The 57,671-nt window shown below is 67.1% G+C and carries 40 protein-coding genes (1 of these 40 running past the window's edge); 32 read left to right on the top strand and 8 right to left on the bottom strand.

From position 1 onward, the window contains the following. The 5 genes from OXU32_06515 to OXU32_06495 all read left to right on the top strand — a co-directional run. Nucleotides 1-422: the final stretch of a RagB/SusD family nutrient uptake outer membrane protein gene (locus OXU32_06515; GenBank protein ID MDE0073618.1), read on the top strand. 922 nt of this gene lie to the left of the window's left edge; the window shows 422 of its 1,344 coding nt (coding positions 923-1,344); its start codon lies off the left edge, out of view; it ends in the stop codon at nucleotides 420-422. Between the two features lie 84 nt (nucleotides 423-506). Next, nucleotides 507-3,626 (top strand): glycosyl hydrolase, encoded by a 3,120-nt coding sequence (locus OXU32_06510; protein MDE0073617.1) that lies wholly within the window; start codon nucleotides 507-509, stop codon nucleotides 3,624-3,626. 34 nt (nucleotides 3,627-3,660) lie between these two features. Then, nucleotides 3,661-5,028, top strand: coding sequence for a CapA family protein (locus OXU32_06505; protein ID MDE0073616.1), 1,368 nt, complete (start codon nucleotides 3,661-3,663; stop codon nucleotides 5,026-5,028). Nucleotides 5,029-5,108: 80 nt separating this feature from the next. Then, the gene (locus OXU32_06500) at nucleotides 5,109-6,809 is read left to right on the top strand and encodes a D-aminoacylase (protein ID MDE0073615.1); all 1,701 of its coding nucleotides are present in this window, start codon (nucleotides 5,109-5,111) and stop codon (nucleotides 6,807-6,809) included. Between the two features lie 74 nt (nucleotides 6,810-6,883). Continuing rightward, entirely contained in the window at nucleotides 6,884-8,023 is a 1,140-nt protein-coding gene (locus OXU32_06495) for a serine hydrolase (protein MDE0073614.1), read from the top strand. A gap of 3 nt (nucleotides 8,024-8,026) precedes the next feature. On the opposite strand, the gene OXU32_06490 is transcribed toward OXU32_06495, so the two are convergent. Next, nucleotides 8,027-8,989, bottom strand: coding sequence for an ornithine cyclodeaminase family protein (locus OXU32_06490; GenBank protein ID MDE0073613.1), 963 nt, complete (start codon nucleotides 8,987-8,989; stop codon nucleotides 8,027-8,029). 201 nt (nucleotides 8,990-9,190) lie between these two features. Between OXU32_06490 and OXU32_06485 the strand changes: the two genes are divergently transcribed. The 7 genes from OXU32_06485 to OXU32_06455 all read left to right on the top strand — a co-directional run bounded on the left by OXU32_06485 (nucleotide 9,191) and on the right by OXU32_06455 (nucleotide 14,732). Beyond that, nucleotides 9,191-9,877 carry a GntR family transcriptional regulator gene (locus OXU32_06485; protein ID MDE0073612.1) on the top strand — a complete coding sequence of 229 codons (687 nt, stop codon included), beginning with the start codon at nucleotides 9,191-9,193 and terminating at the stop codon, nucleotides 9,875-9,877. A gap of 54 nt (nucleotides 9,878-9,931) precedes the next feature. Further along, on the top strand, nucleotides 9,932-10,336 hold the full coding sequence (locus tag OXU32_06480; protein MDE0073611.1) for a hypothetical protein: 405 nt from the start codon (nucleotides 9,932-9,934) through the stop codon (nucleotides 10,334-10,336). Continuing rightward, on the top strand, nucleotides 10,333-10,779 hold the full coding sequence (locus OXU32_06475; protein MDE0073610.1) for a hypothetical protein: 447 nt from the start codon (nucleotides 10,333-10,335) through the stop codon (nucleotides 10,777-10,779). Before OXU32_06480 ends, OXU32_06475 begins: the two co-directional genes overlap by 4 nt. Before the next feature lie 421 nt (nucleotides 10,780-11,200). Beyond that, nucleotides 11,201-12,256, top strand: coding sequence for a type III polyketide synthase (locus OXU32_06470; GenBank protein ID MDE0073609.1), 1,056 nt, complete (start codon nucleotides 11,201-11,203; stop codon nucleotides 12,254-12,256). Continuing rightward, nucleotides 12,253-12,753, top strand: coding sequence for a hypothetical protein (locus OXU32_06465; protein ID MDE0073608.1), 501 nt, complete (start codon nucleotides 12,253-12,255; stop codon nucleotides 12,751-12,753). The genes OXU32_06470 and OXU32_06465 overlap by 4 nt, the downstream gene beginning before the upstream one ends. A 171-nt stretch (nucleotides 12,754-12,924) precedes the next feature. Then, the gene (locus OXU32_06460; protein MDE0073607.1) at nucleotides 12,925-13,731 is read left to right on the top strand and encodes a transcriptional regulator; all 807 of its coding nucleotides are present in this window, start codon (nucleotides 12,925-12,927) and stop codon (nucleotides 13,729-13,731) included. Next, on the top strand, nucleotides 13,728-14,732 hold the full coding sequence (locus tag OXU32_06455) for a nucleotidyl transferase AbiEii/AbiGii toxin family protein (protein MDE0073606.1): 1,005 nt from the start codon (nucleotides 13,728-13,730) through the stop codon (nucleotides 14,730-14,732). Before OXU32_06460 ends, OXU32_06455 begins: the two co-directional genes overlap by 4 nt. 72 nt (nucleotides 14,733-14,804) lie before the next feature. On the opposite strand, the gene OXU32_06450 is transcribed toward OXU32_06455, so the two are convergent. Further along, the gene (locus tag OXU32_06450; protein MDE0073605.1) at nucleotides 14,805-15,980 is read right to left on the bottom strand and encodes a 6-bladed beta-propeller; all 1,176 of its coding nucleotides are present in this window, start codon (nucleotides 15,978-15,980) and stop codon (nucleotides 14,805-14,807) included. A gap of 181 nt (nucleotides 15,981-16,161) precedes the next feature. Between OXU32_06450 and OXU32_06445 the strand changes: the two genes are divergently transcribed. The 16 genes from OXU32_06445 (at nucleotide 16,162) to OXU32_06370 (ending at nucleotide 32,888) form a co-directional block, all read left to right on the top strand. Beyond that, nucleotides 16,162-16,677, top strand: a complete 516-nt coding sequence (locus OXU32_06445) for a cupin domain-containing protein (protein MDE0073604.1) — start codon at nucleotides 16,162-16,164, stop codon at nucleotides 16,675-16,677. A gap of 40 nt (nucleotides 16,678-16,717) precedes the next feature. After that, nucleotides 16,718-17,239: a histidine phosphatase family protein gene (locus tag OXU32_06440; GenBank protein ID MDE0073603.1), complete on the top strand. Its 522-nt coding sequence runs from the start codon at nucleotides 16,718-16,720 to the stop codon at nucleotides 17,237-17,239. 19 nt (nucleotides 17,240-17,258) lie between these two features. Then, entirely contained in the window at nucleotides 17,259-18,452 is a 1,194-nt protein-coding gene (locus OXU32_06435) for an aminomethyltransferase family protein (GenBank protein ID MDE0073602.1), read from the top strand. A 5-nt stretch (nucleotides 18,453-18,457) separates the two neighbouring features. Continuing rightward, the gene (locus OXU32_06430; protein ID MDE0073601.1) at nucleotides 18,458-20,062 is read left to right on the top strand and encodes an NAD(P)/FAD-dependent oxidoreductase; all 1,605 of its coding nucleotides are present in this window, start codon (nucleotides 18,458-18,460) and stop codon (nucleotides 20,060-20,062) included. Continuing rightward, a complete protein-coding gene (locus OXU32_06425; GenBank protein ID MDE0073600.1) occupies nucleotides 20,059-21,669 on the top strand; it encodes an NAD(P)/FAD-dependent oxidoreductase in 1,611 nt (536 codons plus the stop codon). The genes OXU32_06430 and OXU32_06425 overlap by 4 nt, the downstream gene beginning before the upstream one ends. A 61-nt stretch (nucleotides 21,670-21,730) precedes the next feature. Continuing rightward, nucleotides 21,731-22,879: a glycine cleavage system protein T gene (locus OXU32_06420; GenBank protein MDE0073599.1), complete on the top strand. Its 1,149-nt coding sequence runs from the start codon at nucleotides 21,731-21,733 to the stop codon at nucleotides 22,877-22,879. 99 nt (nucleotides 22,880-22,978) lie between these two features. Beyond that, the gene (locus OXU32_06415; protein ID MDE0073598.1) at nucleotides 22,979-23,686 is read left to right on the top strand and encodes a chlorite dismutase family protein; all 708 of its coding nucleotides are present in this window, start codon (nucleotides 22,979-22,981) and stop codon (nucleotides 23,684-23,686) included. A 36-nt stretch (nucleotides 23,687-23,722) separates the two neighbouring features. Then, a complete protein-coding gene (locus tag OXU32_06410) occupies nucleotides 23,723-24,637 on the top strand; it encodes a uroporphyrinogen-III synthase (protein ID MDE0073597.1) in 915 nt (304 codons plus the stop codon). After that, entirely contained in the window at nucleotides 24,634-25,932 is a 1,299-nt protein-coding gene (gene hemL, locus OXU32_06405; GenBank protein ID MDE0073596.1) for a glutamate-1-semialdehyde 2,1-aminomutase, read from the top strand. Before OXU32_06410 ends, hemL begins: the two co-directional genes overlap by 4 nt. Then, nucleotides 25,929-26,978, top strand: a complete 1,050-nt coding sequence (gene hemE / locus OXU32_06400) for a uroporphyrinogen decarboxylase (protein MDE0073595.1) — start codon at nucleotides 25,929-25,931, stop codon at nucleotides 26,976-26,978. Before hemL ends, hemE begins: the two co-directional genes overlap by 4 nt. After that, entirely contained in the window at nucleotides 26,944-28,182 is a 1,239-nt protein-coding gene (gene hemH, locus OXU32_06395) for a ferrochelatase (GenBank protein ID MDE0073594.1), read from the top strand. The genes hemE and hemH overlap by 35 nt, the downstream gene beginning before the upstream one ends. Continuing rightward, the gene (gene hemG / locus OXU32_06390) at nucleotides 28,179-29,507 is read left to right on the top strand and encodes a protoporphyrinogen oxidase (GenBank protein ID MDE0073593.1); all 1,329 of its coding nucleotides are present in this window, start codon (nucleotides 28,179-28,181) and stop codon (nucleotides 29,505-29,507) included. Before hemH ends, hemG begins: the two co-directional genes overlap by 4 nt. A 265-nt stretch (nucleotides 29,508-29,772) precedes the next feature. Continuing rightward, nucleotides 29,773-31,140: an alginate export family protein gene (locus tag OXU32_06385; protein ID MDE0073592.1), complete on the top strand. Its 1,368-nt coding sequence runs from the start codon at nucleotides 29,773-29,775 to the stop codon at nucleotides 31,138-31,140. A 119-nt stretch (nucleotides 31,141-31,259) separates the two neighbouring features. Beyond that, a complete protein-coding gene (locus OXU32_06380) occupies nucleotides 31,260-31,973 on the top strand; it encodes a molybdopterin-dependent oxidoreductase (GenBank protein MDE0073591.1) in 714 nt (237 codons plus the stop codon). 244 nt (nucleotides 31,974-32,217) lie between these two features. Beyond that, nucleotides 32,218-32,559 carry an STAS domain-containing protein gene (locus OXU32_06375; protein MDE0073590.1) on the top strand — a complete coding sequence of 114 codons (342 nt, stop codon included), beginning with the start codon at nucleotides 32,218-32,220 and terminating at the stop codon, nucleotides 32,557-32,559. 56 nt (nucleotides 32,560-32,615) lie between these two features. Next, entirely contained in the window at nucleotides 32,616-32,888 is a 273-nt protein-coding gene (locus tag OXU32_06370; protein ID MDE0073589.1) for a hypothetical protein, read from the top strand. On the opposite strand, the gene OXU32_06365 is transcribed toward OXU32_06370, so the two are convergent. After that, nucleotides 32,885-33,946 carry an NAD-dependent epimerase/dehydratase family protein gene (locus OXU32_06365; GenBank protein MDE0073588.1) on the bottom strand — a complete coding sequence of 354 codons (1,062 nt, stop codon included), beginning with the start codon at nucleotides 33,944-33,946 and terminating at the stop codon, nucleotides 32,885-32,887. The two genes, OXU32_06370 and OXU32_06365, sit on opposite strands and share 4 nt — an antisense overlap. A gap of 232 nt (nucleotides 33,947-34,178) precedes the next feature. Here OXU32_06365 and OXU32_06360 point away from each other — a divergent pair, with 232 nt between their 5' ends. The 3 genes from OXU32_06360 to OXU32_06350 all read left to right on the top strand — a co-directional run bounded on the left by OXU32_06360 (nucleotide 34,179) and on the right by OXU32_06350 (nucleotide 45,664). Then, nucleotides 34,179-41,345, top strand: coding sequence for an acyltransferase domain-containing protein (locus OXU32_06360; protein MDE0073587.1), 7,167 nt, complete (start codon nucleotides 34,179-34,181; stop codon nucleotides 41,343-41,345). A gap of 177 nt (nucleotides 41,346-41,522) precedes the next feature. Next, nucleotides 41,523-43,868, top strand: a complete 2,346-nt coding sequence (locus tag OXU32_06355; GenBank protein MDE0073586.1) for an SDR family oxidoreductase — start codon at nucleotides 41,523-41,525, stop codon at nucleotides 43,866-43,868. A gap of 2 nt (nucleotides 43,869-43,870) precedes the next feature. Then, nucleotides 43,871-45,664, top strand: a complete 1,794-nt coding sequence (locus tag OXU32_06350; protein ID MDE0073585.1) for a B12-binding domain-containing radical SAM protein — start codon at nucleotides 43,871-43,873, stop codon at nucleotides 45,662-45,664. Nucleotides 45,665-45,684: 20 nt separating this feature from the next. Here OXU32_06350 and OXU32_06345 read toward each other — a convergent pair whose 3' ends face one another. From OXU32_06345 to OXU32_06325, 5 genes are all read right to left on the bottom strand, one after another. Then, nucleotides 45,685-45,852 carry a hypothetical protein gene (locus OXU32_06345; GenBank protein ID MDE0073584.1) on the bottom strand — a complete coding sequence of 56 codons (168 nt, stop codon included), beginning with the start codon at nucleotides 45,850-45,852 and terminating at the stop codon, nucleotides 45,685-45,687. Between the two features lie 35 nt (nucleotides 45,853-45,887). Further along, nucleotides 45,888-47,540, bottom strand: coding sequence for an amidase (locus tag OXU32_06340; GenBank protein ID MDE0073583.1), 1,653 nt, complete (start codon nucleotides 47,538-47,540; stop codon nucleotides 45,888-45,890). Beyond that, on the bottom strand, nucleotides 47,524-48,021 hold the full coding sequence (locus OXU32_06335) for a hypothetical protein (protein MDE0073582.1): 498 nt from the start codon (nucleotides 48,019-48,021) through the stop codon (nucleotides 47,524-47,526). The genes OXU32_06340 and OXU32_06335 overlap by 17 nt, the downstream gene beginning before the upstream one ends. Before the next feature lie 17 nt (nucleotides 48,022-48,038). After that, a complete protein-coding gene (locus OXU32_06330) occupies nucleotides 48,039-49,703 on the bottom strand; it encodes a serine hydrolase (protein ID MDE0073581.1) in 1,665 nt (554 codons plus the stop codon). An 845-nt stretch (nucleotides 49,704-50,548) separates the two neighbouring features. After that, nucleotides 50,549-51,367 (bottom strand): oxidoreductase, encoded by an 819-nt coding sequence (locus OXU32_06325; GenBank protein ID MDE0073580.1) that lies wholly within the window; start codon nucleotides 51,365-51,367, stop codon nucleotides 50,549-50,551. 283 nt (nucleotides 51,368-51,650) lie between these two features. On the opposite strand from OXU32_06325, the gene OXU32_06320 reads away from it, so the two are divergent. Next, nucleotides 51,651-57,278, top strand: a complete 5,628-nt coding sequence (locus OXU32_06320) for an Ig-like domain-containing protein (GenBank protein MDE0073579.1) — start codon at nucleotides 51,651-51,653, stop codon at nucleotides 57,276-57,278. Nucleotides 57,279-57,671 lie beyond the last annotated feature (393 nt).

Genomic DNA, 57,671 nt, shown 5'->3' with positions numbered 1-57,671 from the left:
TCAACGACATCATCGACGAGATGCCGGATCCCGTGCTTGCCGACCTGATCTTCAACTGGACCGAGACGCGGGATGTGGGCTCTCTGACCGTCGTGTCGGCGCGGGAGATGCACCTGATCCTGGCCGAGGCTGCTCTCGCGTCGGGCGACCAGACTGGCGCCGTGACGCATATCAACCATGTGCGCGCGATGACCCCCGGACTGACTCCCTTCGACCCGGGCATGTACTCCGCGAGCACGGCGGACCTGCTCAAACACACGCGCTTCGTGAACCTCTTCTTCCAGGGGCGGCGCTTGGGGGATCTCTACCGCTACGGAGACCCGGCCAACCTGTGGCAGACGACCTCCGAAGCCTACAACACGCCGGGTGTGTTCTTCCCGATAACGCAGATCGAACGCGAATCCAATCCGAACGTCGGCTGAGGCGTAGCGGGCCGTTCTGATCGGAGGGCATCAAGGCATCGACGGGGGCTGGGAGACGCCCAAGAGAATGCAATGGCATCCTGGATGAGTGAGGCATCCCGTCTTCTCGGCGTCGTCACGCTGGTCGGGCTCACTTCGCTGGCGTTGCCGGCGGCCCTGGCTTCTCAGAGCGACCTGCAGGCCGAGGCTTCGCGTCCCCGATACGACGTATCGCTCTTCCGGGCCCTCGAGTACCGTCTGGTGGGTCCCTATCGAGGCGGACGCGTGTCCGCGGTGGCCGGCATTCCGGACAGGCCGACGACGTTCTACATGGGGTCCACGGGCGGCGGCGTCTGGAGGACGGACGACGCCGGCGAGAATTGGCGCAACATCTCGGACGGATACTTCGGGAGCGCATCGGTGGGCGGGATGGCGCTGGCGCCGTCCGATCCGAATGTCCTGTATGTGGGGATGGGGGAGGTATGCATCCGCCACAACGTGTCGGCAGGCGACGGCATCTACGGGTCGGTCGACGGGGGGCGGACGTGGCAACACCTGGGACTGCGTAACGCGGGGCAGATCGGGCGGATCCGGGTCCACCCGGACGATCCCGACCTGGTATACGCGGCTGTCTTCGGGCACGCCTTCGGGCCGAATCCCGAGCGGGGTGTATACCGCTCCGCTGATGGAGGGAACACGTGGGAGCGGGTGCTGTTCGTGAGCGAGGAGGTCGGAGCGGCCGACCTGGCGATGCATCCCTCCGACCCCGGGATCCTCTATGCGACGATGTGGGAGGCGGTGCGGAAGCCGTGGACGCTGAGCAGCGGCGGAGAGGGCAGCGGCCTTTTTCGCAGCATGGACGGCGGGGACACCTGGGAGGAGTTGACCGAAGGCCTGCCGCAAGGGATCAAGGGCCGTATCGGGGTGACCATCTCGCCGGCGAACCCGGACCGGGTGTGGGCCATCGTGGAAGCGCACGACGGGGGCCTGTTCCGGTCTGACGACGGGGGCGAGAGCTTCCGCCTCATCAACACCGACCGGCGCATCCGGTCGCGGGCGTACTACTACATGCACATCCGCGCCGACCCGGTGGACGAGAACGCGATCTATGCACTCAACGTCGGGTTCTTCAGGTCGGTCGACGGCGGAGTGAGTTTCGAGCGACTCACGGTGCCTCACGCGGACAACCACGATCTCTGGATCAATCCGCGGGATCCCCGCATCATGGTCCTGGGGAACGACGGAGGCGCCACCGTCACCTTCAACGGCGGGGTCTCGTGGTCCACGCAGGCGAATCAGCCGACGGCCGAACTGTACCGGGTCAGCCTCGACAACCAGTTCCCTTACCGGTTGTACGCGGGGCAGCAGGACAACACGACCATATCGATCCCGAGCCGGAAGCTCGGCGGCGTCTCGGAGCACTCCTATGCCGTCGGAGGTGGCGAGCAGGGCCATATCGCGGTGCGTCCCGACAATCCGAACATCGTCTTCGCGGGCAACAACGAGGCCGCCATCACGCGCTACGACCACGCCACCGGCGAGGCCCGCAGCATCATGACCTACCCCGAACTCGGGGAGGGCAAGGCCGCCATCGACTTCAAGTACCGCCACCAGATGCACGCCCCCATCCGGCTCTCGCCGCACGATCCGGACATCCTCTACTACACGTCCCAGTTCGTTCATCGCTCCACAGACGAGGGCCAGAGCTGGACCATCATCAGTCCGGACCTGACGCGGGACGACGAGACGAAGCAGGGTGACTCCGGCGGTCCGATCACTTTCGATAACTGGACCTCGGAGACCTACGGGACGGTCTTCGCCTTCGAGGCGTCGCCGCATGCGCCCGGCCTGCTGTGGGCCGGTACGGACGACGGGCTGATGCACATCTCGCGGGATGAAGGGGCGAGCTGGCAGGACATCACGCCTCGCGGGATGCCGGAATGGGGAACGGTGAACATGGTCGAGCTGTCGGCCCACGGCCCGGGCCGCGCGTTCATCGCCGTGCATCGCTACCGCGAGGACGACTTCCGGCCCTACATCTTCCGCACCGACGACTACGGCGAAAGCTGGGACCTGCTGACGGACGGGCTGAACGGCATTCCGCCGCACCATTTCGTGAGGGCGGTGCGGGAGGACCCCGGTCGGCGCGGCCTGCTCTACGCCGGCACGGAGTACGGCATGTACGTCTCGTTCGACGACGGAGGAAGCTGGCAGCCCCTCCAACTCAACCTGCCCGTCACTCCGATCACGGACATCGCGGTCCACGAACAGGACCTGGCCGTGTCGACGCAGGGCCGTTCGTTCTGGATTCTGGACGATCTGACGCCCCTGCATCACCTCACCGACGAGGTGGCCGCGTCGGAGGCGTACCTCTATCCGCCCCGGGTCGCATATCGAGTGGCCGGGACGAGCGCCGCCGGCCCGCGAGTGGGCGAAAACCCGCCGGACGCCGCTGTGGTCCACTATCACCTGGGCGAGCCCCTCAGCGGCGAGTTGACGCTCGATGTCCTCGACTCGGCGGGCAGAGTGATTCGGACGGCCTCGAGCGACGGGGAGGATGGCGCGCTCGGGACGGATCCGGGCATGCACCGATGGGTGTGGGACCTCAGGTATCCCGGTCCCGAGCTCATCGGAGGGCTGGTGATCTGGGGGGCAACCGATGGTCCCAGGGCGGTTCCGGGGACGTACAGGGTGCGCATGCGGGTGGGAGATCGCGACCAGACCCGGTCCTTCCGGGTGCTCCGGGATCCACGGGTGGCCACGACCGATGCCGAGTTCGTCGAGCAGTTCGAGCTGGCGATCAGGATTCGGGACCGGGCGACCCAGACACACCGGAGCATCGGCCGAATCCACGCCGCCCGGAGCCGGATCGAGGAGTTGGAGCAGCGCGCAGCGGCGAGGGGCGTCGGAGAGGAGATCTCCCGCGTAGCCGAGCCATTGCTGGCCGGGCTGACCCGCGTCGAAGAATCGCTGAGGGAGACGAGACTCGAGGCTGCGGAGGATGCCATCAACTTCGGCACGAAACTCGACAACCAGCTCATTTTCCTCATGAACACGATTCTCAGCGCCGATGCCCGACCCACGGACGCGGCGTACGAGCGGTACGAAGATCTGGACCGCGAGCTCACCGGGGTGCTCTCGGACCTGGAGCGCCTCATGGAGAACGACCTGCCCTCGCTCATCGCTCTGGCGAAGCGGCGAGGCGTGCCGGGCATAGTCCCGTAACCGGGGATACCTGCAGCTCGAAGGGAGCGATCGGATGAAGAGGAGAGAATTCGTGGGCGGGATGGGCCGCGCGGCGGCCGCCGTGGGGGCCTCGCCCCTCGTCCCGGGCGGTCTCTGGGAGATACCGGACAAGCTGACGCTCGCCGCGCTGGGTGACATCATCATGACCCGCCGCATCAGCAACCAGCGGGATCCCCGTCTGCTGGAGCTGGTCGAGCTGCTCCGGAGCGCCGACTGCGCCTGGGCCAACTGCGAGATGAACATCATGGACCACCGCATCGGATACCCGATGGGGAAGGGACAGGACGGGACGATCATCTGCGAGCCCTGGGGCGGCGAGGAGCTTGCGTGGATGGGAATCGATCTTCTCGGGATGGCCAACAACCACACGGCCGACTACGGAGAGGAGGGCGTCCTGGAGACCATCAGGAACGTCGAGCGCGCGGGGCTCAGGCACGCCGGCTCCGGGCAGGACATGCAGTATGCTTCAAAGCCCGGCTATTTCGACAGCCCCCGGGGACGGGTAGGCCAGGTGAGCTGCGCCTCCACGTTCGCCTCCTGGAGCATGGCCGCCTACACGACGCCGCACGCCAAGGGACGACCAGGGCTCAATCCGCTCCGCTGGAGCCGGAGTTATCAGCTCGAGTCGGAACAGTTCGATCAGCTGCGCGAGGTCGGCCAGGCGGTCGCCGAGGCAACCGGTAACGAAAACGCCGAGTCGGCTGCGGACGCACTCGACTTCATGGGGAACCGTTTCACGCGCGGTGACGCCAACGACATCTTCAGCGAGCCCAACGCCGAGGATCTGGAGCGGATCACCGAAGCCGTCGGGATCGCCCGCCGGAACTCGAAGGTCGTAATCGTTTCGATTCACGCCCACGAGGGCTACCGGGACCGGGAGGTGCCGGCCCGCTTCCTGGTGACGTTTGCGCGCGCATGCATCGACGCGGGGGCAGATGCCTTCTTCGGAACCGGACCGCACATTCTCCGCGGTCTCGAGATGTACCGCGGCAAACCGATCTTCTACAGCCTGGCCAACGGCGTATTCCAGTACGAGACCGTGAACCAGATCGGGGCCGAGGAGTTCGTGGCCAGCAACCTGGATCGCGACACGCTCGATCCGTCACTCGCTTTCGACTACGCCTTCGCCGACATGGTGGTCGACAACCGCTATTGGGAGACGGTGGTTCCGTACATCACGTTCGAGGATGGAAGCGAGGTCACCGACATCAAGCTCTACCCCGTCGTCATGGGACAACATGAGCCCCGCCACTGGCGTGGCACCCCGATCATGGCAACTGCGGAGGAGGGAGAGGCGATAGTGGATAGCCTTGCCCGGTTGTCGGAGCCGTACGGTACGCGCATGAGCTACCAGGACGGGATCGGTCACGTGGCGTTGTAGGAGGAAGCCCGCCACGGAGAGGACGACGGGACGGGACAACCGTGTTTCGAGCACCCAACACAGGATATGGAGGAATAGAGATGCAAGCCGGCAAACTGAACGCGGCATTCCTGGTCACACTGGCACTACTCCCTTCGGCCTGTCAGCGTCAGGACGGGGCTTCGGGCGCATACGACATACTCATCACAAACGGTCGGATCGTGGACGGGACCGGCAGCCCGGCGTTCGAGGGCGACGTCGGCATCCGGGGGCAACGCATCGCCGCCGTCGGGGATCTGTCCGACGCCGAAGCCGGGCGCGTGATCGACGCTACCGGACACGTGGTGGCGCCCGGCTTCATCGACCTGCACAGCCACTCTTCCTGGTACTTCCTGGTCGATCCCCGTACGCCCAGCAAGGTGACCCAGGGAATCACGCTGGACATCGAGGGAGAAGGCCGTTCGGTCGCGCCCATCGACGACCGGTACGTCGCCGAACGGGCCGCCTCCTACGAGCGCTTCGGCATCGAGCCGGACTGGCGCACGCTCGGCGAGTTCTTCGACCGGCTCGACGCCAACCCGGCGGCCATCAACTTCGCGTCGTTCGTCGGCACCGCGAACATCCGGGAGCTGGCCGTGGGGCTGGACGACCGCCCCGCCACCCCGGAAGAGCTGCTCGAGATGGAGAGACTGACGGCCGAGGCCATGGAGGACGGCGCGCTGGGCGTGTTCTCCGCCCTCATGTACACCCCGGACCGCTTCAATACTACGGAGGAGTTGGTGCTGATGGCGCAGGTGGCCGGTCGCTACGGCGGCGTCTACCAGACCCATCAGCGCAGCGAGGGAGACGCCCTCTTCGAATCGCTCGACGAGGTCTTTCACATCGCCCGCGAGTCCGGCATCAGGACGAACGTCACCCACCTGAAGGCGGCATACGTCGCCAACTGGGGCAGGATGGCCGAGGTGGTGGACCGCATCAACCGGGCGCGGGAGGAGGGTCTCGACATCGCCGCCGACATCTACCCCTACGTCTGGGGGGCCGCGGGCCTGCGCGCGCTGCTTCCCCCCTGGGCCCGCGAAGGCGGAGTCGCGGATATCGAGCGGCGAATGGGGGATTCGGCCATTCGGGACAGCATCAAGCGCGAACTCGACGTGCCGACGGCCGAGTGGGAGAACGAGTATCTGGGCGCCGGCGGAGCCGTCAACTTCAGGATCGTCGACGTGCAGGGAAACGAGAACTACCTGCGATACGAGGGAATGATGCTCGATGAGATCGCGGCCGACCTCGGCAAGGATCCGAAGGACGGGATCATGGACATGATTCAGGAAGGGGGCGCGGGGTTCGTCTCCCTGCTCACGGACGAGAATGACCTTCGCCTGGCCATGCGTCAGCCCTGGGTGGCGTTCGGGACTGACGGCAGGCTGGCCGCGCCCGACGGGCCTCTCGCCGCCGGCTTGCCTCATCCCAGGGCATACGGCACCTATGCCAGGATCCTGGGCCGGTATGTCCGCGAGCTGGGTGTGATCAGCCTGGAGGAGGCGATCCGCAAATCGACCTCCCTGGCGGCCGAGAACATCGGGGTCGAGGATCGCGGGACCCTGGCCGAGGGCCTCTACGCCGACGTTGTTGTCTTCGATCCGGAAACCATCATGGACCACGCCACCTATCAGGACCCCCACCAGTATTCCACGGGCGTAGAGTACGTCGTGGTGAACGGGGAGGTTGTTCTGGATGAGGGAGAGATCACGGATGCCAGGCCCGGCGTGGTGGTTCGCGGGTGGGGCTATCGAGGAGGCGGATGATGCCGGAAGCAACGAAGGCTCATGCGTCCGTCAGGGCGGCCCCGCTCCGGACCGTCACCAGGAGGGAGGTTCTCATGTCCACGCCGCGGCGGCTTTCCGGATCGATCGCTCTCTGGCTCGCGATCTGTGTTGCGGCGCCCTCATGCCGGGACGCCGGGGATGCCCCGGACGACGCGCCCGACGCTCCGACTGTCCCCGAGAACACCGTCCAGGGCGATCTCGCAGCCGAGATCGACGCATACGTTGCCGGGTTCACGCCGGATCGCTTCGGCGGAACCGTTCTCGTGGCAAAGGGGGGAGAGGTCGTTCTCAACAAGGGCTATGGGATGGCCGACCGCTCCGGGAACATTCCCAATTCTTCGGAGAGCGTCATCATCATCGGCTCCATCACGAAGCAGTTCACCGCTGCGGGGATCCTCAAGCTGGAGATGCAGGGGAAGCTGAGTACGGAGGACTCGCTTCAGGAGTACTTCCCCGATCTTCCCGAAGAGAAGAGGGACATAACCCTCCATCAGTTGCTCACCCACACCGCCGGCCTGATCGACTACACGGGTGATGACTGGGACAACGGCGATTTCGAAGTGGCGCCGCGCGACGAGACCATCCAGGAGGCGTTCGACGCGCCCCTGCTTTCGGTTCCCGGGGAGGAGTTCAACTACTCGAATTCGAGCTACAGCGTGCTGGCCGCGATCATCGAACTTGTCTCCGGCCAGTCATACGAGGAGTACCTGAGCGAGCATGTCTTCAAACCGGCGGGTCTGGACGCGACGGGTTACCGCCTGCCACCCTGGGACGAGCATGTCGTTTCCCACTACTACGTGGAAGGCGAAGACCTCGGAACCCCTCTCGAACGGCCCTATCCCCAATGGAACGTGCTGGGAAACGGTGGCCTCCTGACCACCAACGGCGACCTGTATCGCTGGCACCTCGCCCTCGCAGGCGAGACGGTTCTCTCGGCCGAAGCCAAGCGGAAGTTCTACACGCCTTTTCTGGACAACTACGCTCTCGGATGGGACGTGGAGCAGACCGACAACGGCCTTCTCATCCAGCACACTGGCGGCGGATCGTTCGGGGGCGCCGACAGCGCCGTCTTTCGCCGATACGTCGATGCCGGGGTCGTCATCGCCGTCCTCGGTCATGTGTCGTTTGAAGAGGAGAACATGACCGGGGAGATTACCGAGCGAATCGCGGAGATCGTGTTCGGCGCCGGATAGGGATCACGCTGTCTGGTCACGCTCCAGCGTCAGGTAGACCGCCTTTGCGATCTGCACGTCCTGGACAGCTACCCCGGTCAGATCCGCGACGGTGAGCTGATCGTCCGATGAGCGTCGCAATCCTGGATCGGAGATGACCTTTCCCAGCTCGACGGGTTTTGCGCCGTCGAGCACCCCCGCCCTCGTGGCCTGATAGATCTCGCCTCTCGACCTGCACTGCTCGATGCTGTCGGCGACGACAATGTCGGCCCGTGCCAGAATCTCCGCATCCAGCTCCTGCTTTTCCGGCGTGTCCGACCCCACCGCGGTAATGTGCGTGCCGGACCGAATGTCGTCACTGCGAAGCAGCGGCCTTCGGGCCGGGGTGACACAGACGATGAGATTGCATTCCGCAGCGACTTCGGCAGGGTCGAGGGTCGTATCGACATGGTAGCCGAGGGGCTCCATGTCGCGCCTGTAGGCTTCGACTTCCCCCTCGCCGAGGCCCCAGACCATGACGTCCCGGCAATCGACTGCCGAATCGAGCATGAGGAGTTGCCTGCGGGCCTGATCGCCGGCCCCGACGATGCCGATCCGCCGCACGTTGCCCGGCGCCAGGTACCTGGCCACGACAGCCCCCGCGGCTGCCGTCCGGACGCCGGTGAGATGCCCCTCGTCGAGAAGCACGGAGAGCAGCTTGCCCGTTCGCTGACAGAACAGCAACATGAGCCCGGAGTTGACGGGTAGCCCCAGCTTCACGTTGTCGTAGAAGCCGCTGGCTACCTTGATCACGAAATAGTCATCGTCCTTGATGAACCCGTACTTGATGTGAGCTTCTCCGCGCGGATCCTCGAAGAGCATCTCGCCCACCGGCGGGACGACCACGTCACCGCGCGAGTAAGCGACGAACCCCTCTTCGATGAAGCCCACGACATCGATCTGGTCCAGAGCGGCGTTGATTTGCGGGAGATCGATGATCTGCGGCATTCTGGCCCCCTTTGGATGGTCCGGTTCGTGGGAACGTTGTCCGCGCCCGCCGTCACGCTGTTCACTTGACAAATTGGTCAACATGTGATTCCATTCGCAGATACTATCGGGATCCGCCCGGCCGCCGGCAAGGAGTCGCAGGCGGGCCCCCGGATCGTGGATCCATACCTGACGCAAACCCCATAAGGGAGAACCACGCCGGTGAACGACGCACAAGGCCTTCGCATCGACCGAAGGAGCACCTCCGATCAGGCTGCTGCCGTTCTCAGAAGCAGAATCCTCCGCGGGGAACTGCGTCCCGGGACTCCGTTGGAGGAGGTACGGTTGGCAGGCGCCTTCGGCATCTCGCGGAACACGATGCGGGAAGCGATCCGCCGTCTCGTCTACGAGGGTCTGGTTCAACACAACCTGCATCGCGGCGCGATGGTCCGGTCGCTCAGCGAGGAGGCGGTGCGCGATATCTATGAGGCGCGCATGTTCCTGGAACCGGCCGCAGTGCTTGCGAGCCGGGGCAGGCGTCCCGATGAATTCGGTACGCTTGCACGAATCGCTGAAGAGATGTACGTGGCGAGCGACACTCTGGACTGGTCTCATATCGCCGACCTGGACATGCGGTTCCACAGCAATATCGTGGCCTTTCTGGAGAGCAGGCGCATCAGCGATTTCGTCCGGACCCTTTTCGGCGAGCTGCGGCTGGGCCTGGTTACGCTCGATCAGGAGGACAGCGAGTTCGCGCTCGCGCAGGCGCGTGAGCATCGGAGAATCGCAGATCTGCTGGTGGAGGGCCGCCAGGAGGAATGCGTCGACTCGCTGAAAAGTCACCTTCGGGACGCCGAGGTAAGGCTCCGCGGCGTCATCGCCGGGAACGGAGCGCGGCGGTTCGCATGACCCATGATGCTCTCGTGCCCTAGCAGTCCACGGGCTGCTCGATGGGGATGGGGGGTGGCGCTCCTCGCGGTGGGAGCATGCGACTGGTTCGATGACGAGTCGCCCGACACCGCGACCCTGATCCTCCAGGGGAGCGGTGAGGTGCAGGCGCCCGTCGTGGTCTCCCGGGAGTTCACCCCGGTGATGCGGGGGCCCGGCGACGTGGACATACACCTCACGAGGGCCGACACGACCCTGCGTTCGTTGCCCTTCGATACCGTGTATGACATTCGCGGCCCGCAGCGGTTCTATGTCCTGATCGAGCGAGCCGAACCTTCGGGCGCCGAGGTGTGGATGAGGGTGAGCATCGACCAGAACGAGCACTACAACGAGCTGAGAGCCCCGGCCGAGACGCCACATCTGTTCATCTACGCATTCAATCAGCCCCACCTCCTCGACCTCGAGCGGAGGCGCCAGTGACCCGGCGGTTGAGGGGGTTGGCGGCCGTCGCGACGCTGGGGCTCGCGGGGTGCTATTCCTACCTTCCGATGGAACGTCCTCCCCAAGCCGGGGCCAGAATCCGGGCTCGGCTGTCGGCACCGGAGGCGATCCGGATAAGCGAGCGCACCGGAGAGGCTCGGCGAGAGCTGGAGGGGATCCTCGTCGCCGCTGAGGCAGAGACGATCTCCCTGCACGTCGTTTTCGCGCGGGTGCAGGCCGGCGCCGGGCGGAGCTTCGCCAATCAGGACACCCTCGCCATCCAGCTCAGCGAGGTTCTCGAACTTCACGAGCGGCGGCTTTCGTGGTTCAGGACGGGCGCTCTTGGCGCAATCGTGGGTGGCCTCGTCGCATTCGGTGCTTCGGAGGCGTTCGGGGGCGTCAGCGGAAAGGGACATGCGGAGGGTGAGGGGAGGGGCCGTTAGCGCTGGCCAAGCCACGGTATTGGGGTTTCTCTCCTGGCTTACCACACCGCCCACGCCACCCGGGTCGACCCGGAGATCAAGCGGCGGGTGAGAGGGCCTGGCGGGTGAGGGGAGAGGACGGCTTGACGTACTAACGAGATAAAGCCGGTTTACTTGACCGTATGTCACCTGATCGTCAAACGAGGTCATCCTGTGAGTCTCAACGCCTTCTTCGCGCGGTACGCGCGGGGTTCGGGCGGGCACCGGATGTCGGGCCTGGTGACGAGCGAGTCGGAAGGCCGAGCGGCCTGAGGGTTCAGCGACCGCTCCCGGAACCGGACCGCCGCACGGGTGCCCCAACGCCCCCGGGATGGCGGATGCGGAGGCCAGACCGCAGCGGGTTTCGGGGGCGGCCCTGCGTTTGTAACGTGTGAACACAGTGATGCCGCCACACGACAACGCCGTTCGCCTCAACTCCCTGGCCAGCGGACGCGCGCCGCACCGGTACCGGCAGGAAGAGCTGGTGCCCCTCGGCTACGAGTTCTTTTCACACTCGTTTGCCAACTTCGACCGGATGGCGCGGGTGTACGCGAACGCCGGAATCGACTCCCGCCAGATCTCCATGCCGCTGGACTGGTATCGCCAGCCGCGCACCTTCTCCGAACGCAACGACGTCTACATCGAGTGTTCGCTGGCGATCCTGGAAGAGGTCGCCGCACGATGTCTCGACCAGGCCGGGCTGGAGCCGGGGGAGGTGGGCGGACTGGTCGTGGTGTCCAGCACGGGCCTGGCGACCCCCACCCTGGACGCATTGCTCATCGATCGCCTGCGCCTGCCGCCGGACATCCGGCGCCTGCCGATCTTCGGTCTCGGCTGCGCGGGCGGAGTGCTGGGGCTGGCCCGTGCCGGCGCGATGTGCCGGGCCGAACCCGAACTGAACGTCCTGTTCCTCACCGTCGAACTGTGCACGCTCACATTCCAGAAGGACGACGCGTCGAAGAGCAACGTCGTCGCGGCCGCGCTCTTCGGAGACGGGGCCGCGGGCGCGGTGCTGAGCACGTCGGGCCGGGGGCCGGCGGTCCGGGACTGGGGCGAGTACACCTGGCCCGGCTCCCTGGATGTCATGGGTTGGGACTTCGGCGAAGCGGGTGAGTTCGGCGTCCTGTTCTCGCGCAGCATCCCGGACATCGTCCGGCGGCGCTTTCGCGGCGCGGTCGAGGGTTTCCTCCAGTCCCGCGACCTCTCGCTGGAGCAAATCGACGTGTACGCCGCGCACCCCGGCGGAGCGCGGGTTCTCGACGCGCTGGAGGAGGCGCTCGACCTGCCCCCGGATGCCCTGATCCATTCCCGGGAGATCCTTCGCCGTCACGGAAACATGTCCGCGCCCACGGCCTTGTTCGTCCTGGAACGTGCCCTGCAGGCGGGCGCCACGGGCCGCATCCTGCTCACTTCGCTCGGCCCCGGATTCACTGCCGCGATGATGCTGATCGAGGCATGACCCATCTGATCCTGCTCATCGTAGCCCTTCAGCACCTGGGCTACATGGCGCTTTCCCGGCGCAACTCGGCCCGGCTCCTGGCCCGGGGTGGCGAAGAGGTCGGGCGTTGGCACCTTCCGCTCTTCATCGCGGTGTACGTTGCCTGGTTCGCGGCGATGGCCGCGTTCATCGACCCCGGCACGCCCCCGAGCCTGTGGTGGATCGGGGTCTATCTGCTGCTGCAGGCGTTCCGGGCCTGGGTCATGCTGAGCCTGGGCGAGTACTGGACCGTGCGCGTCATCACGGTTCCCGGCGCGCCGCTGGTGGTGCGGGGGCCCTACCGCTTCATGCGGCACCCGAACTACGCACTCGTGGTGGGCGAGGTCGTGTCGGTTCCCATGATCTTCGGGGCATGGCGCATCGCGGCAGTCATGGGGCTCCTCGTCACACTCGCCGTGTTCCTGCGAATCCGGGTCGAGGACGCCGCCCTGGCACCCCTGCGGAAAGCCGGGCCCTAGCCTGGCCTGCCTTCTTCGGCGGGTCGGGAACCTGATTTGACAACTCGGCGAGATAAGGGCTGGGTCATTGCAATTATCTTGATGGGATGTCAAAGCGGTGCTTGACGGTCTAACGAGATAAGGCCAAATTATTTCGCCTTATGTCGACCGATCGTCAAACGAGGTCATCCCGTGAGTCTCAACGCCTTCTTCGCACGGCACGCGGTGTTCACCGTGGAAGAGCTGGATGCGTTCCTGTCACATCGAGGCTCCGCCAATGCCGCTACCCGCAACTCTCTCCTGGCCTACTACCGCAGGCGAGGGCGAATCGTCTCCCTGCGCCGGGGCCTGTATGCGACGGTCCCGCTGGGCATGAATCCGGAGACTGCGCCCATCGATCCCTTCCTGGTCGCGGCCAAGCTCACGGAGGACGCAGTCCTGGCTTACCACACAGCCCTGGAATTCCATGGCCGCGCATACTCGGTCCACTGGACGGTGGTGTACATATCGGCGAAGCGGTCGCTGCCGATGGAGTTCCGGTCCCACGAGTACCGGCGTGCACCTGTACCGCCGCCCCTGCTGCGAAAAAGGGAAGCGATGTTCGGCGTGATCCGCCAGCGCCGCTCCGGCGTGCAGATTCGGGTGACCAGTCACGAAAGAACACTGGTCGACGTGCTGGACCGCCCGGACCTGACGGGCGAATGGGAAGAGATCTGGCGGTCGCTTGAGTCGGTGGAGTTCTTCGATCTGGACCAGGTCATCGAATACGCGCGTCTGCTGGACAACGCCACGACCGCCGCGAAGGTGGGGTTCTTTCTGCAACAGCACAGGGACGACCTGATGGTTGAGGACGCGCACCTCGAGATGCTGCGTCGAATGCGGCCCAGGCAGCCCCACTACCTGGTGCGCGCCAGTCGCCGCGACTGCACGTGGGTCAAGGACTGGAACCTGATGGTCCCCGAGCAGGTCCTGAACCGGTCCTGGGAAGAGATGCCGTGAGGGTCTCGGCGCGCGATGCGGGGCCGTTTGCCCGAGCCGAGGGGTTCAGCGAACGGGTAGTCGAGAAGGTGCTCCAGTTGATGCACCTTCTGAGCGCGCTCAATTCGCATCCGGGACTCCGTGGAAAATGGGCACTGAAGGGCGGCACGGCGTTGAATCTGTTTGTGCTTCGCTATCCAAGACTGTCTGTGGACATCGATCTCAACTACATCGGCGCGCTCGACCGCGAAGACATGCTTGAGGACAGACCCCGCGTCGAGCGAGCGGCTCAGGCGGTATTCTCACGAGAGGGGTTCACGGTCCGGCGGGCCCCGGACGAACATGCAGGCGGGAAATGGCGGTTGGGGTACGTGAGCTACACGGGTCAGCCGGCGATCCTCGAAGTGGATCTCAACTACATGTACAGACAGCCGCTCTGGGACGGCTGCGAGGCCGACTCCCATCCGATCGGTGACTATTGTGCCAGGGGAATCCCTCTGGTAGACCTCCACGAACTCGCGGCGGGCAAGCTTGCGGCGCTGCTGTCGCGCAGGCAGTCGAGAGATCTCTTTGATTGCAGCCAGATTCTCGGCCTGGATGATCTCCGGAGTGACCAGCTCCGCGTCGCGTTCGTCGTCTATGGAGCGATGAACCGCAAGGACTGGCGGACCGTCTCAGTCGAAGACATCGACTTCGAAGAACGGGAGTTGACGAGACAACTGCGTCCCATGCTTCGGGCACCGGGACCGTCCGGGCAGGCCGTGACAACCGATTACGCCCGGGGACTCGTCGAGGATTGCAAGAGAGCGCTATCCGCCGTACTGCCTCTTGCCGACAGGGAACGCGAGTTCCTCGACCTGCTGTTGGACAAGGGCGATGTCGATGCAGGCTTGCTCACCTGCGACACATCCTTGCAGCAACGCATTCACAACCAGCCTCTGCTCCAGTGGAAGGCCCTCAACGTCCGACGTCACAGGGGACTGCTGCCGCCTCGTGCCTCCGAACACCCTTCCGCACCGTGATCCTGGCGACCATGGGGCATCTCGGGAAACCTGCCGGTCGTTGCGTGATGGGGATGTGGGCTGAAGGGGTCGTCACTTATCCAATCGATACATCCGAACGGTCTCGATGCCGAGAGAATCCGCATGAACGCCGAGGACCGACTGCGTCCCGATGTACGTGATCCGGAAGCCGCCGGGAGTCGCAAGGAAGCCAGTGAGTTTGCCCTCCGCGTCGAAGATGTCCCATTCTCTCGCGCCGGAATCCGCGATCAGGTCACTCCAGGACCGCTCCACCCATAGGTTGCCTGCTTCGTCAAAGAGGAATCTGCCATGGAGCGGGTGGGTGCTCGCGAACTCGGTCGCCCGGATTCGATCGATGGCTGGACCCGACATTCCCCGGAGGCGCTCCCCGGCTGCGGCCCGCGATTCATCGATTTCGGCTTGTGTCACCGCCCTCGGAATTCGATCCGCACGCACGATTCTGCGCACGGATCCGGATCGGTCACGGCCCACCAACTCGTATCGGCTGGAATGTCCATACCAGGCCAGGTTGCCGCCTGCCGCGAAATGTGCCCGCGCGCCGAAGGCAAGGCCCAAGCCGTTGCGGCCCAGTTGCTCACCCGCGAACTCGCCGAGGGGCTCCAGTACCTCTCCATCGCGGTCAACCGAGTATAGGAAGTGCGTGGATTGGTCGCGTGCGTCCCCGGACGGAGATTGAGCGAGCGCGTCGACGAGCAGCGTGCCGTCCTCAAACCACCCGACCGGGTTGGGGGCAGACGCCCCTGGGAGCCACGGCATCGGGAATGATCGGGCGAACGTGCCAGATGACGTGAACAGGGTAATCCGCCCGCCGAAGGGATCGACCGCCACAATCGTATCACCCGGCAATTCCGAAATCGTCCAAAGGTTCGCGAACTCTCCGGGTCCTTCACCGCGTCTTCCAAACGTGCGCAAGTACCCTCCCCCATCGTCAAAAACGCGGACCTCCGCCGCCAGGCCTTCGGCTACGGCGATGTCCCCGCTCGACAGCCGAATGACTTGGTTGATGCGCCCGAAGAGATCCGGTCCGTCCCCCGTGCCCTCGCTACGGCCGATCAGAAGGACGGGGGGAAGCTGGAGCCTCCATTCGTCGCCCGAGACTTCCAGGCCGCTCTCCGCGATCACGACACGGGCGCTATCGCGAACGATGGTCAACGAACTGCTGTCGGGAGAGACACACCCAGCATGGAGGAGCGTGGCCGCTGCGAGAACGATGGGTCGGGGCGTCATGCGCAAAGAGTCTCCCGGGGAGTGGATCAGGTCTCCCAACCCTTGAGACGCCCGGGCGCAACATCAGGGTTGGCTGCCGATTCTACCAGTGGGCGCGGTGCACGCGCGGATTCATCCACGGGCTGCTAGTATTGGCTCTCGCGTGCAAGGCCGCTGAACCCACCGAAGACCGGAGGTACCCGTGTCGAAGCTGCTCGTTGCGGCGCTGGCTGGCGGACTGATCTGGGCCGCGGCCCAGGAGAATCAGGCGGCCACCCACATTACCGCGGAGGACATTCTCGCCACCATCGCGAACGCTCCCGAGGGCCGGGTGAGCGACCAGCAGATCCGCCACATCGATGCGGGCGGCCACAACGTCGGGGTCGGGTTGGTGCACCGGCCGCCCACCACCTCGCTGGGGGCGATCCAGCACCACAACCAGACCGAGGTCTACTACGTTGTGTCGGGGCGGGGCACGCTGGTGACCGGGGGCGAGCTCACGGACCCGCGTCCCCTCGATCCGGAGGGGAATACGGTCCGCACGCTGACCGGCCCGAGTGCGCTGGGCGGCATCGCCGGCGGACAGAGCCGCGACATCGAACCGGGGGACATGGTGATCATCCCGACCAACTCGCCGCACGGCTTCAGCGAGATCACCGAGGCGATCACCTACATCGTCGTGCGGGTGGATCCAGACCAGTTGGTCGCGCTCAAGTAGTGGGGGTGCCATGACTCGATCGCGAATTCCCCGATGCCGCGTGCGGCTGGCCGCAAACACGCTGGCAGCCTTCGCGGCCTGCCTGGCGGCGGTCGCGGTGCCCTTCCGCCTGGGCGCACAGGTCGCTGTCCCGGCGGACGACGCCGTGACCGTCTTCCTGGTGCGCCACGCCGAACGCCTCGACGACAGCCCGAACTCGCCCTTGAACGACGTTGGGCGAGCACGGGTCGAGCGGCTCCGGACACTGTTGGCGGACGTGGATTTCACCCACGTCCATTCCACCAACCTGACGCGGACGCTCGGTACCGCCCGCCCCATCGCGGAGGACGATGGCGTCGAGCTCATCATCTACAGCCCCGGAGAACTGGAGCAACTCGCGGAGACCATTCGCGCGACCCCCGGTCGTCATCTGGTGTCGGGCCACAGCAACACCACGCCGCGCCTGGCGGAGGCGCTCGGGGGCGATCCTCACGGTCCCATCGACCACATGGAGTACGACCGGCTCTACATCATCGTCATCCAGCCCGGGCGACCCGCGGTCACCACCTTGCTGCGTTTCTGAATCGCAGCCAGCTTGCCGCATGCTCCTCGAAACACCCTTCCACCCGCGCACCGCCGCGCTCTCCCACCACCGCCGCTGGCGCAACTGGTCCGGGTACTCCATCGCCCTCAGCTACGAGCCCGGCCACGAGTACGAGTACTACGCGGTGCGCAGCGGCGCGGCCCTCTTCGACATCTCGCCCCTGCGCAAGTACGAGATCACGGGAACCGATGCGGCCGCGCTGCTGGACCGGATCGTCACGCGCGACGCGGCCGACTGCCCGGAGGGACACGTACTCTACAGCCCTTGGTGCGACGAGGCCGGCAAGCTGATCGACGATGGCACCGTGCAGCGCCTGGACGCGGACCGATTCCGCATCACGGCCGCGGATCCGTGCCTGCGCTGGTTCGAGGATTGCGGGCTCGGAATGGACGCCGACGTGCGCGACATCTCGCTTGAGCTGGCGGCGCTCGCCCTTCAGGGGCCCACGTCGGGTGACATTCTGGCGGGGTTGGTGACCGGCGCGGACATCGCGTCCGTCCCGTATTTCGGGCTCACGAAGGGGACCGTGGGATCGAGTCCGGTCACGATCACGCGGACCGGCTACACGGGTGATCTGGGATACGAGCTCTGGGTGCGCCCCGAACACGCGCTCGACCTCTGGGACGCGCTCATGGAGATGGGCCGGGGGTACGGCATCGCCCCGGCGGGGCTCGACGCCCTCGACGTGGCCCGCATCGAGGCCGGGCTCCTGCTCAAGGAAGTCGATTATGTGTCGGCGTGGACGGCGCTCATCGAGTCGCGCAAGTCCTCGCCCTACGAGGCTGGCCTGGGATGGGCGGTCCAGCCGCGGTCCGGACGCGACTTCGTGGGCGGGAGGGCGCTCGCGCGGGAGGCCGCCCAGCCCTCCAAGTGGGCCTTCGCGGGGCTGGAGGTTGACTGGCCGCGCATCGAGCGGCGTTTCGCCTCGGTCGGACTGCCTCCGCTGGTGGCGGGCAAGGCGTCGCGCGAGCCGGTGCCGATCTTCGCCGCCGGGGCGCAGGTCGGGTTCGTGACCAGTTCCACCTTCTCGCCAATCCTCAAGAAGTACATCGCCCTCGCGACCCTGCAGCGCGATTTCGCGCGGCCCGGCGGACGTGTGGACTTCGAGCTCACCGTGGAGTTCGTGCGCCACGAGGTGCCGGCCACGGTGGTGAAGACCCCCTTCTTCGATCCCGCGCGCAAGCGCGCATAAGTCCGATGACCCGCACATACGACGCGGTCGTGATTGGCGGCGGGCACAACGGCCTCGTGCACGCGGCCTACCTGGCGCGCGCGGGGCTTGACGTGTGCGTGCTCGAGGCGCGTCCGATGGTGGGGGGCGCCACGGTCACCGAGGAGATCTTCCCGGGTTTCCGCTACAGCGTCTTCTCCTATGTGGTGAGCCTGATGCGCCCGGAGATCATTCGCGAGCTGGACCTGCCCCGGCACGGGCTCACCATCCTGCCGCTCGAGAGCACGCTCACACCGCTCCCTGACGGCGACCGGCTCTACCGCGACGGCGACCACTACCGCACCTGGCGAGAGATCGCGCGCTTCTCGGTGCGCGACGCCGAGGCTTACGACGACTACGGCCGGTCGCTCTTTTTCATGGCGCGCGCGGTGAAGTATCTGCTCGACATCGTCCCGCCCGACCCCGCCCGCCTGGGCCCTCGCGACATCTCCGGCCTGATCCGCCTTGCCCGGCACTTTCTGGGGCTCGAGCCCGAACAGCTGCACCTGCTCGTGAAGCTGATGACGATGAGCGCGGCGGATTTCCTGGACGAGTGGTTCGAGACCGACGTGCTAAAGGCGACGCTGTCGGCGAGCGGGATCATCGGGACCTTCCTGGGGCCGCGCTCGCCGGGCACCGCCTACGTCCTGCTCCACCACTACATGGGGGAGATCGACGGCCACTTCCGGGCGTGGGGCTTTGCCAAGGGCGGCACCGGGGCGGTCGCCGAGGCGATCGCGTCGGCCGCGCGCGAGGCAGGCGCGGAAGTCCGCACCGACGCGCCGGTCGCCCGGGTGCTGGTCCGCAACGGCCGCGTGACCGGGGTGGCTCTGGCCAACGGGGACGAGGTGCACGGAAAGGTGGTCTCGTCCAGCCTGGATCCGCGCCGCACCTTCCTCGACCTGCTCGAAGAGGATGAGCTCCCGGGAGAGCTGGTCCGCGCGGTGCGCGCCTTCCGCTTCCGCGGCTCCTCCGGAAAGGTCAACCTGGCGCTCGACGCGGCCCCCGACTTCACCTGCATGCCCGGCTGGGGGCCTCACCTGCGGGGCGCCGTCTCAATCAGTCCCTCCCTCGACTACCTGGAGCACGCCTATGACGACGCGAAGTACGGGGACTACTCGAAGGAACCCTACATCGACATCGTCATCCCCTCGGCGATCGATCCCGGGATGGCCCCGCCCGGCAAGCACGTCATGTCGTGCTTCGTCCAGTACGCGCCCTATGAGCTGCGCGAAGGGAACTGGGACGACAGGCGCGAGGCCTTCGGCGATACCGTGGTCGACACGCTGGCGCGCTACATCCCGAACCTGAAGGACATCATCCTGCACCGTCAGGTGCTCACGCCGCTGGACATCGAGCGCACCACGGGGCTCTCGCAGGGCAACATCTTCCAGGGCGAGCTGAGCCCGTCGCAGCTCTTCTTCCTCCGTCCGGCCGCCGGGTACGCGAAGTACCGCACGCCGGTGCGGGGCTACTACCAGTGCGGCTCGGGGACGCACCCGGGAGGCGGCATCATGGGCGCGCCCGGGAAGCTCGCCGCCGGCACTGTCCTGGCCGATCTTGGGCGAGGGCGGCGGGGGAGGGAACGGTGAGCGGCTACGACGCGGTCGTCGTGGGGGCGGGGCACAACGCCCTGGTCACGGCGGCCATGCTCGCGCGCGAGGGATGGAAGGTGCTGGTGCTCGAGCGCCGGGGGGTCGTCGGGGGCGCCGCCGCGAGCGATGAGCTCTTTCCCGGCTGCCGGGTCAACGTGGCCGCGCAGGACGCCGGCCTCTTCCAGCGAGAGATCGTCTCCGAACTCGGTCTCGACGCCCGCGAGCTCGAGTGGGTGCATCCGCCTGCGGTGGCCACCTCGCTCACCGGCGGCGGGGAGGCGCTGACGCTCTGGCGCAACCCCGTACGGACCCGCGACGAGATCGCACGCCACAGCCCGGCGGATGCGCAGCGCTTTCCGGAGTGGGCCGACTACCTGCGCTCGATGGCCCGCGTGCTGCGGATCGCTCTGGAGCACCCTCCTCCGATCCTTCACGGCGCTTCCGCCAGGGAACGGCTGCGCATGCTGCGTCCGCTGCTTCGGGCGGGCCGGCTCGGGAAACGCACTGTCGTGGAGCTGCTGCGGGCGCTCCCGCTCTCGGCGCGCGATCTGCTCGACGACTGGTTCGTGAGCGATGCCCTCAAGGGGATGCTCGCCACCAGCGCCCTTCCGGGTGGCCGCCAGGGGCCGAGCGCCATGGGCGGCGCCTTCCGCATGTTCTACCACGCCGCCGGGAGCGAAGCCTGTGGCTTTCGCTCGACCGTCTTCGTCAAGGGCGGCCTGGGCGTGCTCTCGGAGGCCCTGGCGGATGCGGCGCGCATGCACGGAGCGGAAGTCCGCACCGGGGCCGACGTGGAGAGCATTCTGGTCGAGGACGGGGTGGCCACCGGGGTGCTGCTGGCTGGCGGAGAAGAGGTCTTCGCCGGCTGCGTGGTGTCGGGCGTCGACCCCCGCAGCACCTTCTTCGGGCTGGTGGGCGCGCCCCGGCTGGGCCCCGAGTTCAACCGCAAGGTGACCAACATCCAGCTCCACGGGACCACCGCTGCCCTGCACCTGCTGCTCGACGGGCTTCCGCCGCTGCCGGAGGCCGCGGACCGCCTGTCCGGGCACACCCTGGTGGCCCCGGACCTGGAGTACCTGGAGCGGGCCGGCGATGACGCCAAGTACGGGCGCTGCTCGGCGCGCCCGCACCTCGACATGGTGGTTCCGACGCTCCACAACCCCGCACTCGCGCCCGCCGGGCGCCATCTGGCCTCCATACAGATCCGCTACGCTCCGTACGGGCTGCGCTCGGGCAGCTGGGAGGACAGCGCAACCCACGACGCCCTGCTCGCCGGCGCGCTCGAAGTGCTCGACGAGTTCCTCCCCGGCCTGCGCGAGCGCATCGTCGACCACCGCCTGCTTACGCCGCTCGACCTCGAGACCGAACTCGGCCTCACGGGCGGTGACGAATACCACGGACAGATGGGCCTCGACCAACTCCTCTTCATGCGGCCGGTCCCCGGATGGGGCCGGTACCGGACGCCGGTGGAGCGCCTGTTCCTGTGCGGCTCGGGGACCCATCCGGGAGGGGGCGTCACGGGCGGTCCCGGCCGGCTTGCCGCGCGCGAGATCTTGCGCGACGGGAGGCGGGGCACGCCTTTGGGCGGGCGGGATCAACCGTGAACCGAGCAGCCGGCCCGAGCGGCCCGCACCTGACCTGAAATCCACCCGAGGAGCGAACTTCATGTCCCCGACCTTCGACATGGCCCTGATCCAGCGCGGCGCCCGGCTGCGCAGATCGCCCTACTTCGAGGCCACCCTGCGCGCGGGCTGCCGAAGCTATACGGTCTACAACCACATGTTCCTCCCGACCCGGTACGACGACCTGCAGGCCGAGTACGAGAAGCTGCTGACCGGGGTGACGGTGTGGGACGTGAGCGTGGAGCGGCAGGTGGAGATCACCGGCCCGGACGCCTTCGAGTTCACCAACCTGCTCACGCCGCGCGACCTCTCCAGGTGCGCCGTCGGCCAGGGCAAGTACGTCCTCATCACCGCCGAGGACGGCGGCATCGTGAACGATCCGGTGCTCCTGCGCCTGGGTGAGAACCACTTCTGGCTGGCGCTGGCCGACAGCGACGTGCTGCTCTGGGCGAAGGGGGTCGCCCTCAACTCCGGGCTCGACGTCGAGCTGTGCGAACCGGATGTGTCGCCCATGCAGGTGCAGGGTCCGAAATCGAAGGAAGTCATCCGCAGGCTCTTCGGCGACGAAGTGAGCGGGTTGCGTTACTATTGGTTCGCCGACACCGACCTGGACGGCATTCCGGTGGTGGTGACGCGCACCGGCTGGAGCGGCGAGGTCGGTTACGAAATCTACCTGCGGGACGGCAGCCGGGGGATGGAACTCTGGGACCGCGTGATGGAAGCAGGACGCAATCTCGGGATTTCCCCTACCGGGCCGTCGGACATCCGCCGCATCGAGGCCGGCATCCTCAACTACGGCATAGACATGACGCTGGAGAACAACCCCTACGAGGTCGGGCTCGGCTGGCAGGTGGACCACGACCAGGAGGGCGACTTCATCGGCCGCGAGGCGCTCGCCCGCATCGCCGCGGAAGGACCCGCGCGCGCCCTGGCCGGAGTCGAGATCGCGGGCGCCGCGCTCGACCTCAACATGACCCGCTGGCCCGTGCATCGGGACGGTTCGGAGATCGGCTTGGTGACGTCGGCGGTGTATTCGCCGCGGCTCGACCGCAACATCGGCTACGCCATGGTGCCCGTGGCATTCGGAGCCCTGGGTACGCGACTCGGCGTAGCCACCCCCGATGGCGAGCGGGACGCCACGGTCGTGCGCAAGCCCTTCGTGGATCCCGGCAAGCAGATCCCCAAGTCGTGAGGCGGGGCCAAGAGAGTAAACAGTAAATGACAGTCGATTTGTCATGAGATATCAGTCTGTCAGCATGGGATCCGAGATCATCATCAGCGAGGAAGAGACTTGAGCGACAGCGAGGGGACCGTGGCGAAGCGTCCGACGGTGCTCGGGCACTTCGCCAACTATCGTTTCACGGCGCGCTTCTGGGAGATGGACGGGGCGGCCCGACGGGCTCGAGCCCGTGCCTGGTTCGACGATGTGCGGGGCGCCGCGGACCTGGCCCATCCCTATCTGCTGCAAGGCCTCGAAGCCGGAGCCGACGTGCTGGTGTGGAGTTCGGTGCGCGCGGAAGAGGATGAGGCAGGCGCGCGCTATTTCATGTGTCGGGCCAAGGCTGAGGGCCCGAACCGGGACATCGTCGAGCCGGTCAGCACGCTCTGGGGTTACACGCGCCCCTCGGAGTACAGCAAGGCGCGGTCGGCCCAGGAGGTCGATTCCTTCGCCGAGGAGCGCAGGCGGTATCTGGTCGTCTATCCGTTCACCAAGACGGCGGACTGGTATCTTTTCGGGCGTGAGACGCGCCAGGGGATGATGAACGAGCACATTCGCATCGGGAAGCAGTTCCGGCGCATCAAGCAGTTGCTGCTGTATTCGTTCGGGCTCCAGGATCAGGAATTCGTGGTCGTCTACGAGATGGACGATCTGCGGCTGTTTTCCCGGCTCGTGCATGAGCTGCGGAGCACCGAGGGCAGGCGCTACACGGCGAGCGACGCGCCGCTGCACACGGGGATCTTCGCGAGTCCCGACGAGTGGCTGGATACGCTGGGTTAGCGTGACTCGACGCAGGGGGATGGGGCGATAGGGCGCATGGGGGATCCGGTTTCCGGCGTGGTGCCGCTCGCGCGTGTGCGGGTGGTGACGACGCGCAGTGCGTCGGGGGATGATCGGCTGCGCGCATTGCTGGAGGCGGCGGGGGCGGAAGTGCTGGCGTGGCCGACCACCGAGTACCCCCCGCCGCGCGATGCCCGACCGCTGGAGGCGGCGTGTGCGCGGCTCGACCGGTTCGACTGGGTGGTGTTCACCAGCGCGCGCGCGGTGGCGGCCGTGGGGACGTGCCCACCCCCCACCCCCCGAGTCGCCGTGGTGGGTCCGGCCACCGCCCGCGCCGCCGCCGAGGCGGGCTGGGCGGTCGCGGTGGAGGGGCGCGGGCCGGGCGCGCGCGGCCTGGCCGCTCAGGTGGCCGCGACCTTCCCGCTCGCGGACGCGCGCGTGCTCTTTCCGGCCGCCTCGGGGGCCGCGCCCACCGTGGAGGAGGAATTCACCGCGCTGGGGGCCCGCGTCAGCCGGGTGGACGCCTACCGCACGGTGGTGACCCCACCCCCGGCCGAACGGATGCGCCGCGACCTGGCCGCCGGGATGGACTCGGTCACCTTTGCCAGCCCGTCGGCGGTGGAGGCGGTGGACCGCGCTCTGGGCGGGGAGATCGCCGGCTGCCTCGCTGGGTTGACAGTCGTGTGTATCGGCCCCACGACCGCCGCGGCGCTCGCCCGCCGGGGGGTCGGCAATGCGCGGGTGGCGGGTACCGCCACACTGGAGGGCATGGTCGAGGCGGTAGTGGACTTGCTCGGGAACCCCGGCTCGGGGCGTAGCGATGCCGATTTGGAACATGCCTCGTCGCGGGCGGCGGTCCAATTGCGCGCGGCCGGGCGCCCGGATGCGGATTTGGGACGCGCTACGCACACCCTCGGCGCCACTGCCCCCAACCCGGACGCACGCGCGTGACCTCCCGCAGCGAGGAGCTGTTCGGTCGCGCCCGCCGGGTGCTGCCGGGTGGGGTCAACAGCCCGGTGCGCGCGTTCAAGTCGGTCGGGGGGGTGCCCCGCTTCATCCGTTCCGCCCGGGGCGCGTACCTCGAGGACGCCGACCGGAACCGCTATCTCGACTTCATGGGGTCGTGGGGGGTGGCGATCCTGGGACACGACCACCCGGAGGTGCGCGATGCTGCTGCGCGCGCTCTCACCCGCGGCACTTCCTTCGGAGCGCCTTCGCCCGACGAAGTCGAGATCGCCGAGCTCATCGCCGAACTCGTGCCCGGCATCGAGGTGGTGCGCTTCGTCAACTCCGGCACCGAGGCCACCATGAGCGCCATCCGCCTGGCGCGCGCGGTCACCGGCCGCAGCCGGATCGTCAAGTTCAGGGGCGGCTACCACGGGCATGCGGACGCCTTCCTCGTGGCTGCGGGGTCGGGGGCGGCAACACTGGGCGTGCCCTCCAGCCCCGGCGTGCCCCCGGCAACCGCCCGGCAAACCTCCATCGCCCAATTCAACGACCTCGCATCGGTGGAGGACTGCTTCTCCGCCTCGGAGGCGGGCGTTGCCGCGGTCATCGTGGAACCGGTGGCGGGCAACATGGGATGCGTTCCCCCCGCTGACGGGTTCCTGGCCGGCCTGCGTGACCTCTGCACCCGGCACGGCGCCCTGCTGATCTTCGACGAGGTGATGACAGGCTTCCGCGTGGGGCTCACCGGCGCGCAAGGGCGCTACGATGTCACTCCGGACCTCACCACCCTCGGCAAGGTTATCGGCGGCGGGCTCCCGGTGGGCGCATACGGGGGCCGCGGGGAGCTGATGCGCGAGATCGCCCCCGACGGGCCGGTCTACCAGGCCGGCACCCTCTCCGGCAACCCGCTGGCCATGGCCGCGGGACTGGCAGCGATGCGCCACCTCGCGGCGCATCCCGAAATCTACGACCACACCGAACACCTGGGCCGCCTCCTCGACCGCGGTTTCGCCGAGATCGGCGCGCATGCCCGGGTGTCCATCCGCTGGAACCGTGTCGGCGCGATGGGGTCCCTCTTTTTCTCCGAGTCGCCCGTCGTGGACTGGCCGTCCTCCGAAGCGTCATCGAGCGACCGGTTCAACCGGCTCTTCCACGGCATGCTCGATCGCGGCATCTATCTGCCCCCCAGCTCCTTCGAAGCCTGGTTCTGGTCGGCGGCGCACGAGGAGCCCGAGATCGCGCGCGCGCTGCAAGCGGCCGCCGAGATCATCCATCGGATGGACGCCCAGGCAGGATGAACGGATCCGACAACGCCACCGTCTTCGAGCGTGCCGCCCGGGGCCGGCCGGTACCCCACACGCCCATCTGGATCATGCGCCAGGCGGGGCGCTACCTGCCGGAATACCGGAAACTACGCCGCAAGGTCGACTTCATCACGGCGACACGCACTCCGGAAATCGCGGCGCGCATCACGCTGCAACCGATGGAGCGCTTCGCGATGGACGCCTCCATCCTCTTCAGCGACATCATGACGCCGCTCGATCCGATGGGCGTCGAGGTGAAGTTCGCGCCCGGTCCCGTGCTTCCCGATCCCGTGCGCACGCCTGAAGCTGCGCGCGCGGTGCGCGAACTGGTCCCGGAGGAAGGGGTTCCATTCGTCCTGGAGGCGATCCGCGCGGTCCGCGCCGAACTCCGCCCGGAGGCCGCGCTCATCGGCTTCGCCGGAGCTCCGTTCACCCTCTTCTGCTATCTGGTCGAAGGGGGCGGCTCCAAGGACTTCATGACCGCCCGCAGCTTCCTGCGCCGCGAACCGGAGGCCTCGCTGGCCCTGCTCCACACGCTCGGACGCTCGATGGCCCGCTATCTGGTGGCCCAGGCTGAGGCCGGCGCGAACGCGGTCATGCTTTTCGACTCCTGGATCGGCATGCTCGGCCCGGACAGCTACATGCGCTTCATCCACCCCGTGCTGACCCGGACATTCGCAACAGTCCGGGCCGCGACGGACTGCCCCATCATCTACTTCCCCAACCGCGGCGGGCCGCTGCTGCGCTCGATGCGGGGACTCGACGTCGATGTGGTTGCCATCGACTGGACCCTGCCGCTCTCGAGGGCCGACCGGCTGCTGGGTGGCGGGCGCGCCCTGCAGGGCAACCTCGATCCCGCCGAACTCTTCGGGCGCCCGCATGCGCTCAGGCGCGCGGCGGATGCCGTGCTTGCCGAAGCGGAAGGCCTGGCGGGGCACATCTTCAGCCTGGGGCACGGGATCGACCGGCGCACCGACCCCGACCAGGTCGCCCGCCTGGTCGACCATGTCCACGAGCGCGGCCGGACGGGCGCGGACTAGTTCCGATGGGACGCATGGAGGGCCCCGGGCAGCAGGCCCCGGGCAGGCAACCGGAGGTGACGCCCTGAGAATCGCGGTCCTTCTGATCAACTTCGGCGAACCGGCCGAACCGGTGCTGGAAGAGGTTACCCCCTTCCTCGAGCGCATCTTCCTTCAGAACGCCGATCTGGAAAGCGACCGCTCCGCCCGCGCCCGCGCCGCCCAGCTCGCCGCCGCCCGGGCCCCCCACCTCGTGGAAGCCTACCGCGCCATCGGCGGTTCGCCCCTGGACACGCAGGCCCGGGCCCAGGCCGATGCGCTGCGGGAAACGCTGACCGCGCGCGGCATGGATGCCCGCATCGAGGCCGTCTTCCAGTTCACGCCGCCCTTCATCCGCGACGGCGTGGCCAGCGCGCGAGAGGGGCGGGCGGATGTGCTGGTGGGACTACCGGTCTACCCCATGTGCGGTCATTCCACGACCGTCGCCGCCCTCGACTCGGTTCGCGCCGCCCTCGACGAACTGGACTGGGACGTGCCCTTCATCGGCGTCGGCGGCTGGCACCGGCATCCGGGATACCGGGCGCTCAGAGCCGAACACATCCGCGCCTTCGTGCGCGAGAACGCGCTCGACCTCTCGGATCCGGACACGATTCTCTATTTCTCCGCCCACGGGACGCCCGTGAAATACATCCTCGACGGCAACCGCTACGACCGCTACGTCGAGGAGCACTGCGGGGAGATCGCCGAAGCGCTGGGCGTCGGCGACCGGTTCGCCGTCGGCTTCCAGAACCACACCAACCGGCGCATCGCCTGGACCTGGCCGGACAACGAGGAGCGCATCGAGACGCTGGCGGAGCGGCGCCTGGTGGTGGACGCCGTCAGTTTCATCCACGAGCAGTCGGAGACCCTCGACGAACTGGACCGCGAGCTGCGTGAAGCGGTGGAGGCGATGGGCAAGGAGATCTACCGGGTGCCGGTGCCCCACGACGATCCCCGCTTCGCAGGCGTGCTCGCGGATCTCGTGGGTCAGGCGCTGGGCCAGTCCTCGGCGGAGGATCCGGCGCTGGCGCCCTGCCGCTGCCGGCCGGTACCGGGCACCTGGTGCACGAACGGCGCGCGCGACCTCGCTCCGAGCCCGTACATCAAGCCGGACTCCAGGGCCGCACCAGGCTCCCGGCCGGATCACGGCTCCGCCCGCCCGCCCACCGCCCATCACCCTCCTTGATCGCGATCGTCGGCGGGGGCATGAGCGGCCTCGCCCTGGGCCGCGAGCTGGTCCGAAGGGGGCGCGAATGCGTCGTGTTCGAGGCCGAAGACCGTCCCGGCGGAATCGTGAGCAGCAAGCGCGTGGACGGGCTGCTCCTCGAGAACGGCCCCCAGCGGGCCCGCCTCACCGCGCCGTTCGCAGCTCTGGTGGACGAGCTGGCGCTGGGCGAATCGCTCATCCTGGCGCCCCGAGACCTCGACTTCTTCATCTACCGGGACGGCAGGCTTCGCCGTGTGCCCCTTTCCATGCAGGGCCTGCTGAGGTCCGATGCCGTAAGCTGGCGCGGGAAGCTTCGCGCGATGCTCGAGCCCCTCACATCCGGAGCGCGCGAAGGCGAGCGAGTGGCCGGGTTCTTCTCCCGCAAGCTGGGGCGCGAGCTGTACGAGCACGTCGTGGGTCCACTCTATGGAGGTCTCTACGGGACCGACCCCGGGGACATGGTCGTGGGACTGTCGCTGGCCGGACTGTTGCGCGATATGGGGATCGGGCGGAGCCTGGTGCTCTCCCGCCTCCTCCGCCGCGCCCCGCGCGCGCCCCGCATCTGTTCCTTCGCCGACGGGATGGAGAGCGTGCCGCGCGCACTTGCCCGTGCCCTCGGCGAGCGGGTGCGCCTGAACGCCCCGGTCCGCGCCATCGAACCGCGACTCGGCGGCTGGTCGGTCGTGCTGGACGACGAGACGCTGCCGGCGGAGCAGGTGGTGCTCGCGGTCCCGGCGCCGGTGGCAGCCGGGCTGATCGCCCAGATCGCACCGGACACGTCCGCCCGCATCGGTGGCCTCCGCTACAATCCGCTCGCGGTCGTGCACCTGCGCGCCGACACCCACCTTCGGGGGATCGGCTTCCAGGTGTCGCTGGCGGAGCCGCGCGCGCTGCGCGGCGTGACCTTCAGCCACTGCCTGTTCGGCGGGGGAGGGGGGCGACCGGACCGCAACGGGGTGTACACCGCCTATCTTGCCCATCCGGCCCAGCCGCGTGGCGCGCCATCCGGCTCGATGGGCAACTCCGCCGCCGCGCGCGGGAGGTTGATGGAAGCCCGCACGAACGAGGCGCTGGGCGTCCGGGCCGCCTCCGAATTCGAGCGCTGCACCGGGTACGGCGCCGAGCCACTGGGAGTCGCGCGTCCGTCCATGCCCGCATGGGATACGTCGTGGTCGGCCCTCGCGGGGGTCCGGCTGCCGCCGGGGCTCCACGTCACTGCCAACTGGGAGAGCCGCCCGGGCCTGACGGGACGATTTGCGCGGGCCCGAGCGCTGGCCGCGAGCCTTGACCGGGACCGGCGGTAGGCGCGCCATCGCCCCAGAACCGCTGCGCGGCCGGTGCCTCCGAGTTGGCCTGTTTCCGCATCGTTACAGACAGGCAGTCACACCGTGCCTGCATCGTTACAGAACGGGCGCCGGACCTCATTGACCTGGGTGCGGCCTGGGAACGAACTTCGTTGCGGATCCGGGCGCCACCGACGACAGGGATTCCTTCTGGTGGCTGCTAACCCGTTGAAAAACCGGATGATAGCACATTCCGGGCTACGTCGTTGCGAGGAGGTGAGACACCTTGGTACCCTTTGCCGCAGTACTGGCGATCGCGCTTCAGGCCGTTCCGGGCGGCGAGACCAACGGAGAGGCAGCCGAAGACCCCGCCGGCGGACAGCAACCGCCGGAGCTGACACCTGCCGTCTCGTTCTCCGTGGAGCACCGGACCCGCTACGAGCACCTGAACAACCAGTTCCGGGCCGGCCGGAGCAGCGATGACCGGCTGCTTGTCTTCCGCACCCTGGCGGCGGTGGAACTGGACGCTGGCCGATTCCGCGTGAGCACGGAATTCCAGGACGCGCGCACGGAGTTGGCGGACGCGGAGACGCCGCTGTCGACCAGCATCGTCAACCCCGTGGACCTGCTGCAGGCCTATGTGGAGGTCCCGGTCGACAACCTCCTCGCGGAAGGGAGCAGCAGCGTGCTGCGGGGCGGGCGCGTCACCATGGACATCGGCAGCCGCCGCCTGATCGCGCGCGACAACTTCACCAACGTCTCGTACGCCTTTACCGGCGTCGACTGGCAGTGGACGGGTCCCGACGACAGCAGACTGCGCACGTTCTTCACCTTCCCGGTGCAGCGCCAGGTGTCCGGGGACATCCTGGAGAATCGGCCCAAGTTCGACACCGAGTCCGGCAACGTGCGCTTCTGGGGCGTCCACTACTCGCCGGCCGGCCTTCCCTGGGGCGACGAGGGCGAGTTCTACTACTTCGGGCTCGACGAAAGCGACAGCCCGGGACGGCGTACCGCCGACCGGGACTTCCACACGCTCGGCGCGCGACTCCATCGTCCTGCGGCGGAGGCCAGCTTCGACTACCAGTTCGAGTCGATCTTCCAGCTCGGCCGGTCCCGCATGTCGAAGTCGGCGACGACGGACCTGGATCATCGCGCACGGTATTTCCACATCGAGGCGGGCTATACCTTCGCGGCTCCCGGTGCTCCGCGGCTCAAGCTGCAATACGACTATGCGAGCGGGGACAGGGATCCCACGGACGGGCAGAACAACCGCTTCAGCGGCCTGTTCGGCTCCCGCAGCGGCGACTTCGGGCCCAGCGGCATCTACGGGCTGGTTCCCCGGACCAACATCAGCTCCCCCGGTGCGCACCTGAGCCTGACGCCGGGCGCGGGCGTGGAGACGTTCGTGGCCTTGCGGGCCTACTGGCTGGCCACGGTCAGCGACGCCTGGCTGGTCGCGGACATCTCGAGTCCTGCGGGCCAGGCGCAAAGCCACATCGGCAACCAGGTGGAGTTCCGGGTGCGCTGGGACGTGCGGCCGGGCCGCCTCCGGTTCCAGGCCGGGGGAGCTCACCTGTTCGCGGGAGATCTGCCCGCGAGCGCGGACAAGAGCGACCCTACCTACTTCTACGCGCAGACGACAGTCTCGTTCTGACGTCGCGCCCGTCGTTCGGGCGTCGCGCGAGCCCGGGAACTCGCTTGTGGACCCGTCTCGCGCCACCTACGTTGACCCTGTCCGACAGGCTAACCAACGCTATGCCCGGGAGGCACTCCATGAAGCTCACACGACGCGACGCGATCAAGGTATCGGGGACGGCCGTCGCCGGCCTTTCCATGGGGGTGGTGAAGCCCGACCGGGTCCTTGCGCAGGAAGCTCAGGAGTTCCCGGATCGGCTGGTGGAGGGCGAGATCCGCACACGCGCCGATCTGCCGCTGAATGCCGACGGCTCCGCCCCCGAGCATCCCCCTGGATCCGCCGGCCCCATCGACGGCGTCATCTACCGTTATACCGGGGGCGAGGCGCCCGACACCGACCTCGACTACCGCACCGCCAGCATCCGCATCGCCGCGAGCCGGCTGTCCCGGCTGCACGGCACCCTGCGCTACGACGACCTGGCGGACCTGCCCCGGCACTCCATGGTGACGCTGCTCCAGTGCGGCGCGCCCCGGCCCACCGGCATCGCCAAGTGGACCGGCGTCCGTTTCAACGACGTCCTGGACATGATCGGCCTGGCGCCCACGGCGCACTACTGCCGCATCATCTCGCACGACGGCTACTATACGGACGAGGAAGTCCCCACCATGCGTCATCGCCAGACGATGCTCGTATGGATGCTCAACGATGAGCCGCTGCCCCCCGTGAACGGCGCTCCGTTCCGTCTGGTGATCCCGTTCCGCTACGGGGGCCGCAGCGTGAAGGCCGTTCAGGAGATCACCTTCGGTTCGCCGTCGCTGCCGTTCCGCGAGGTGCCGACGCGGGGAGCCTGACGCGACGCGGGTCGGCATCGGCGTCTCTGCCGGAACGCGGCATGCTGCAAACCGGTGAGGGACGATCGGCATCGCATCGTGTCCTTCCTGGTCCATGCGGCCGGGGCTGGCGCGTTGCTCACGGTTTGCTATGTTGCGTTCCGGATCGGATTATCAGGACGTGTACGACACTTCCTGAGCCGGGTGCGACAGTTTCAGACATCATCACGCAAGTAACCGGGTTTCCCCTGCAGGGAGAGAGAGGATGAGAATCGACGTGAAGTGGCGACGCGAGGGAGGCGTTGCGATCGCTTCGGTGCTGGGCCGAATCGACAACGCGAGCGCGGACGAGTTCCGAAGTCTTGTCGAGGAAGGCCTGAGCACGGACGACGATTTCCTGATTGTGGACATGGAGAAGGTCGCGTTCATGAGCAGCGCCGGCCTCAGGGCATGCCTGATCCTGGCCAGGAAGGTCGGGCGCGGGAAGTTCGCCCTTTGCTCCCTCACCCAATTGAATCGCGAGGTCGTGGCCATCAGCGGATTCGACCAGTTGATCCCCGTGCACGAGTCACAGGCCGCCGCCATCGACGCGGTCGGCGGCTCCTGACCGCGCGTCTGAACCGACCCGATGAATGTTTTTCACGTTCCAGGGAGAACCAAGCAATGAGCGAACAGAGGGCGATCACCATCAAGCGCTCCGTCGACTTCAACATCGTGGGCGAGAACATTCTCGACATCGCGGATTTCGCGGTCGAGAAATATGAGTTCCGGAACGACACCAATCTGGCCCCGGAGGTGCGCAAGGCCGCGACCGAGGCGATCCGCGCGGCTCTCTGGGCACGAGTCGAAGAACTGAAGCTCAAGCGCAAGCAGATTCTGGCCGGCATGTTCGAGTTGGCCGACGAAACCGCAAAGCGGGTCGTGGAGGGCGGTTAGACCAGGCCGTCGTCGAGCAATTGCCGGAAGTGGTCGACGATTGATTCCGCCGCCGGGCGGAAGGTCATTCCGAGAGCGTCTCTCGCGTATCGATTGTCGAACCTCAGCGGATGGCCGACGTTGCGCCTCGCCACGGCCTGCGGGATTCGCCGCCGGGGCGCGAGCATCAGCGCAACCACTTTGGACACGGTTTGACGGGGGAATGGATAGCCGTCGCCGAAGTGACTGCGCAGAATCGAAGCGATTTCGATCAGGCTCAGCGTCTCACTGACCATAATGTGGCGGCCTCGGGCCTCCGGGATCAATCCGGCGCGCAGGTGACCCTCCGCGACGTCGCGCACATCCACGATGGCGTATTCGAGCTCGGGGGCGCCGAAGCGATAGTAGCCGTTTCCGAGGTCGCGCATGATCAGGACGCCCTCGGCGCTCGTGTTGCGGTCAAGGCCCGGTCCGAGCACCAGGCCGGGGTTTACGGCTACCAGATCCCACCGGTCCTGTCCGTCCGCCATCTCCCATGCCAGCCGCTCCGCCAGCGTCTTGGAGTAGGAATAGGGCTGGTGTTGCACATTGCTGGTTGTGTTCCAATGGCTCTCGTCGAATCGGTCGGCCCGGGTTTCCGCGAGATCCGCCGCGTCGCCGTAGACGGCCACGATACTTGAGGTGAGCACCACGCGCCGGACGGAGGGAGTCCGGTTCGCGGCTTCCAGGACGTGGCGGGTGCCGCGGACAGCCGGCTGCACAAGGTCGCCTTCGGGATCCACCACGTCGCGCACGATAAGCGGCGAGGCCGTGTGGAAGACGATGCGGCAGCCCGCCATCGCACGGTCGAACCCGCCGGCGTCCAGGAGATCGGCGTCAAACAGGCTCAGCTTTCCGGGACGCCGCCGCGCAACCGCTCTCAGGTGGCCGGTCCTGGCGGGATCCGCCGTGTCGCGCACCGTCGCGTGGACGTCGAAACCGCGTTCGAGCAGCCTCCTGACCAGCCAGGACGCGACGTAGCCGTTTCCGCCCGTGACGAGAACCGGGCCGCGACGCCGGGTGGTTGCCTGGGTCGACATGCTCGGAACATACCGAACCGAGGCTTGACGGAGCAGGATCGGTTGCCTTCTACGAGCCCGGGCACCTGTCGGTTGTCGACCGGGGCTGCGACATTATCTTGTAGTTTTGCGACATTCCACGCGATTCTTGTATTCGAGGTCGTGGACGTCAAACGACGGGCGAGCCCGCAGAGATCGAGCGACGTGCGGGGTCAGCGAGACGTGCGAGGCATCGGGGGATGCGGGAGCTACAATGAACTCAGGCAGTGACAGGTCGAGAGAACCCGTCGCCATCGTCGGATACGCCTACCGGATGCCTGGGGGCATCCGCAGCGATGACGATTTCTGGCGCCTTCTCAGCCAGCGCGAGATCGTTCGGGAGCCGGTAACCGACCGCTACGGCCGGGGCTACCAGCCGATCGGCGGACTCTCGGGTCCGGGACGATTCGGGAGCGCGTACGAGGGTCTGATACGCGACGAGGGGGAGCAGCGGATGGATCGCAGCCTCTTCGGGGTGTCGCGCAATGAAATGGCGTACATGGATCCTCAGATCCGGATGTTGCTTGGCTGCGCCTGGGAGAGTTGCGAGCACGCCGGGTGGGACCTCAAGGGACTCCGCAACAGCTCCACGGGAGTCTTCATCGGGGCGCAGGTCGCATCGACGGCCAACTGGCGGGCGCTGTACGGCACCAACGAGTTCTCCATTCTGAGCATCGACGCCTCGATGCTCGCGAACCGCATCTCCTACCACCTCAACCTCATGGGACCTTCCGTGGCGTGCTCCACGGCTTGCTCGGCGTCCCTGACGGCGTTGCACACGGCGATGAACGCGATTCGGCAGGGCGACTGCGACCGGGCTCTGGTGGGTGCTGCGACGTATCTCGGGTCGGCCCGCTGCAGCGCTTCCTTCAACGCTCTCGGCGTCATCAGTCCCGACGGCAGGTGTCACTCCTTCGATGCCGACGCCAACGGCTACATGCGTGCCGAAGGAGCGTTCATCTTCGCGGTCAAGCCGTTGGAAGCGGCGGAACGGGACGGCGACCACATCTTTGCGGTAGTCGCGGCCACGGCGGTCAACACCGCAGGGACCGCGGACGACGCGGTCGGCTTGGCCCAGGGGCGCTACATCACCGCGCCGACCCGTCATTCGCAGGTCGAATTGATGCGTACGGCCTGTGAGCGCGCGGGGCTGGGCCCTGAGGACTTCGACTATATCGAAGCGCACGCCACCGGCACGGTGGTGGGCGACCGCATCGAGGGGAACGCCATCGCCGAAGCCTTCGGTGGGGTTGAGCGCGAGGTTCCGCTGCGTGTCGCCAGCGTGAAGAGCAACGTGGGGCATCTTGAAGCCGCGGCATTCAGCTGCGCGCTGCTGAAGGTCGTCCTGATGATGGAGCGGCGTACCTTTGCGCCCATTTCGCGGAACTTCCTGGCACCGAATCTGGAGATCGACTTCGACAGCTGCCCGATGCAGGTGCAGACGGCATGCGAACCATTCCCGGACCGTCCGGTCGTAGTCGGGATCAATTCCTTCGGGTTCGGCGGCGCCAACGGACATTGTGTGGTCAGGGAATACCGCCGGGCGCAGCGCGCTGTGTGGTCGGTGCCTCTGGCTCCCGGCGCGGGCTACATGATCCCCCTGTCGGCGCGTACGGCAAACGCCCTGGTGCACAGCGCGCGCAGCATGCTCGGGCTCCTCGACGAGTCGAAAACCGATCTCTACACCCTGGCGGGCAATCTCGGACGACGCCGGAGCCACCTGGCGGCACGTACCGCGTTCGCCGTTCGCGACCGCGACCAGCTTGCCGAGGCGTTGGAGGTCTTTGCGGAGGACCCATCCCCGGCCACCACCGTGGAAGAAGGGGACCGCCGGGTCGCCATGGTCTTCTCGGGGCAGGGTACCCAATGGGCGGGATGCGGGCGAGCGCTCTACGACGCCGACCCTGTCTTCCGCCGGGTGGTCGACGCCATCGAGGAGGAGTGGCGGAAGCACTCCGCCTCCTCCCTGCGCGACGCCTGTTTCTTCGCAAGCCAGGAGGAATTGAACGAAGTCCGGTTGGCCCAGCCCGCGATTTTCATGCTGCAATGCGCCCTGGTGGAGCTGTTGTCGACCTGGGGCGTACACCCGGACTGCGTCGTCGGGCACAGTTCGGGAGAGGTGGCCGCCGCCTACGCCAGCGGCGCGCTTTCCCTTGCCGAGGCCACCCATCTGGTCTACCACCGCGCCACTCTGCAGCAGCGCGTGGCCGGCTCGGGTCGGATGCTGGCGATCGGACTCGACCGGCGGGGCGTGGAGGATCTTCTGGACGAACTCGGCGTCTCGTTCCGTTCCGGCAACCATCGACCCGGCCGGGTTGAAATCGCCTGCGAGAACTCGCCCGCCAACACCGTCATCTGCGGAAAGGGGCCTGCGCTCGAGCCCGTCATGGCCGAACTCGACCGCCGCGGCCTTCAGAATCGGCTGATTCCCGGCAACATCGCCTTTCATTCGCCGGCGATGGACCCTCTCCACGACGATGTCATGACGTCGCTCTCCTTCCTGGATGAGTGCGCGTTCGACTCCGATGTGCCACTTGTGTCCTCGGTCACCGGCAGGGCAACGCAGTGCCTGGACGCCGCGTACTGGTGGTCCAACATCCGGGAGCCGGTCCGCTTCGCTGCCGCCATGGAGACGGTTCGCCGGGACTACCGTCCCGACGTGGTTCTGGAGATCGCACCTCACGGCGCCCTGCAACCGCTCATACGGCAGTGCCTGGAAGGGAGCGCCTCGGCCCCGGACTCTATCCCGACGCTGATGAAGGACGAGGATGTCTGCATGGGCTTCCAGGAAGCGCTCGGCGCGCTCTACAAGGCCGGCGTCCCGCTCGATTTCGCGTCCCAGTATCCGCGTCCCAGACCCGTCCCCCATCTTCTCCCCGGGCATCCTCAGGAACAGACGACCACTCACGACGACCTGGTCGACGACGAGATGTTTGTCCACCGCGGCGAGTACTCCCACGGCCCGCTCGTCGGCCACAGAGTCGCGTGCGACCACATGCTCTTCGAGGCGCGTCTCTCCGAGCGGGATTTTCCGTGGCTGACCGACCATCGGGTGCATCGGGCGCCGATCATCCCGGCCGCCGGCTACATCGAGTTGATTCTGCAGGCCTTCGCTGGCAGTCCGGTGCACATCGAAGAGATGGAGTTCCTGCAGCACACACCCGTCGGCCGGACGCCGGTGAGACTGCAGACGGCCCTCTTTCCGGTGCCCGACGCTCCGGACCAGTTCACCTTCACCATCTCCACCCGCTCCTTCGAGAACGACGACGAAGGCACGCTCCACTGCCGTGGCAGGGTTCGCCGGGTAGATGAAGACCACGCCGTCGACACCCTTCCGACGCTGCAGGAGGTCCTGGCGTCCGACTTCGATCCTTCGCCCCTCGCGACGGGGGAAGACTTCTATGACCAGATCGAAGCAGTCGTGGGGGACGCCTTCGAGTTCGGACCGCATTTCCGCAGCATCCGGCAGATAGAAATGGACTCTGGTTCGACGGATCTGCTGCTGGAGATCGAGGTCGACGGGGAGTTGTGGGCGTCCGGCCGGGAAGAAGGCTATGTCCTGTACCCCCCGCTGACGGACGGCGGGCTGCAGATCTTCCTGCGTTACCTCATGCGCCTGCCGGATTTCTTTTCCATGCCGCAACGGGCATGCGACATCACCTTCCTGCGTCCGCCCACGGGGCCGCGCATCAGTTGCTTCCTGGTCGACACCGGCGATTGGTTCGACGTGGATGAGCGCGGCCAGTACAACAAGCCGCTCGGCGAACTCTATATCGGCCGCCTCAGCTTCTACGATCACGCCACCGGGCAATTGATCGCCCACATCGGAGAATATCATTCATTCAACAGCAACCCCCGGTGGAGCGATGTCCCGGACAGCAAGCACCTCATCCGGTGGCAGCCCAAGTTCCTGCCGGCACGGCCTCCCATCGGCGACGCGCTCCGAGGCGAAGAGGTCGATCCCTCCGACTTGATCGCGGCCCTCGAAGAAGGCACCCTCGGCCACCGGTACGCCTGCCATGTGATCGAGATCGCGGGCCGCTGCGAGCCCGCCGAGGCGATTCTGAACCGGTGTCTGGAACGCCTGTCTTGTCCGGACGCCCAGACCGAGTATTGGCTCCTCGGCGCGGACGAGGAGTACACCCGCGCGCTCTACGACGCCTTCAACCACCACGACGCCGCAATTCGGTTCGACTCGCTCGATCCGTGCTCCGCCGAGGCCCGGGAACTCGAGATGGATTCGGGGCTGTTGCGGCCCGCCGCCGCCGAGCTCGTGCTCCTGCACGCGGAAGCCTGCGGTTTTGGGACCGCGCAGTGGACGCTCGTTCATCGGCTCATGGTCGCCGGCGGTCTTGCGCTCGTCTGCCACGGCGAGGGGGATCCAGTCGAGGCCGGCGCCGGCTGGTCAACGATACACGCGGGGTCACGCACGACGTTGCTGCAGGCCCCCCACGACCTTGTCGACCTGGCGAAGGGAACCGGCGCCGCTGGCGGCAGCGAGACCGCGGACGGTCGCGAAGCAGGGCGGGTGGCCGCTCCCCCGGGCTCCCGCTGGGTGATCGGCGAACCGGGCAGCCTCGCGGCGAACTGGCTCGACCTACTCGACTTGCCGGCTGTGTACCGCGTTCCCTGGTCGACTATCGAGGCAACCGATTCCAGCTGGCTGGACGAATCGCCGGGAGCGGCCGATCTGGAAGCGATCGACTTCTTTGTCGGCCCGGATCCGATAGATCCCACGGGCGAGCGTGCGATCTGGGAATTCGTGGCGTTTCTTCAGGCCCTGGCCCCGTATCGGCTGGAGAGCGCGACCCGTGACTGCCGTCTGACGGTGGTGACGCGCGGCGCGGTCTGTGGCGTGGACGATCCGCGCGGCAGCGCGCTCTGGGGAGCGGTGCGCAGTATCGCCCTGGAACTCCTCGCCGAAGACACCCGGATCGACTTCAGGCTTGTGGACATCGGCTCGGAGGATGACCTGGAGGTCCTGGCCCGCCTCACCCGGTGCGATCTGCGCGAGCGCGAACTGGCGATCAGAGAGGGGCGCCCATGGGTCCCGCGCATCGTCAGCGTGCGGCAGCGCGCCCCGCTCGTGCCAGATGGTGACGAACCTCCGTACCGGCTTCGCCTGGACAATCCCGGCCAGGTGAGCGGGCTCCAGATGACCACGTACGCGCTTCCGCCGCTGGGGCCGTCGGACGTGGAAGTCGAGGTCGGCGCGGCCGCGCTCAACTTTCGCGACGTCATGGTCACGCTCGGGCTTCTGCCGGCCATGGCCTACGAGCGCTCGGCGCTGGGGCGGGAAGTCGGCATCGAGGCCAGCGGGGTGGTTCGGCGCGCAGGCTCCGGGGTCAAGCGCCTGAAGGTCGGGGACGAGGTGGCGGTTACGGTGGGCGGCTGCGTCGCGAACCGCGTCGTGGTGAACGAGCACCTGGCCTTCCTCAAGCCACCCGCACTGGGCATGGAGGAGGCCGCCTCGGCGCTCTCCGTCTATGTGACCGCCTATTACTCGCTGATTCACCTCGCCCGTCTGAGGAAGGGCCAGCGAGTCCTCATCCATTCGGCGATGGGGGGCGTCGGCCAGGCTGCGATCGCCCTGGCCAGGCACGTCGGGGCGGAGATCTACGCCACCGCCGGGAACGAGAGCAAACGTGGCCGGTTGATCGAGATGGGCGTGTGCGGAGCGTTCGATTCGCACAGCCACCAGTGGTATGACGATCTCATGGAGGCCACGGGAGGCGAAGGCGTCGATGTCGTATTGAATTCGCTCGCCGGCCACAACATCGCGCTCTGCCTCGAGTCGCTGCGTCCTTCCGGCTGGCACTGCGAGATCGGCAAGGTCGACATCTACACCGACAACTCTCTCAGCATGCGCGTCTTCCGCAAGAATCTGCGCTTCGCCGCGATCGATGTGGACCGTCTGATGCTCGACGACCCGGTACTGTCGCACGTGCTCTCCCAGGCCTGCGTCGACCTCATGGGCGAGGGCGCGGTCGCGCCTCCCGCGTTGACGTCTTTTCCCTATCGGGACTACGCGAAGGCGCTTCGGCTGATGACGACCGGCCAGCATGAGGGCAAGCTGGTTCTTCAGGCTCCGACCGACCCCGCGGACCGGGGATTCGGCATCACGGACACCCGTCCCTTCCTGGATCCCGACGCAACCTACCTGGTCACTGGTGGCCTGGGTGGCTTCGGTCTCCGCTTCGTGCCCTACCTGATCGCCGCCGGAGCGCGCCATCTGACCCTCATGGACCGCGATCCCGCGCGGCGCCGCGACGTCGAGTGGATCCGCCAGATCACGACGCTGTCCAAGATGGCCCACGACTACGAGATCGACATCGTGCCGGGGGACGTTAGGAACGCGGCGGATGTTCACCGCTGTATCACGGGCCTGGAGCGACCCCTCAAGGGCGTGTTCCACCTCGCTGGAACGCTGGAGGACCGATCTTTCCTGGACACGTCGCCCGATTCGCTGGCAAGGGTGTTTGCGCCCAAGGCCATGGGCGCGCTCAACCTTCATCATGCCACTATCGACCGGGATCTCGACTACTTCGTGCTGTTCTCCTCGATTGCCTCGACCTTCGGCAACCTGGGGCAGATCAACTACAGCGGCGCCAGCAGCTTCCTCGACGGGCTGGCCGCCTGGCGCCGGCGACGCGGCCTCCCCGCCCTCTCCTACAACCTGGGTCCGGTCACCGAGGTCGGGATGGCGGCGCGCAGCCTTCACGTCATGCGCATGATGAGAGCGGCCGGGATGACGACTGTGAGCGCCAATTTCGCGATCGCCAATCTCGACTACGCCCTGCGCACCATGTCCGGGCAGCACCATCTCGTCACCGCGCTGTTCTCCAACCCGCCCTGGTCCGTCGATTCCCCCGACTACATGCGTAATGGACGGCTGGTGAACAATCAGGCGGCGTTCGAGGTGGATGCAGGCGGCGATCTGACCGTCGAGGGAGTCGTCGCCCAGATCTCGGCCAAGGTGGCCGAACTGTGCGGGCACGAGGAGGGAGAGGTGACCGAGCCCCTTTCGAGCTTCGGGCTCACCTCGATCTCGGTGGCGGAGCTGGGCGCGTTCATCCAGACGCAGTACAACCATCAGGTCAGCGCCCTTGAGCTGATGACCACCGCCACGGCCCTTTCGCTCGCGCGGAACATTGTCGAAGGAGCGGGGGCGAACGGGGCGTCCGAGCCAGCCGCCGAACCAGACGCTTCGGTAGCCGAGTCCGGGCGGTCGTCCCACCGGGCGCGGAAGAGAATCTCGCCCTTCGCGAACCGGCTCGAGGATTACTTTCGGAATGATGACTCCTCATCGGCCTCCGATCCGGACGGCGAGTCCCAGACGCCCGCTCGCGCGACCAGGGCTGCCACCGGCTCGAACCGCTGAGCACAATCGACCACATGTCCCACTCGCCCACCAAACGGCATCCCGTCCCGCCACTGGCGGGCACCCTGGCCGCCCGATTGCCAGCGCGACCTTGCGGCTCTGCGCCGCGTTGTTCGCACCACGCTCGAGGACGCCTCGCCGCGAGACGCGGTTTCACCTGCTGATTTCCGCCATGTCCTGGTTACCGGCGCAACCGGATTCGTCGGTCGCTTCCTGCTGCGAGACCTTCTCGCGCACGAATCGGAACTGACGGTCCATTGCGTCGTGCGGGCCGAATCGGCGGAGCGCGGCTTCGAGCGACTGCGCGCCAACATGCAACACGCGGAGACCTGGGACGACGCGTTCACATCGCGAATCCATGTTTACTGCGGTGATGTCTCACAGCCCCGCTTCGGACTTCCGGGAGCCGACTTTGGACGGCTTTGCCGGGAAATCGACGCTGTCTACCACCTTGCGGCCGACCCGAACCTGGTCGCGTCCTACCGGTCCCTCCGCCAGGTGAACGCTCTCGGAGTGCGCGATGTCCTCCGGCTGTGTCTGAGCAACCGCCTCAAGCACCTGTTTCACGTCTCGACCATGGGTGTGTTCCCCGAGTACGTGCACTCCTTTGCCGGCGAATACCGCGACTGTCACATCGGCGACCATGCGCAGCCGGACCTGGGTCGGATGAAGAGGGTGATGCCGCTCGGGTTGCTCGGGTATGCCTGGAGCAAGCTTGTGGCGGAACAGGCCGTCCTGTTCGCGCATCAGGTCGGCTTGCCGGCGGCGGTCTTCCGTTTCGGGCAAACCACCATGGCCTCCACCGGTTACGCCCAGTCGGACACCCCTCCACAGCTTGTCTTCGCGGCGGCGGTCCAGGTCGGAATGATTCCGCAGGGGTTCACCATGCGGGCCACCGACGATCCGGCGGATACGCTGACGCGCATGTGCACCGACATTTCCATGAATGTGAATCGGCGCTTCACTATCTACAGCTGCTGCAACAACGCGCCGTCGTACCGGGCCATGCAGCTCGCGGAGTTCGGCCTCAATTATCCGGAGGTTCCCTACGCCGTTTTCAAGCGCGCCTGCCAGGCGCACGGGGACGCGTCTCCGATGGCCCGCAGCTGGCCCCTGTTCGATCACTTCGCCCCCTATTGGTTTCGGGGCTCCGAAACGGTCCAGACGCTGCCGGTCTCCGACCGGGCCATTCGAGAGGACTGTCGTGGTGACATCAACTGGCCGGGTCCTCTCACCAGGTATGTCCGCTACAACCGCTGGGTCAGGGACCGTGAGGAAGAGTGGCCGCAGGCGATTCCGCAGCTGGGGGTCAGCCTGGACAGCGTGCTGAAGCAGGCCCGGCGATACGCCAGGGACAACGGCGTGTCCTTCGACACCACCTACCCCGAGTGGATGCTGGAGGGATTGGCCCGTCTCGTCGAGGGCTTCAACGCTCCCGAAGCCGGCCTGCTGGCAAAGCGCATCGGGCATTGCGTGTTCGACCTGTGCCGAATACTGCGCAACAACGCCGAACTGGCCGGAGAGCGCATGCGGCTGCCGGAGATCGGGCGGCAGCCAATCGAACAGCCAGTGTTCATCGTGGGCATCAACAGGACGGGCACGACCTTCCTGCACCGTCTATTGGCCCGGGACCGGCGGTTCTGGGCCTTGCGGGCCTACGAATACGTCGAGCCCGTCATTCCGGACGGCGGCTACGCAGCGGTCGTCGGCACTCCCCGGGATCCCCGCCGTATCAAGGCGGCGGACGTATTCGCAGCGGCGAGCATCGTAGATACTCTCGCGGGCCTTCACCATGCCGGGCTCGACGAACCGGAAGAGGATATCCCGATCCTCAGGTTGTCGCTCAAGACATGGGTGTTCGCGACTCGATATCGGTTGCCCGAGTACGAGCGCTGGCTCGAGGAAAGCGGCACCCGCGAGGCCTACCACGTGCATCGCCGCACCATGCAGCACTACAACTATCAGCGCAGGGCCTGTCACCCGGGCCGCCAGGGCCAATGGATCTTCAAGATGCCGACCCATCTAATGGAACTGGGTGCCCTGCTTGAGGCATATCCCGACGCCCTGTTCATTCAGACGCATCGCGAACCCGTCGAATTCATGGGGTCCTGGTGCAGTCTGGTGGAGGGCTTCCGGGCGGACATCAGCGAGCCGCGCCCCCGCAGGGAGCTGAGCGCCGAACAACTGAAAGCGATGAGTCGCATGCTCGACCGTGCCGTGGATTTCCGGGACTCGCACCCCGAACTGGAGGACCGCTGGGTCGATGTCAGCTACTACGATCTGGTACAGGACCCGTTGGGGATCGTAGCCCGCATCTACGACCATTTCGGCTGGTCGCTGGAACCCGGAGCCGTCGATGTCATGGACGCCTGGCTGACGGAACAGGAGGAGCGCCGCCGCACCGAAGAGCGCCATCGGTACGACATCGCCGACTACCGGCTGACGCGCGAGATGGTCGGCGCCGCATTCGCGCGGTACCGGGAGTTCGTTTCCGAGCGAGGCATTCGGGAGTCGCGGCTTTGATCATGCGTAATGCTCTGCTGGTCTACCCCGATTATCCGCCCTCCTACTGGGGTATCAACCACGCCCTGGAGATGCTGGGCGTGAAGGCGGCCTTTCCGCCGCTCGGGCTCCTCACGGTCGCGTCGATGTTTCCACCGGAATACGATCTTCGGGTCGTGGACATGAACGTTTCGGACCTGAAGGACTCCGATCTGGATTGGGCCGATATGGTGTTTACGTCAACCATGATCGTGCAGAGGGAGTCCCTGCGGAAGGTGATCGAGCGCTGCAATCACGCCGGCATTCCCGTGGTCGCGGGAGGGCCCTATCCGACATCATTCCATCAGGAAATCCCGGGAGTCGATCACTTCATTCTGGACGAAGCGGAGGAGATCTTCCCCCGGTTCCTGCGGGATCTCGAACAAGGCAAAGCCAGAGCCATCTATCGCGAGCCGCGGAAACCCGATGTCACCCGGACGCCCGTCCCGCGCTTCGACCTCGTCGACCTCGGGCACTATCACGCCATGTGCGTGCAGTTCTCGCGCGGCTGCCCGTTCGACTGTGAGTTTTGTGACATTACCAAGCTCTATGGCCGCGTGCCCCGCACCAAGACGCCGGAACAGATGGTCGAAGAATTCGAAGCACTCTATCGGCTCGGTTGGCGAGGCTATGTGTTTCTGGTCGACGACAACTTCATCGGCAACAAGCGCGACGCCCTGAACATGCTGCCAGCCATCGCAGAGTGGCAGCGGGCACACAGGTATCCGTTCCAGCTGTTCACTGAAGCGAGCGTGAATCTGGCCCGAATGGACTCGGTGATGGATGCCATGATCGAGGCCGGCTTCAACGGCGTCTTCCTGGGCATCGAGACGCCGAACCCGAAAGCGCTCGCCATCACGAAGAAGCCGCAGAACATCAGCCGGCGCGAGGAGGATTACCTGCTGAAGGCCGTCCGAAAGATCCAGCACAGGGGAATGCAGGTGATGGGCGGGTTCATCCTGGGTCTGGACGGAGACGACGAGCGCGTCTTTGATTCCCAGATCCAGTTCATTCAGGACTCCGGAATTCCCATGGCGCTGGTCGGGTTGCTGACCGCGCTGAAGGGAACGGATCTCTACACCCGGCTGCAATCGGAGAACCGGCTCCTGGACGTCCCCGTCGGTACCAGCGCGACGGCCGTGAACTTCGTGCCGCAGATGGATCCCACGACATTGCTCGAGGGATATCTGCGCGTGATCTCCACAGTCTACGATCCTTCCCTCGAGAACTACTTCGAGCGCTGTCTGACGTTGCTGAAGCACCTGAAACCGCTGCCCCACGTGACCCCGACCGTGAGCAAGAGCGCGCTCTATCTGGGGCTGATGACGGTGCGTCGGCGCCTCCTGCCCAGCCAGATCCCGGCGTACAGCAGGTACATCGCGAAGGTATCAAAGGAACATCCTTCCATGTTGCCGGAGGCTATCCGTCTGGCAGCGCTGGGCCATCACTTCGAGAAATTCACCCGTCAACAGAAGGTGCTCCAGGGGTTCAAGGACTTCCTGGAAGCCGAGTTGGGGGCGTTCCGCGAGGCCGTTTCGCGTGGCGGGACGAATGAGAGAATGGTCGACAGCCGCAGGCAGGCGCTGATGGCCCGCGTGGACTCACGCTATCGGTCGATACCCGACGACTTTCGCTTCGATGCGGATGGCATCGACGATGCCGTGGCATCCTTCCGGTCCGCCGTCGAGGATACCGATGCGCCGACGCCTGCCGGCAGCACCCGCGGTGCGCGATCCGATGCGCTGCCGGTGGTTGGGAAGCTTCCCCGCCGACACTAGGGATCGTTCGGGGGACTCTCTCAGCCGGTCTCGCAGGCCATGTCCTGGCCGCAGCACATCGGCGACTTCACCATGCCGTGATCGTCCGGGCACCTGGAGACGTGCACCGAAGAGCCGTCGTCGCGGTTGAGAACGCCGTGTTCGAGTTCCTGGCCGCATCGGCCGCAGGTCATGGTGCCGATGCTCATTCCGCATGCTTCGCACGTATACGCTGCCATGTCTTCTACCTCAGTTGGGGTGGAACTCGCGCTTTCGTGGCCTGCTCCAGGTCGTATGCGTAGCCCAGTAGCGCCGCCTCGGTCCAGAGGTCTCCGATGAAGGCGAGCACGAAGGGCGTCCCGTCCGCGTAATAGCCGAAGGGCACAGTCACGACGGGAAGCCCAATATCGTTGATGACATTGCTGGGAAGTTCGGGATGATTGTTGGGATTGAAGTCGGGACGCTCCGGATCCTCGACCAGATCGCCGATGGGCGCGCCGGCCTGGGGGAAGAAGAGGCCGTCCAGGTCGTTGTCTTCGAGCACGCTGCGGAACAGAGCGCGGATGTCCGCACGCCAACCCTGGAAGGCGTCGCCCTCCTCGGTGGCGCTGGGGCGTGCCGGGGGTGGGCGCTCGGCGTCCTCGCGGTCGCGGAATGGCTTGCCCGACCGCGCCTCCCACTCCTCGACACTGTGGAACGCCGCCCCGGGACCGAGGCCGCGAAAGTAGTTGAGCATGTCGTAGGCGGAGGCGGAGGGGACGCGCGGGCGCTCCGCGTAGAGTTCGACGAAGCCGGTGCCCGCGAACGGATCCTCCACGGTCGCGGCGCCTCGTTCTTCGATGGTGCCGATGGCCTCGCGGTACATCGCCTCGGTTTCCTCGGCGAGCGGAAGCCAGGTGTCGCGCCAGCCCTCGCCCACCAGCCCGAAGCGCCTGCCGGCCAGGGCGGCCGGGTCGAGGGCGGCGGCATAGCCGTCCTCCGGCATGTTGCCCGACGCGGCGTAGGTGGCCAGGTCCTCCGGGGTGGGCCCGGCGAGCGCGTCCAGGGCGGCGGCGGCGTCCTGCACGGTCTTCGCCATCGGCCCGACCACGTCGGCGTAGCTGCCGTTCAGCGGCACCACGCCCTCGAGCGGCACGAGCCCGTAAGTGGGCTTCACCCCCACGAGCGCCTGCGCCGCAGATGGATTCTGGATCGACCCGCCGGTCTCGGTTCCCAGCCCGAGCACGGCGAAGCTGGCGTTGACGGCCGTGGCGGTGCCGCCGCTCGACCCCCCGGGGACGCGGTTGACGTCGTAGGGGTTCAGTGTGACCCCGGCCACCGAGCTCTCGGTGCGGGTGCCGTGTCCGGCGAAGTCGGGCAGGTTGGTCTTTCCCAGAATGACGGCGCCCGCTTCATGCAGGCGGGTCACGACTGCGGCATCGTCGTCGGGGATCATGTCCACGCCGCCGGTGGCCGCGCTGAAGCCGTCGTAGCCGGCGGTGGTGACCCGGCCCGCCTGGTCGATGTTGTCCTTGATCACCACCGGCACCCCGTGCAGCGGGCCGCGCGGGCCGGTCGAAGCGTACTCGCGGTCCAGGGCGGCGGCGGTCGGCAGCGCATCCGGGTTCATGGAGATGAACGCGTTGTAGAGGTCCTCGAAGCGCTCGATGCGGCCCAGGAACGCCTGCGTGAGTTGAACGGCGTTGTAGCGGCCTTCCGCATAGTCGGCCTGGATCTGCTCGGCGGTGAGCTCGACGACGTCGATGTCGGGCGCGTCCTCCAGGACGGGCGCGGCTTCGGGAGCTTCACAGGCCGTCGAGAGGAGCAGCAGCCCGATGGCCGCCAGCCGGCATCGCGTACTGACATCGCGGCGCCCGCGCCCGGCGACCTTTGTCGTCACGCTACCGGACCCGCGCATCGCGCACCTCGATCGCCACGCCCTCCGGGCACAGAGGCTCCGCGGCGAGGGTCGCCCGCAACACGACCCGATCGCCCGCCGCAATCCCGTCGGTGTTCCCCTCCAGGGTGTAGAGCCGATCGTCGCCGTTGCGCAGGGTGGGGCAGGCCAGTCCTTCGTCGGTGATCTCTCCGTCGACCCGGAACACCCCGTCTTCGTCGGCCACGTGAAACTCGTGCGAGGTCGAGAAGGGCCGCTGGTCGAAGCCCGCCAGAAAGAAGAAGTGCTTGAGGTCGGGCGTGGCCCAGTCCGGCAGGCGCACGGTCGCCGACAGCAGCCCGTTCGCGTCCGTTTCTTCCTGCGTGAGCAGTTGGTGGTTCCCGCCGAGTGCGCCGAAGCCGATGTAGACGGCCGCGTAGGGCAGCCGGTCCATGGACACGGTCACTTCCTCCCCTGGACGGGCCGCGGCGGGCACCGCTTCGGGACGACGTTCCTGGGTCATCCTGCTTCGCTCCATCATCATTCTCCAGAGTCGGCGACTCGCTGGAATCGCATGTCGTAGACGCGCCCCTGCCGGATGCTGAAGGCTGCCGCGCGTCCGTCGGCGCCCAGATCGAAGCGGATGCGCCCCAGGCCGCCCGCGTTGAACGCATCCTGGTAGACCGGCTCCAGTTCGAAGACGGCGTCGGGTCTCCGCTTTGCCACCAGGTGGTCGCCCTCTACTGCCACCACCAAGGTGGTTTCGGCGTCGTCACTGTGGAAGGTGCCCACGTACGCATCGAGCTGCCCGGCGGCCGGCGCGAACTCATCGACCGGCTCGTAGGTGTTGTCGTAGTACTCTCCGGTGTACTCGTCGATCGTCGGTCGCGCACCGTCGGCAGCCGCCGCGAAGACGAGACGGCGCTCGCTCGCCCCCACCTGGAACTCGCTCGCGGAGTGCGCGACCAGGCGCTGGTTCCCGACCCGCAGCGCGCCGTCCTCCACGGTGATGCGCAGCGGATCGCCGGTGTCCACTTCGCGGTAGAGCCCGGTCTTGCCCTCCAGGTCCCCGGCCGAAAGCGACATCCCCTCGCCCGGCTCCGGGTCGGGGGACGCCGCGTCGCCCAGGAAAACGCGCGCTACCTGCCCGCCCAGCGCGCCCGGGTTGGCGTTGCCCACGTTGCACAGGATGGCGATAGACAGTTGCTGGTCGGGATAACGGCCAATGAAGCCCCGATATCCGGCGGTCGATCCGGTGTGCGTGATCGAGGGCACGCCCGCGAAATCCCGAAGCTGGAGCCCTCCGGCGTAGGAGATCGTCCGACCATCGTTCAGGACGGCCCGGTCATGCATCATGCGCACGAACTCCTCCCCGCCCAGACGCCCGTCCGTGAGCGCCGCGTTCCAGGTCTGCAGGTCGCCCACCGTGCTCAGGATGCCTCCGTTGCCATGCACATACTCGATGGGCCGGTTGATGAGGAACCCGTCGTCGGACGCGGAATAGGCGGTGCTGCGCCGCGGAACCAGGCGCCGGTAGTCGTCGCGCCACTGCGTATCGCTCATCCCCAGGGGCTCGAAGATGCGCTCACGGGAAAACTCGGCGAAGGGCATCCCGCTCACCCGGTCCACGACCACTGCGAGCAGGTTGTAGCCGGTGTTGCTGTACGAGTACTCATGGCCGGGCTCGAAGTTGAGCGCGCTCTGGCGGCTCACGATGTCGAGCACGTGCGCGTGCCGGTGCGAGCGTGCACCGCGCCCCCAGCCGGAGATCGAGGCCACCGAACCCCAGTCGCGCATCCCGCTGGTGTGCGTCATGAGGCGGCGCAGGGTGACCGGCGTGCCGTAGTCGCGCACCTCCGGGATGTACGTGCGCACGTCGTCGTCGAGGGAGAGCTTCCCGTCGAGCGCCAGCAGGACCACGGCCGCCGAGGTGAACTGCTTGGCCAGCGAACCCCCCTCGAAGATCGTGGACGGCGTGTTGGGGATGTCGTGCTCCAGGTCCGCCATGCCCCACGCCCGCGAAAGCAGGGAGCTGCCCGCCTGGGACACCGAAAGCGCGCATCCCGGGCTCCCGGAGGAGTCCCACTGGGCGAAGATCTCGTCGACGCGGGCGGTCGCGTCCGACGGCGGCTCCACGCACGCGGCAGCCATTCCCGCCGCGTAGAGCAGCGATGCAAGGATGGGAAGGGGGGGCGGTGCTCTCATCGTCGAACTCCTCCGGCTGGACGCGCCATCTGCCCGGGATAGTGCCGAAAGGCGCGCGCTGCGTCAAAGTGCGCCGTGGGGGCAGACACCCCTCCGGCGGCTGGCCGTCTCGTCCGTCGGATACAAGATTGCCAAGGAGGTGCGGCGAGCCGATCTCCACCCCGATGCTGCACCGCGACCCGAGTCCGCAGGCCCCTGGAGGAGTTGCCGGATGACGCACGCAAGCCCACCACCACGATCGTCCACGGACCATCGCACCGGCTTCGCACGGATGCCGGTCAGGCGGAGCACCGGAGATCTGAATCCCGGCAGGAAATCACGTAAGTCTAATCAGGGCTGCACGATCTGCGTTCCCTGCCGTTTCTCTGGACCTTGCTGGACCGACCGGCGAGGGCGGGAAAATCGGAGCTGAATGGCGGGACTCCCGCGCCCGCGCCGCCTCTTCGCCGAAGGTTCCCGCGGCCCGTGCCGCCCATGTTGCGGAAAGCGTCGGATCGTTCGGGGGCACGGGTGCCGCCGCGACGGACTCGGAGCCCGCCTACGGGGCTTTCGGAGGCGTTTCAGGCGTCCTGAGCCGGTCGTGGAGTCGCGGGCAAGCGAAGATCTCCGATCTCCGAGGGGTAGAGGGGGCAGTGACCCGGCGGCGGCCAGAGAGCGCCGCCGTGCCGGGCTGGCAGGACGGAAGTATCGCGAATCAAGGCAAGAAGTCACGTAAGTTCAATGGGGACTGCACGATCTGCCCTTCTTGCCGATGAGCTCGAATCGGAGTTTACAGTGTTGAATCGGTCGGAAAGCCCTGTGGAATGGCGGGAGTCCAAGATTGACACGGCAAGGCCCCGGCGGCGTCAGCCGAACGCGCGCCGCAGCACGGACTCGTAGATGCGGTCGCCGAACCACTTGCGGATGAACATCAGGGGACGCGCCGTCGCGCCCTTCGCGTACCGTCGCCGCGGGCGGGCGGCGGTCGCGGCCTCGACGAACACTTGGGCGAGCACCTTGGCGTCGGTCCCGCGGCTCGCGGCCTTGGGGTCGGACGCCAGCGCCAAGAACCGGTCGAGACCGGCCTTGTAGGCGCTGTCCGCATAGTACTTCTGTAAGCTCCCTCCCGCCACATCGCCGAAATCGGTCCGGATGACGCCAGGCTGGATGAGGACGACCTGGATGTTGAAGGGCGCGGTCTCGATGCGAAGGCAGTCCGACCATCCTTCGAGCGCGTGCTTGGTTGCGTGGTACCAAGCCCCGAAGGGCGTGAAGATCCGGCCGCCCATCGAGGAGGTGTTGACGATCCGGCCCGCGCCTTGCGCCCGCATGTGCGGCAGGACGAGCTGGGTGAGATGGGCGAGACCGAACAGGTTCACCTCGAACTGGTATCTGGCATCTTCGAGTGGGATGTCCTCGACCGTGCCGAACAGGCCGTAGCCCGCGTTGTTGATGAGAACGTCGATGCGTCCCTCGGCGTCGACGATCCGGCGCACGGTCCGTTCGTTGTCCCCGCCCTTCGAGACGTCCATCTCGACCGGGGTGATACCGTGTTCGGACAGGTCCCCCATGCGGTCGGCCCGGCGAGCGGCAGCGTAGACGGTATGGCCCCCGCGGGCCAAGAGGATCGCCGCCTCGCGGCCCATGCCGGAGGAGGCTCCGGTGACGAGTATGACCTTGCCCAAGTCGCTGCTCCTTCTATCGCTTTTGGCTGAAGACATTCACGCGGGAGCATCTGCCGCAAACCATCCGTCGGCTGGCTCCCGCCGGGGTGGTCCACCCAATGTAATGGGGGCCTACCCGTGTTGGTATGCTGACGGGGTCGATTGCCAGGCTCGTCGCCATGTTCGATGCCTTGGCTCGGTTGAGAGACGGCGGTCTCGCTCGCGCGGCGGCGAATCTGCGGCCCGGAACGATTCTTGCTATATTGCGTGTCTCTCAAACGGTTTGGCCGAAAGCGGAAGACACATGAAATCCGGTCGAGTGACATGGCTGCCGAGTCGGCGAGGCGGTTCGCGGCTGGTTATTTTGCTTGCCGTCGTGTTGTCGGCGCTTTCCTGCCATGACGACGCACCGGAGCCGCTGAGTCCGTTCACCGAGACGGTCCCCTCGGCGCAGGCCAGCCTCGCGGAGCCCGACCGCGCGGCGCTTGTGGAGTTCTATCATGCGACCGGGGGCGACCAGTGGCGGCGGCGCGGCGGCTGGCTTTCGGACGACCCGATCGGCACATGGCACGGCGTGAGGGTCGAGGGCGGCCGGGTGGTGCGGCTCGAACTCAACGACAACAACCTGAGGGGACGCCTTCCCAAGGTCGTGGCCGAACTGTCCGGCCTTCGCGTTCTGAGACTGGATCTCAACAGGCTGTGGGGCCGGATTCCGCCCGAGTGGGGCGATCTGTCCGAGCTGCGGGAGTTGGGCCTGCTGTCGAACCTTCTTTCCGGCACCATCCCTTCCGAACTGAAGCGGCTGTCGCGCCTGCAAGTCCTTGAGTTGCGGTACGCGGGCCTTGAGGGTCCGCTACCCGCATGGCTGGGCGAACTGACCGATCTGTACGAACTGGGCCTGTCGGGGAACTACTTCGACAGCCCGATACCGCCGGAGTTGGGCAACCTGCGCAATCTGAGTACGCTGTATCTGTCCGACGCCGAGGTCTGGGGGCCGATACCGCCGGAGCTCGGCAACCTGTCGAAGCTCCGGGACCTGTCTCTCACCGACAACCATTTCTCCGGCCCGATTCCGCCTGAGCTGGGGAGGCTCGCCGGTCTCCGGAGGCTCTTCCTGTCGAGATCGAACCTGAGCGGCCCGATTCCCTCCGAGTTGGGGAATCTGACGGATCTCGATGTCCTGTGGCTGGACGACAACAACCTGGCCGGGCCGATCCCGGAGGCACTCGACAACCTCGTGAACCTCAAGTATCTGTTTCTGTCCCTGAACCGGTTGAGCGGCAACCTGCCGCCCGGGATCGGCGGCTGGCCGAAGTTGGAGTATCTGCACCTTGAGAGGAACGGATTCGAAGGCGGCGTTCCGCCCGAGTGGGGCGGGCTTTCGAGTCTCCGCGAGCTGTTGCTGGGAGGGAACCCCGAGTTGGCGGGAGAACTCCCGAGCGGGTTGACGCGCCTGAACCTGGACTGGCTGGATACCGACGGCTCGGCCCTCTGCTCCCCGAAGACCCCCGAGTTCGCGGACTGGTTGAGCCGTATCGCGATTCAATCGGCGAAGCCGTGCGGACAGGGCGACCTCGATGCCTATCTCATCCAAGCGACGCAGTCGCGGAGCGGCCTGGTTCCGCTCATTGCCGGCCGGAAGGCGCTCTTGCGGGCGTTCGTGACGGCGGCGGACGCCGTCGAGCGTTTCCCGGACGTGCGGGCGCACTTCTACCTGAACGGCGCGCCGGCGCATGTCCTGGACGTTCCGGGGAAGCCGGGTCCGGTTCCGGTCGAAGTGGACGAGAGCGATGCCGCGATGTCCGTCAACGCGATGGTGCCGGGTTGGGTGATTCAGCCGGGCTTGGAGATGGTGATCGAGGTCGATCCGAACGGGGAGGTGGCCGACAGCGTCGCCATGGCGCGCCGGATTCCGGGGGAGGGCCGTATCGAGGTGAACGTGACCGAGATGCCGGCAATGGAGTTGACGTTGATCCCGTGGGTGTGGCCCAGGGACCCCGAGGAGGAGATCCTGGACCTCATGCGGGACATCTCGGCGGAGTCGGAGGTGTTCTGGGCTACGAGAACGCTTCTGCCGGTGGACGAGATCGACCTGACGGTTCACGAGCCGGTGTTCACGTCGACGAACTCCGGTTTCGAGATTCCCTACGAGGTGAAGGCGATCCGGGCCATCGAGGGCGGGTCGGGATACTATATGGCTCTCACGTCGCAGGTGGACCGCGACAATGGCGTCGCCGGCGTGGCCCTGCGTGGCGGCTGGTCCGCATGGTCGGTGTTTCAGGGCGGAACCATCGCGCATGAGCTCGGCCACAACCTGAGCTTGGGCCACGCGCCCTGTGGCACCTCTGGCGACCCCCGGTACCCTCAGGCGGACGGGTCGGTGGGCACCTTCGGGTTCGATTTCGATACCGGGATGGAGTCGGTCGTCCATCCCAGGACCAGGGACTTCATGAGCTACTGCAACCCGGCATGGGTCGGGGCGTGGCATTTCGAAGAGATGGTCCGTCACCGCCAGAGGCAGGAAGGCGCGGGGGCCGAGGCGGGCGGCGCGGCTCAATCGAAGGCGCTGCTCTTATGGGGAGGGCGCGACGCAAGGGACGGGCTCTTCCTGAAACCGGCGTTCTGGGTGGACGCGCCGTATGCGCCACCGCCCTCCGGCGGCTCATACGAGTTGAAGGGGTGGTCGTCGTCGGGCGAGCAATTGTTCTCCGTGCGCTTCGGCATGGTCGAGTCGGAGGACGGGGACGGGCGCGCGGGCTTCGCGTTCGCGCTCCCCGCGCGTGCGGAGTGGAGCGACTTGGCGGAGGTTGCCCTGCGCGGGCCGGGCGCGTTGGCGGTGCTGAACGAAGACACCGACCGTCCCTCGGTCATTCTGAGGGACGCGGCGACCGGCCGGGTGCGGGCCATGCTCATCGACGCCCCGGCGGCGGCCATGGCCGCGAGCGCCGATGGCGCCGCTTCCTCCCTGGCGGATGGCGCCCGTCTCGTGGCGGCACGCAGTGACGGGCTGCCGGACCCCGCCGATTGGCGGCCCATGGACGCGGGCGCGAGTTCGGCCGCGGGCGACTCCGGCACGGTGGCCTCGATCACGGTCGCGCCCGCACTGGCGACGGTGGCCGTGGGGGATACGGTGCGCCTCGCGGCGACCGCGCTGGACGCCGACAGTTCGGAGGTGGATGGCGTCGAGTTCGAGTGGCATTCCGGCGATACGCTGGTGGCGGCAGTGGACCAAGCAGGCTTGGTCGCGGCGCTCGGCGAGGGTTCGACCGTTGTCACGGCAACGGCGCGCGGCGTGTCGGGCGCGGCCGAGGTGCGGGCGGAGCAACGCCCGATGTCCATCGTGTTGACGCCCGAGGCCGCAACGATCGAGGCGGGCGACACGGTGCGTTTCGCGGCGACGGCGTTCGACGTCCACGGCTCGCCCATGGAGAACGTCGACTTCGAGTGGGCCGCAAGCGACACGTCGGTGGCTTGGGCCGGCCGTTCCGGGCTTGTCTTCGGCTGGAGCGCCGGAAGCGCCACCGTCTCGGTTCGCACCGACCGCGGCGTCTCGGCCTCCGCCACCGTGGCGGTGGAGGGGGAGTTGGAGGGGGAACGGCTGGCCTTGTCGCGTCTTTACGCTCGCTTGCGGGGGTGGGAGTGGCGCGAAAGCGGCAACTGGCTCACGGACGCGCCGCTCGCCGATTGGCATGGGATCACCACGCATCAGGGAAGCGGCAAGGTCTCCGGCGTGGACCTTCGGGCGAACGGCCTGAGAGGGCAGTTGGGTCCCGAACTGGGAGAGCTGACCGAACTGGAACGCCTCGAACTCGGATCCAACGCCATCCGGGGCCACATACCGCCGGAGATTTATGGGCTCGACCGACTCTGGCTGTTGGATCTTGGTGGGTTGGGCCTCACCGGTCGTCTATCGCCGGGGATCGGGAACCTCTCCCGGCTCATTCTGCTGAACTTGGACGGCAATGGGCTGTCGGGGTCCATCCCGCCGACGATCGGCCAACTGACGGGCTTGATCAGCTTGGGTCTCGCGTACAACGCCTTCGAGGGACCGATCCCGCAGCGAATCCTGGACATCGGGGATCTCGCGTCGCTCAATCTGGAAGGCAACCGGTTGAGCGGCGAAATCCCGGCGGGGCTGGGCGAACTCCGGAACCTCCAGTCGCTCGAACTGTCGCGCAACCTGCTGACCGGCGAACTGCCGCCAAGCCTCGGCAGGCTCGAACGCCTGCGGGAAATGGGCGTGGCGGACAACCGGCTGGCGGGCGAACTGCCGCCCGAACTCGGCGGGCTTCGGGCGATCGAACGGATCGCCCTGGAAAACAACCCCATGCTGCGGGGTGCCCTGCCGTCGGCCTGGGTCGAGAGGAGCCAGACGCTGGACTTGACGGTTGGAGGCACGGAGGTGTGTGCTCCCCGGCACCCGGGGGCCGTGGGCTGGCTGCGCATGAACGACCTGACGTTCATTCCGGTGTGCGCCGGGGGGGAAGCCGCGTTCGCGTATCTCGTGCAGGCCGTCCAGTCGCGGCAGTATCCGACCCCGCTCGTCGCGGGCGAGGACGCGCTGCTGAGGGTCTTCATGTCCACCGACGGCCACGCGGACATGCCGCGGGTCAGGGCCACCTTCCACGCGGACGGTCGGATCGTGCACACGGCCGACATCCCGGCGGGCGAAGCGCGCATTCCGCCGGAGATCGACGAGGGGGACCTGTCGAAGTCGGCCAACGCGGTCGTTCCGGGAGAAGTCGTGCAACCCGGCCTCGAAATGGTGATCGAAATCGATCCGGACGGCACCCTGGACGAGGGGCTCGGCATCCCCGGCCGGATTCCGGCCGAGGGCCGGGCTCCGGTCGACGTGCGCGCGGTTCCGGCGCTCGATCTCACGGCGATCCCCTTCCTGCAGGCCGACAACCCGGACTCCACATTGCTGGAGCGGGCGGGCGCGCTCGAAGCCGACACCAGCGTATTTGGGCTGGCGGACGAGCTTCTGCCGGTCGGCGAACTCGCCGTGACGCTGCACGAGCCCGTTTTGACCACCTCGGAGTTCGCCGGAAACCTGCTGCACGAAACGGAACTCATTCGCGTCGTCGAGGGCGGGGACGGCTACTTCATGGGCCTCTTCGGCCACATTCGCTCTGGCGTCATCGGAGAAGCCTCCTACATCGGAGGCAGGAGCTTCGTGTCCCTCGCGCACGCTGGCGTGATCGCTCACGAACTCGGACACGCGATGAACTTGCGGCATACGTCGTGTGGGGTTGGCGGCGACGATCCGAACTATCCCTGGCGGGACGGAAGGACGGGCTCGTGGGGATACGACTTCGCCACGGGCGCGTTGGTGCCGCCGGAAGCCACCGACGTCATGGGATACTGCGGCCGGCAGTGGATCAGCGGCTATCACTTCTCGATCGCGCTTGACCACCGCCTGCGCACCGAGGCGGCAACGGCACCCCCCGCGGTGGCGGGACCGGCGCTGCTCGTCTGGGGTGGCGTCGATGCCGACGGCCAGCCCTTCCTCAAGCCGGCGTTCGTCGTGAACGCGCCGCCCACCCTGCCCGCTCCGGGCGGCGACCACCGGTTGACCGTCCTCGCGCGCGACGGAAGGACGCTGTTCTCGGTCAGCTTCGACATGCCCGAGACCTCGCATCTGGACGGAGCATCGTCGTTCGTATTCGCCATCCCCGCGCCCGAGGGTTGGGCGGGCGCCATCGAGCGCATCATGCTCGACGGACCCGGCGGGGCCGCCGCCCTGGACCCGGAGACCAGCGCGCCCGCCATCATCGTCCGGGATCCGGCCGATGGGCGCGTGCTCGGCCTGCTCGCCGATCCGCCGCCCGCCCTGCTGCCATCCGCGGACGGCCGGGGGAACTCGCCGTTCTCGGGCTTGGACATCGCCGTCAGCGGCGGGCTGCCCGAGGTGTGGCAGGAGCGACGTTGACCGAGCCGCTCCCGACCAGACGGGACGCCTTTGGGGGGTCGAAGGAGGAGCGGAGCCAACCCTCGCCAGAGCTTCCGTGTTATACACGGGGACACCATTTGTCAACGCTGTTGAAGGCGGGGCTGTAACCCCGCGTCGGAGGGCCGGAAGGGCTGGGCAGTGTGCTGCCGGACGGGTTGGTGAGTGTTGGCTGTGTTTCGGGCTGGAGAGCACGGGGAAGGTGCTCGGAGGCACGGTCGACGCCAACCTTGCCCAGGAGTGCCAAGGGGAGCACAGCCTCCCCTCGGCAACCGCTACCGGGTTCGAAGGGCCGGAGTCCCTCGCCAGCCGCGATGTTCAACATCGCGTGTGCTGTATGTGGACGCCCCCGGTTGGGCAAGCGTGGATTCAGAA

This window comes from Gammaproteobacteria bacterium (assembly GCA_028819075.1).
GTDB lineage: Bacteria > Gemmatimonadota > Gemmatimonadetes > Longimicrobiales > Gaopeijiaceae > BD2-11.
The sequence above is the reverse complement of the archived record's forward strand: the minus strand, read 5'-3'. Positions and strand labels throughout refer to the sequence as shown.

Excerpts from the sequence above, each read along its gene's own strand:
- OXU32_06510 (MDE0073617.1), top strand. The coding sequence starts at position 507 with ATGAGTGAGGCATCCCGTCTTCTCGGCGTCGTCACGCTGGTCGGGCTC.
- OXU32_06505 (MDE0073616.1), top strand. The coding sequence starts at position 3,661 with ATGAAGAGGAGAGAATTCGTGGGCGGGATGGGCCGCGCGGCGGCCGCC.
- OXU32_06340 (MDE0073583.1), bottom strand. The coding sequence starts at position 47,540 with ATGCGCGGGTCCGGTAGCGTGACGACAAAGGTCGCCGGGCGCGGGCGC.
- OXU32_06380 (MDE0073591.1), top strand. The coding sequence starts at position 31,260 with ATGAAGCTCACACGACGCGACGCGATCAAGGTATCGGGGACGGCCGTC.
- OXU32_06375 (MDE0073590.1), top strand. The coding sequence starts at position 32,218 with ATGAGAATCGACGTGAAGTGGCGACGCGAGGGAGGCGTTGCGATCGCT.
- OXU32_06370 (MDE0073589.1), top strand. The coding sequence starts at position 32,616 with ATGAGCGAACAGAGGGCGATCACCATCAAGCGCTCCGTCGACTTCAAC.
- OXU32_06335 (MDE0073582.1), bottom strand. The coding sequence starts at position 48,021 with ATGACCCAGGAACGTCGTCCCGAAGCGGTGCCCGCCGCGGCCCGTCCA.
- OXU32_06430 (MDE0073601.1), top strand. The coding sequence starts at position 18,458 with ATGACCCGCACATACGACGCGGTCGTGATTGGCGGCGGGCACAACGGC.
- OXU32_06490 (MDE0073613.1), bottom strand. The coding sequence starts at position 8,989 with ATGCCGCAGATCATCGATCTCCCGCAAATCAACGCCGCTCTGGACCAG.
- OXU32_06360 (MDE0073587.1), top strand. The coding sequence starts at position 34,179 with ATGAACTCAGGCAGTGACAGGTCGAGAGAACCCGTCGCCATCGTCGGA.
- OXU32_06420 (MDE0073599.1), top strand. The coding sequence starts at position 21,731 with ATGTCCCCGACCTTCGACATGGCCCTGATCCAGCGCGGCGCCCGGCTG.
- OXU32_06365 (MDE0073588.1), bottom strand. The coding sequence starts at position 33,946 with ATGTCGACCCAGGCAACCACCCGGCGTCGCGGCCCGGTTCTCGTCACG.
- OXU32_06495 (MDE0073614.1), top strand. The coding sequence starts at position 6,884 with ATGTCCACGCCGCGGCGGCTTTCCGGATCGATCGCTCTCTGGCTCGCG.
- OXU32_06465 (MDE0073608.1), top strand. The coding sequence starts at position 12,253 with ATGACCCATCTGATCCTGCTCATCGTAGCCCTTCAGCACCTGGGCTAC.
- OXU32_06410 (MDE0073597.1), top strand. The coding sequence starts at position 23,723 with ATGGGGGATCCGGTTTCCGGCGTGGTGCCGCTCGCGCGTGTGCGGGTG.
- OXU32_06500 (MDE0073615.1), top strand. The coding sequence starts at position 5,109 with ATGCAAGCCGGCAAACTGAACGCGGCATTCCTGGTCACACTGGCACTA.
- OXU32_06450 (MDE0073605.1), bottom strand. The coding sequence starts at position 15,980 with ATGACGCCCCGACCCATCGTTCTCGCAGCGGCCACGCTCCTCCATGCT.
- OXU32_06350 (MDE0073585.1), top strand. The coding sequence starts at position 43,871 with ATGCGTAATGCTCTGCTGGTCTACCCCGATTATCCGCCCTCCTACTGG.
- OXU32_06435 (MDE0073602.1), top strand. The coding sequence starts at position 17,259 with ATGCTCCTCGAAACACCCTTCCACCCGCGCACCGCCGCGCTCTCCCAC.
- OXU32_06330 (MDE0073581.1), bottom strand. The coding sequence starts at position 49,703 with ATGAGAGCACCGCCCCCCCTTCCCATCCTTGCATCGCTGCTCTACGCG.
- OXU32_06470 (MDE0073609.1), top strand. The coding sequence starts at position 11,201 with ATGCCGCCACACGACAACGCCGTTCGCCTCAACTCCCTGGCCAGCGGA.
- hemE (MDE0073595.1), top strand. The coding sequence starts at position 25,929 with ATGAACGGATCCGACAACGCCACCGTCTTCGAGCGTGCCGCCCGGGGC.
- OXU32_06345 (MDE0073584.1), bottom strand. The coding sequence starts at position 45,852 with ATGAGCATCGGCACCATGACCTGCGGCCGATGCGGCCAGGAACTCGAA.
- hemH (MDE0073594.1), top strand. The coding sequence starts at position 26,944 with ATGTCCACGAGCGCGGCCGGACGGGCGCGGACTAGTTCCGATGGGACG.
- OXU32_06320 (MDE0073579.1), top strand. The coding sequence starts at position 51,651 with ATGAAATCCGGTCGAGTGACATGGCTGCCGAGTCGGCGAGGCGGTTCG.